43 protein-coding genes, 1 tRNA gene and 1 pseudogene are annotated in these 57,671 nt (G+C 47.0%); 30 read left to right on the top strand and 15 right to left on the bottom strand.

The features are described from left to right. Positions 1-397: 397 nt before the first annotated feature. Positions 398-2,545 carry a methylmalonyl-CoA mutase gene (gene scpA / locus HU824_RS10210; RefSeq protein ID WP_176468757.1) on the bottom strand — a complete coding sequence of 716 codons (2,148 nt, stop codon included), beginning with the start codon at positions 2,543-2,545 and terminating at the stop codon, positions 398-400. A 1-nt stretch (position 2,546) separates the two neighbouring features. Then, positions 2,547-4,445, bottom strand: coding sequence for a methylmalonyl-CoA mutase small subunit (gene mutA, locus HU824_RS10205; protein WP_176468756.1), 1,899 nt, complete (start codon positions 4,443-4,445; stop codon positions 2,547-2,549). 268 nt (positions 4,446-4,713) lie between these two features. Between mutA and HU824_RS10200 the strand changes: the two genes are divergently transcribed. Continuing rightward, positions 4,714-6,375 carry a putative transporter gene (locus tag HU824_RS10200; RefSeq protein ID WP_136009848.1) on the top strand — a complete coding sequence of 554 codons (1,662 nt, stop codon included), beginning with the start codon at positions 4,714-4,716 and terminating at the stop codon, positions 6,373-6,375. Between the two features lie 94 nt (positions 6,376-6,469). Here HU824_RS10200 and HU824_RS10195 read toward each other — a convergent pair whose 3' ends face one another. Together HU824_RS10195 and HU824_RS10190 are read right to left on the bottom strand one after the other, a co-directional pair. Next, a complete protein-coding gene (locus HU824_RS10195; RefSeq protein ID WP_136009849.1) occupies positions 6,470-7,099 on the bottom strand; it encodes an AAA family ATPase in 630 nt (209 codons plus the stop codon). An 83-nt stretch (positions 7,100-7,182) separates the two neighbouring features. After that, positions 7,183-8,538 (bottom strand): MATE family efflux transporter, encoded by a 1,356-nt coding sequence (locus tag HU824_RS10190; protein WP_176468755.1) that lies wholly within the window; start codon positions 8,536-8,538, stop codon positions 7,183-7,185. A gap of 553 nt (positions 8,539-9,091) precedes the next feature. On the opposite strand from HU824_RS10190, the gene lysS reads away from it, so the two are divergent. The 4 genes from lysS to HU824_RS10170 all read left to right on the top strand — a co-directional run bounded on the left by lysS (position 9,092) and on the right by HU824_RS10170 (position 14,205). Further along, positions 9,092-10,822 (top strand): lysine--tRNA ligase, encoded by a 1,731-nt coding sequence (gene lysS, locus HU824_RS10185; RefSeq protein WP_136009851.1) that lies wholly within the window; start codon positions 9,092-9,094, stop codon positions 10,820-10,822. Positions 10,823-10,928: 106 nt separating this feature from the next. Continuing rightward, entirely contained in the window at positions 10,929-11,924 is a 996-nt protein-coding gene (locus tag HU824_RS10180) for an NAD(P)H-dependent glycerol-3-phosphate dehydrogenase (RefSeq protein WP_176468754.1), read from the top strand. A 50-nt stretch (positions 11,925-11,974) separates the two neighbouring features. Then, on the top strand, positions 11,975-13,312 hold the full coding sequence (locus HU824_RS10175) for a glucose-6-phosphate isomerase (RefSeq protein WP_136009853.1): 1,338 nt from the start codon (positions 11,975-11,977) through the stop codon (positions 13,310-13,312). A gap of 137 nt (positions 13,313-13,449) precedes the next feature. After that, a complete protein-coding gene (locus tag HU824_RS10170) occupies positions 13,450-14,205 on the top strand; it encodes an HAD family hydrolase (protein WP_176468753.1) in 756 nt (251 codons plus the stop codon). 55 nt (positions 14,206-14,260) lie between these two features. Here HU824_RS10170 and HU824_RS10165 read toward each other — a convergent pair whose 3' ends face one another. Further along, the gene (locus HU824_RS10165; RefSeq protein ID WP_176468752.1) at positions 14,261-14,887 is read right to left on the bottom strand and encodes a hypothetical protein; all 627 of its coding nucleotides are present in this window, start codon (positions 14,885-14,887) and stop codon (positions 14,261-14,263) included. Positions 14,888-15,090: 203 nt separating this feature from the next. On the opposite strand from HU824_RS10165, the gene HU824_RS10160 reads away from it, so the two are divergent. After that, on the top strand, positions 15,091-15,528 hold the full coding sequence (locus HU824_RS10160) for a PepSY-like domain-containing protein (protein WP_176468751.1): 438 nt from the start codon (positions 15,091-15,093) through the stop codon (positions 15,526-15,528). Positions 15,529-15,843: 315 nt separating this feature from the next. On the opposite strand, the pseudogene HU824_RS10155 reads toward HU824_RS10160, so the two are convergent. The 3 genes and pseudogenes from HU824_RS10155 to HU824_RS10145 form a co-directional block, all read right to left on the bottom strand. Beyond that, positions 15,844-16,724 (bottom strand): annotated as a pseudogene (locus HU824_RS10155) (alpha/beta hydrolase). A 177-nt stretch (positions 16,725-16,901) separates the two neighbouring features. Continuing rightward, positions 16,902-17,393, bottom strand: coding sequence for a peptide-methionine (S)-S-oxide reductase MsrA (msrA, locus tag HU824_RS10150; RefSeq protein ID WP_255260495.1), 492 nt, complete (start codon positions 17,391-17,393; stop codon positions 16,902-16,904). Between the two features lie 122 nt (positions 17,394-17,515). Further along, a tRNA-Arg gene (locus HU824_RS10145) sits at positions 17,516-17,588 on the bottom strand. 212 nt (positions 17,589-17,800) lie between these two features. On the opposite strand from HU824_RS10145, the gene asnA reads away from it, so the two are divergent. Both asnA and ung read left to right on the top strand, forming a co-directional pair. Continuing rightward, entirely contained in the window at positions 17,801-18,838 is a 1,038-nt protein-coding gene (gene asnA / locus HU824_RS10140; protein WP_136008986.1) for an aspartate--ammonia ligase, read from the top strand. Positions 18,839-18,942: 104 nt separating this feature from the next. Then, the gene (gene ung, locus HU824_RS10135) at positions 18,943-19,605 is read left to right on the top strand and encodes a uracil-DNA glycosylase (protein ID WP_136008987.1); all 663 of its coding nucleotides are present in this window, start codon (positions 18,943-18,945) and stop codon (positions 19,603-19,605) included. A 3-nt stretch (positions 19,606-19,608) separates the two neighbouring features. On the opposite strand, the gene HU824_RS10130 is transcribed toward ung, so the two are convergent. The 3 genes from HU824_RS10130 to HU824_RS10120 all read right to left on the bottom strand — a co-directional run bounded on the left by HU824_RS10130 (position 19,609) and on the right by HU824_RS10120 (position 24,763). Next, positions 19,609-22,386 (bottom strand): putative LPS assembly protein LptD, encoded by a 2,778-nt coding sequence (locus HU824_RS10130; RefSeq protein WP_176468749.1) that lies wholly within the window; start codon positions 22,384-22,386, stop codon positions 19,609-19,611. 79 nt (positions 22,387-22,465) lie between these two features. After that, the gene (locus HU824_RS10125) at positions 22,466-23,002 is read right to left on the bottom strand and encodes an HD domain-containing protein (protein WP_136008989.1); all 537 of its coding nucleotides are present in this window, start codon (positions 23,000-23,002) and stop codon (positions 22,466-22,468) included. 36 nt (positions 23,003-23,038) lie between these two features. After that, entirely contained in the window at positions 23,039-24,763 is a 1,725-nt protein-coding gene (locus HU824_RS10120) for a glycosyltransferase family 39 protein (protein ID WP_176468748.1), read from the bottom strand. 186 nt (positions 24,764-24,949) lie between these two features. Between HU824_RS10120 and HU824_RS10115 the strand changes: the two genes are divergently transcribed. From HU824_RS10115 to HU824_RS10085, 7 genes are all read left to right on the top strand, one after another. Further along, entirely contained in the window at positions 24,950-25,327 is a 378-nt protein-coding gene (locus tag HU824_RS10115) for a GtrA family protein (protein WP_176468747.1), read from the top strand. 52 nt (positions 25,328-25,379) lie between these two features. After that, the gene (locus HU824_RS10110; RefSeq protein WP_176468746.1) at positions 25,380-26,351 is read left to right on the top strand and encodes a glycosyltransferase family 2 protein; all 972 of its coding nucleotides are present in this window, start codon (positions 25,380-25,382) and stop codon (positions 26,349-26,351) included. A 358-nt stretch (positions 26,352-26,709) separates the two neighbouring features. Further along, complete coding sequence (locus tag HU824_RS10105; RefSeq protein ID WP_176468745.1) at positions 26,710-26,997, top strand: hypothetical protein; 288 nt, start codon at positions 26,710-26,712, stop codon at positions 26,995-26,997. Between the two features lie 256 nt (positions 26,998-27,253). Beyond that, a complete protein-coding gene (locus HU824_RS10100) occupies positions 27,254-27,736 on the top strand; it encodes a GNAT family N-acetyltransferase (protein ID WP_044469295.1) in 483 nt (160 codons plus the stop codon). Continuing rightward, positions 27,733-28,089: a DUF3795 domain-containing protein gene (locus HU824_RS10095; RefSeq protein WP_005827267.1), complete on the top strand. Its 357-nt coding sequence runs from the start codon at positions 27,733-27,735 to the stop codon at positions 28,087-28,089. The genes HU824_RS10100 and HU824_RS10095 overlap by 4 nt, the downstream gene beginning before the upstream one ends. Before the next feature lie 34 nt (positions 28,090-28,123). Next, on the top strand, positions 28,124-28,705 hold the full coding sequence (locus tag HU824_RS10090) for a Crp/Fnr family transcriptional regulator (RefSeq protein ID WP_057259028.1): 582 nt from the start codon (positions 28,124-28,126) through the stop codon (positions 28,703-28,705). A gap of 143 nt (positions 28,706-28,848) precedes the next feature. After that, positions 28,849-29,124 carry a hypothetical protein gene (locus tag HU824_RS10085; protein WP_253280268.1) on the top strand — a complete coding sequence of 92 codons (276 nt, stop codon included), beginning with the start codon at positions 28,849-28,851 and terminating at the stop codon, positions 29,122-29,124. Between the two features lie 12 nt (positions 29,125-29,136). On the opposite strand, the gene HU824_RS10080 is transcribed toward HU824_RS10085, so the two are convergent. Then, positions 29,137-30,090, bottom strand: coding sequence for a transporter (locus HU824_RS10080; RefSeq protein ID WP_176468744.1), 954 nt, complete (start codon positions 30,088-30,090; stop codon positions 29,137-29,139). Between the two features lie 357 nt (positions 30,091-30,447). On the opposite strand from HU824_RS10080, the gene HU824_RS10075 reads away from it, so the two are divergent. Then, on the top strand, positions 30,448-31,683 hold the full coding sequence (locus HU824_RS10075) for a site-specific integrase (RefSeq protein ID WP_004291422.1): 1,236 nt from the start codon (positions 30,448-30,450) through the stop codon (positions 31,681-31,683). An 11-nt stretch (positions 31,684-31,694) separates the two neighbouring features. Next, positions 31,695-32,057 carry a hypothetical protein gene (locus HU824_RS10070; RefSeq protein ID WP_004291423.1) on the top strand — a complete coding sequence of 121 codons (363 nt, stop codon included), beginning with the start codon at positions 31,695-31,697 and terminating at the stop codon, positions 32,055-32,057. A gap of 77 nt (positions 32,058-32,134) precedes the next feature. On the opposite strand, the gene HU824_RS10065 is transcribed toward HU824_RS10070, so the two are convergent. Beyond that, positions 32,135-32,440 carry a helix-turn-helix domain-containing protein gene (locus HU824_RS10065; protein WP_004291424.1) on the bottom strand — a complete coding sequence of 102 codons (306 nt, stop codon included), beginning with the start codon at positions 32,438-32,440 and terminating at the stop codon, positions 32,135-32,137. Positions 32,441-32,471: 31 nt separating this feature from the next. After that, positions 32,472-32,771, bottom strand: a complete 300-nt coding sequence (locus HU824_RS10060; protein ID WP_004291426.1) for a helix-turn-helix domain-containing protein — start codon at positions 32,769-32,771, stop codon at positions 32,472-32,474. Positions 32,772-32,972: 201 nt separating this feature from the next. Here HU824_RS10060 and HU824_RS10055 point away from each other — a divergent pair, with 201 nt between their 5' ends. The 13 genes from HU824_RS10055 (at position 32,973) to HU824_RS09995 (ending at position 56,315) form a co-directional block, all read left to right on the top strand. Then, positions 32,973-33,335 carry a helix-turn-helix domain-containing protein gene (locus HU824_RS10055; protein WP_004304264.1) on the top strand — a complete coding sequence of 121 codons (363 nt, stop codon included), beginning with the start codon at positions 32,973-32,975 and terminating at the stop codon, positions 33,333-33,335. A gap of 3 nt (positions 33,336-33,338) precedes the next feature. Further along, entirely contained in the window at positions 33,339-33,689 is a 351-nt protein-coding gene (locus HU824_RS10050; RefSeq protein WP_004291454.1) for a helix-turn-helix domain-containing protein, read from the top strand. Between the two features lie 20 nt (positions 33,690-33,709). Further along, positions 33,710-35,281 (top strand): DUF3945 domain-containing protein, encoded by a 1,572-nt coding sequence (locus HU824_RS10045; protein WP_004291455.1) that lies wholly within the window; start codon positions 33,710-33,712, stop codon positions 35,279-35,281. A 60-nt stretch (positions 35,282-35,341) separates the two neighbouring features. Continuing rightward, the gene (gene topB, locus HU824_RS10040) at positions 35,342-37,429 is read left to right on the top strand and encodes a type IA DNA topoisomerase (protein ID WP_004291456.1); all 2,088 of its coding nucleotides are present in this window, start codon (positions 35,342-35,344) and stop codon (positions 37,427-37,429) included. Between the two features lie 162 nt (positions 37,430-37,591). Then, the gene (locus tag HU824_RS10035) at positions 37,592-38,044 is read left to right on the top strand and encodes a DUF1896 domain-containing protein (protein ID WP_004304266.1); all 453 of its coding nucleotides are present in this window, start codon (positions 37,592-37,594) and stop codon (positions 38,042-38,044) included. Continuing rightward, entirely contained in the window at positions 38,034-43,850 is a 5,817-nt protein-coding gene (locus HU824_RS10030) for an N-6 DNA methylase (RefSeq protein ID WP_004291462.1), read from the top strand. Before HU824_RS10035 ends, HU824_RS10030 begins: the two co-directional genes overlap by 11 nt. Before the next feature lie 657 nt (positions 43,851-44,507). Beyond that, the gene (gene tet(Q) / locus HU824_RS10025; protein WP_004291466.1) at positions 44,508-46,433 is read left to right on the top strand and encodes a tetracycline resistance ribosomal protection protein Tet(Q); all 1,926 of its coding nucleotides are present in this window, start codon (positions 44,508-44,510) and stop codon (positions 46,431-46,433) included. Next, positions 46,433-48,751: an ATP-binding protein gene (locus HU824_RS10020; RefSeq protein WP_176468743.1), complete on the top strand. Its 2,319-nt coding sequence runs from the start codon at positions 46,433-46,435 to the stop codon at positions 48,749-48,751. Before tet(Q) ends, HU824_RS10020 begins: the two co-directional genes overlap by 1 nt. Then, complete coding sequence (locus HU824_RS10015; RefSeq protein ID WP_004291471.1) at positions 48,744-50,066, top strand: sigma-54 dependent transcriptional regulator; 1,323 nt, start codon at positions 48,744-48,746, stop codon at positions 50,064-50,066. The genes HU824_RS10020 and HU824_RS10015 overlap by 8 nt, the downstream gene beginning before the upstream one ends. A 279-nt stretch (positions 50,067-50,345) precedes the next feature. After that, on the top strand, positions 50,346-50,768 hold the full coding sequence (locus HU824_RS10010) for a dihydrofolate reductase family protein (RefSeq protein ID WP_004291474.1): 423 nt from the start codon (positions 50,346-50,348) through the stop codon (positions 50,766-50,768). Between the two features lie 238 nt (positions 50,769-51,006). Then, positions 51,007-51,612: an RteC domain-containing protein gene (locus HU824_RS10005; protein WP_004304269.1), complete on the top strand. Its 606-nt coding sequence runs from the start codon at positions 51,007-51,009 to the stop codon at positions 51,610-51,612. Between the two features lie 301 nt (positions 51,613-51,913). Further along, positions 51,914-53,044 (top strand): ATP-binding protein, encoded by a 1,131-nt coding sequence (locus tag HU824_RS10000; protein ID WP_004291480.1) that lies wholly within the window; start codon positions 51,914-51,916, stop codon positions 53,042-53,044. Between the two features lie 16 nt (positions 53,045-53,060). After that, the gene (locus HU824_RS09995; RefSeq protein WP_004291481.1) at positions 53,061-56,315 is read left to right on the top strand and encodes a P-loop NTPase fold protein; all 3,255 of its coding nucleotides are present in this window, start codon (positions 53,061-53,063) and stop codon (positions 56,313-56,315) included. Positions 56,316-56,446: 131 nt separating this feature from the next. Here the strand turns inward: HU824_RS09995 and HU824_RS09990 are convergent, their stop codons facing one another. Further along, a complete protein-coding gene (locus tag HU824_RS09990) occupies positions 56,447-57,661 on the bottom strand; it encodes a TraM recognition domain-containing protein (protein ID WP_080693086.1) in 1,215 nt (404 codons plus the stop codon). Positions 57,662-57,671: the final 10 nt, after the last annotated feature.

The following is a 57,671-nucleotide window of genomic DNA, read 5'->3' as shown; positions in this document are numbered from 1 at the left end:
TACTCATTTTCTGCGATATACAGAAAACTCTATGCCTTCTTTTATACCCTCTTATAAACTTTCATGCTGACTTGCGAAACTTAAATTAAATAAGTAATCAGATTGTTTGGCAGGGATGAATCCGTTACCAATGCTTGATGCGGAGGTAGCGGATTTTTTTGTTTCATAAAAAAAAGGGGAAGAAACGAAAGATACGGACATAAAAAAAGGAGTACCGCTGTACTCCAACCTTTGTTAACCTTAAATCTAATACTATGAAAAACACATTGCAAAGATACGGACTTCTGATAAATCTGCAAATTATCCAAGAGAAAAGACATGTTTTATAACACAGATTAAGAAAAAAGGACGGATATGCAAACGCACACCGTCCTTTTTTAACATTTAACATGTCGGATTATTCTTCATCCAACAAGATTTCCAATATCTGGCAAGCAGCCTTGGCAACCGGAGTGCCGGGGCCGAAGATGGCAGCTACGCCTGCCTTGTAAAGGAAGTCATAGTCTTGTGCGGGGATTACACCACCGGCAATCACTACGATGTCCTCACGTCCCAACTTCTTGAGTTCTTCGATAATCTGCGGAACCAATGTCTTGTGTCCGGCAGCCAATGAAGAAACTCCCACTACATGAACGTCGTTCTCGACCGCTTCGCGGGCAGCCTCGGCAGGTGTCTGGAACAAAGGTCCCATATCCACGTCGAAACCACAGTCGGCATAGCCGGTTGCAACAACCTTGGCACCGCGGTCGTGACCGTCCTGCCCCATCTTGGCTACCATGATACGAGGCTGACGTCCCTCTTTCTTAGCAAACTTCTCCGCCAGTTCACAGGCACGGTGGAAGTCGCTGTCATTCTTACTTTCTGATGAATACACGCCTGATATAGTTCTGATTACTGCTTTATAACGTCCTACAATCTTTTCGCATGCGTAAGAGATTTCTCCCAAGGTGGCACGCACGCGAGCCGCCTCTACCGCCAGCTCCAGCAAGTTCCCCTCTTTCGTTTCCACGCACTTCGTGATGGCCTCCAAAGCCTTCTGCACTGCTGCCTCGTCACGTCCCTCCTTCAAAGTCTTCAAGTTGGCAATCTGCTCCTGGCGAACAGCCGTATTGTCGATTTCAAGAATATCAATCGGAGCTTCTTTCTCCAGACGATACTTGTTCACGCCGACAATGGTCTGTGAACCACTATCGATACGGGCTTGCGTACGTGCAGCAGCCTCTTCGATACGCATCTTGGGAATACCGGTTTCGATGGCTTTTGCCATACCGCCCAGCTTCTCTACTTCCTGAATCAGCTCCCAAGCCTTGTGAGCCAGCTCATTAGTCAGACTCTCCACATAATAAGAACCTCCCCATGGGTCTACATTCTTGCAAATGTAAGTTTCTTCCTGAATATAAATCTGCGTATTACGTGCAATACGTGCAGAGAAATCCGTCGGCAAGGCAATAGCCTCGTCAAGAGCATTGGTATGCAATGACTGGGTATGTCCCAATGCAGCAGCCATCGCCTCGATACAAGTACGGCCCACATTGTTGAACGGGTCTTGCTCTGTCAATGACCAACCGGAAGTCTGGGAGTGCGTACGCAAAGCCAGCGACTTCGGATTCTTCGGGTTGAACTGCTTCACAATCTTTGCCCACAACATACGCGCGGCACGCATCTTGGCAATTTCCATGAAATGGTTCGTCCCGATGGCCCAGAAGAAAGAGAGACGCGGTGCGAAGGCATCGATGTCAATGCCTGCGGCAACACCGGCACGGAGATATTCCAGACCGTCAGCCAACGTATAAGCCAATTCAATATCCGCCGTAGCACCGGCTTCCTGCATGTGGTAACCGGAAATGGAAATGGAGTTGAACTTGGGCATCTTTTGAGAAGTATATTCAAAGATGTCCGAGATAATCTTCATGGAGAATGCAGGCGGATAAATATAAGTATTACGCACCATGAATTCTTTCAGGATATCATTCTGGATAGTACCTGCCATTTCTTCCAGCTTGGCACCTTGTTCCAGACCTGCATTGATGTAGAATGCCATGACGGGAAGCACGGCACCGTTCATAGTCATAGAGACGGACATCTTGTTCAAAGGAATTCCATCGAACAACACCTTCATATTCTCCAAGGAACAGATAGATACACCTGCCTTACCAACGTCACCCACTACACGTTCGTGGTCGGGGTCGTAGCCACGGTGAGTGGCCAAGTCGAAAGCTACGGACAAACCTTTCTGTCCGGAAGCCAAATTACGACGGTAAAAGGCATTTGATTCTTCCGCTGTGGAAAAGCCTGCATACTGGCGGATGGTCCAAGGACGCAACGTATACATCACCGAGTACGGACCACGCAGATAAGGAGGAAGCCCGGCAGCATAACCCAAATGTTCCATTCCCTCAAGGTCTTCTTTTGTATAAACAGGCTTCACCTCAATGTGTTCCGGCGTTTTCCAATCAGCATGGATGCCGTTAGCCTTTTGCCACTCAGCACCGTTGACGGGCTGGAAAGCGGCATATATATCTAAGTTTTTAAAATCTTTTCTCATCTTACTTCAAAAGTTTAGCGTTGTATTCCTTTAATGTTTCCAGCACGTTGACACGGACATGGATAAAGTTCTCGATACCGGCAGCCTTCAGGTCGTCCATGCAGGCAGGAGCACCGGCTACGATAAACATGGCACGACCGTTCAGAGCCTTGAAGGCAGGAACAGCATATTCCGCATATTCATCATCACTGGAGCACAATACCACGATGTCGGCCTTGGCAGCCATTGCAGCTTCTATACCTTCTTCTACGGTGGAGAAACCGAGGTTGTCTACAACTTCATATCCGGCACAAGCCAAGAAATTGCAAGAGTACTGCGCACGTGCCTGGCGCATGGCCAAATTGCCGATAGTCAGCATAAACGCTTTCGGACGTTTGCCGGAAGCCTCCGTTTCAAGACGCAACGCTTCAAATTCGCTGGCAGCACGGTCAAAGTTCAGTGTCGGAACATCTTTTTCGCACGTATGTCCGCCGCCGCAACAGCAAGTAGCCTCAACCGGTTTCTTATCTCCGGCCTTTTCAGTGAAATTAGGGAACTGGTTAGTACCCAACAGCACTTCCTTGCGCTTGGCAACTGCGGCATGACGCGCCTTGTTGCTCTCGTTTACGGCAGCCTGCACTTTTCCGGCTTTTACAGAAGCATAGAAACCACCGTCTTCTTCTACAGCGAGGAAGAGTTCCCAGGCTTGCTTGGCAATAGAGACGGTCAGGTTCTCGATATAATAGGAACCTGCAGCCGGGTCAATAACCTTATCGAAGTGCGATTCTTCTTTCAACAGCAATTGTTGGTTACGCGCCATACGCTCAGAGAACTCATTAGGAGCATCATATGCCTTGTCGAACGGAGTAACCGTCATCGAGTCAACGCCAGCAAGGGCTGCACTCATCGCCTCAGTCTGCGTACGCAACAAGTTTACGTGTGCGTCAAACAGAGTCAGGTTGAATGAAGAAGTTTCCGCATGAATCTTCATCTTGGCAGCACAGCGGCATTCGTTTTTCTCGCCCTTATTTTCACAGTCACGCAGACATTCAGGGCTGTAGGAAGCTACAATATTCGCCCACAGCATACGCGCAGCGCGGAATTTAGCTATTTCAAGGAAGTAATTGGAGCTGATACCGAAATTGAACTTAATCTTCTTGGCTACCATTGCGGCAGGCAGGCCGGCATCGACCAACTGATTCATATATTCATTACCCCAAGCCAAAGCATAGCCCAGTTCCTGGAAGATATAAGAACCTGCATTGTTTAATGTCAATGCATTCACATTCAGTACACGGTATTTCGGCAGGGAAGCGGTAGCCTCGAGCAGCGCCTTGGCCGTTGCCACCATATCACCTTTCTCTTTACCTTTGGCCAGCATCTTGTTGAAGTAGTCATAGTTGATGGAGCCCTGCAACTTCGTCAAGTCATAATCCTTTTTCCGGAAATAAGCGACAAGAAGTTCCGCAAGTTCCACCACATGCCCCTGGCAGGTAGAGAAGTTCAACTCGACACATTCCGCGCAGATATCTTTCAACAAGGTTTCAATATACTCCGCACTCAGTTCCTTGGCCTTTACATGGAAGGAAAGTGAATCCACGCCTTTATTCAAAATGTCCAATGCCTTGACATTAGCCTCTTTGGGGCATTGCACTTTGATTTCCTGACGAACAAGCCATTCATTGTTGTCTTTCTTGGTACCTCTGAGATAAGGGAACTCGCCGGGAAGGGCATCTGTCGTCTTTAAACCTTCGAGATCTTCCATACGGTAGAAAGGTTTCACCTTAAATCCTTCGTTTGTCTTCCAAACGAGCTTCTTCTCGAAATCCGCCCCTTTCAGGTCTGCGGTAACTTTCTCCATCCACTGTTCGGTGGAAACGGGAGAAAAGTCGGAGAAGAGTTTTTCTTTACTGTCTGCCATAGTTTATTTAAAATTAAAATAGATGAATACTATTCATTTTGTCATCAAGAGACTTGCAAATATAAGGAAATACTTAGAACAAAATATTTTTTTAGGGAAAATTGCACTTGCCGGTGACTTTATGCCTATACTGATTTTGAGCATTTGCCGGACGGACACCATACTTTTGCAAAGCTGATATGGCAAAAAGTGCCACAAAGCTTTTGCCACCTCCTTTTTATTAAGTAATTTTGCGCGAATTTTAAACAACGACATATTAATAGGTACAATGAATTGGTTAGAAAGTTTGCTATGGGACCCTTCATCTGTCGCTCACATCGTTTGTTTGTATGCATTCGTAATATCTGTGGGCGTATTGCTGGGTAAGATTAAAATTTTCGGGGTATCGTTGGGAGTTACATTTGTTCTCTTCGCAGGTATCTTGATGGGGCATTTTGGTTTCACGGGCGAAACACACATCCTGCATTTCATCCGCGAGTTTGGTTTGATTCTGTTTGTATTCTGCATCGGCTTGCAGGTCGGTCCATCCTTTTTCTCCTCCTTCAAGAAGGGAGGTATGCGGCTCAACGCACTGGCCGTAGGCATCGTCCTGCTGAACATTACTGTGGCATTGAGCATCTACTTCCTTGACGGCAGCATCGACCTGCCCATGATGGTCGGCATCCTCTACGGTGCCGTGACCAACACTCCCGGACTCGGTGCCGCCAACGAAGCGCTGAATCAGCTTCACTACACGGGCGACCCTATTGCGCTGGGTTATGCCTGCGCCTACCCCCTCGGTGTAGTAGGCATCATCGGCTCCATCATCGCCATCCGCTACATTTGCCGGGTCAACCTCAAGAAAGACGAAGAGGAGCTCAGCAGTCAGGAAGCCGACAATAAGCACCAGCCACACATCATGAGCCTCGAAGTCCGCAACGAGTCTATCTCCGGAAAGACGCTTATCCAGGTAAAGGAATTCCTCGGACGTGCTTTTGTCTGCTCACGCATACGCCACGAAGGCCACGTCAGCATTCCCGACCACAAGACCATCTTCCATACGGGCGACCAAATCTTCATCGTCTGCTCCGAAGAAGACGCCGAAGCTGTAAAAGCTTTCATCGGCAAGGAAATACAAATGGACTGGGAAAAGCAAGACACCCCGATGGTATCGCGCCGCATCCTGGTAACGAAATCGGAAATCAACGGCAAGAAGCTGGGCGACATGCACTTCCGCAGCATGTATGGCGTAAACATCACCCGTATCAACCGCTCGGGTATGGACCTCTTTGCCGATCCTAATCTGGTGCTGCAAGTGGGCGACCGCGTGATGGTAGTAGGCCAGCAGGATGCCGTAGAGCGTGTAGCACGCGTGCTGGGCAACCAGTTGAAACGTTTGGATACTCCGAATATTGTAACTATTTTCGTGGGAATCTTCTTGGGAATCTTGCTGGGTAGTCTGCCTATCGCATTCCCGGGTATGCCGACACCGGTAAAACTGGGTCTGGCAGGTGGACCGCTGGTAGTAGCCATTCTCATCGGCCGTTTCGGCCACAAAATGCATCTTGTGACGTACACCACCATGAGTGCCAACTTGATGTTGCGCGAAATCGGTATCGTGCTTTTCCTTGCCAGTGTCGGCATAGAGGCCGGTGAGCATTTTGTGCAGACGGTAGTGGAAGGCAACGGATTGCTATACGTAGGCTACGGATTCTTGATAACCGTCATTCCTTTGTTGGTAATCGGCATGATAGCCCGTTTCTACTGCAAGGTGAACTATTTTACTTTGATGGGATTGATTGCAGGTAGCAATACAGACCCTCCCGCACTGGCTTACTCCAACCAGACGGCAGGCAACGACGCTCCGGCAGTGGGCTACTCTACGGTATATCCGTTGACCATGTTCCTGCGTATTCTGGCAGGGCAGATGATATTGCTGACAATGATGTGATGACACCCATTCACTGAAGAACAAGAAAGGCTGCGCAATGTTGGTTTAAACCCGACTGCGCAGCCTTTTATCTTTCATCTCTCTCCGGAGATTCCTAAAGTCTCAGCTTCTTCTTGACGAACTCTTCTATAAAGTCCACTGTAGCATCAATACCCAATACGGAAGAATCGACACACAAGTGGTATGTTTCGGCAGCCCCCCATTTCTTGTAGCTATAATAATTATAGTATTCGGCACGCTTCTTATCCGCTTTGTTCATCATTTCTTCCGCTTCATGCTCAGAAATGGAATGAATCTGGCAGAGGCGTTTGACGCGCTCCTCATTGGAGCAGGAAATAAAAACATTGACACAGCGTGGATTGTCCCGCAGAATATAGTCGGCACAACGCCCCACAAACAGGCAGGACTTCTCCTCCGCCAACCTGCGTATCACATCGCTTTGCACTTTGAACAGAGCATCATTGCTCAGGCAATTCGTGACCGGGATAGCCCCGTCGCTGACAAAAGGGAAACGCATGCCGAAGAGTCCTCCGATAATGCCTTGCGAGGCTTTCTCATCAGCTTTTTCAAAAAACTCACAACACAGTCCACTCTCCTCGGAAGCCAGCCTGATCAGCTCCTTGTCATAAAAATCAATACCCAGACAGGCAGCCAGCTTCTCGCCTATTTCCCGTCCGCCACTACCAAGCTGACGGCCTATATTGACTATAAAATTATTATCCATACACTTGTTCATCTATTGGTTTGCCGATAGCAAATATAAATATTCTTACGGAATATCTGCAGAAAGCATAAGAAAATTTCATATCAACGTGCCGCAGCCGCCTTAAACTTGCGGAATTGGCAAACCAGCATCACCAGCGCTATCAAACTTGCCAGCAAGTCGGAAACCGGCATACTATACCACACCCCTGCCGCTCCGAAGAATCGAGGCAGAATGAGCAGGCAAGGAAGCAGAATCAGCATCTGCCGGGTAAGGGAAAGGAATATCGCCTTACCCGCCATGCCTATGCTCTGGAAAAAGTTGGAAGTCACCATCTGGAAACCGATAATGGGAAAGAACATGACTGTAATACGCAATCCAGTAGCCGAAAGTTCCGTCAGTTCCGCATCCGATGTAAAGATGCTCACCACAAGGTCCGGAAGCAGCATGCCTACCAGAAAGCCGAAAGTGGTCACCGCCGTGGCATAGACTATGGTCAGTTTCAGCACCTTGTTCACCCGTCCATACAGCTTCGCCCCGAAATTATATCCGGCAATGGGCTGCATCCCCTGGTTCAATCCCATCACAATCATCACGACGATGAAGACCAGACGGTTCACTATGCCGAAAGCCCCGATGGCCAAGTCACCGCCATGTTTCTTCAGCCCCTGATTGATGAGAATCACAATGAAGCAGGCAGCCAGGTTCATCAGGAAAGGAGACATGCCGATAGCCAGCGAATCGAATACGATCTTACGTTTCAGACGGAATATCCCCCGATGAAAATGCAACAGTTCATCCTTGTTGCTGAACAGCCTGAACTGCCATGCCAGCGACAGCACCTGTGCCACAATGGTAGCAACGGCAGCCCCCCGGATGCCCCAACCGAAACCATAAATAAATACCGGGTCAAGAACCGTATTGACAACCACCGTAGCAACGGTGGCATACATCGCCTTCTGCGGATGTCCGGAAGAGCGCAGCACTGCATTCAGCCCCAGATAGAGGTGCGTAACGGCATTTCCCAAAAGAATAATCTGCATATAATCCCTGGCATAGCCTATCGTCTGGTCACTGCCTCCGAAGAAATAGAGAATCGAATCGAGAAAGAGCATGACAATGACAGTGAAGGCCACTCCCAGCACCACGTTCAGAACAAAAACATTGCCCAGCACACGCTGTGCCGTGTCATAATCCTTCTGCCCCAGTTTGACGGAAATCAGTGTGGAAGCCCCCACACCCACCAGCGAGCCGAAAGCCGCAGCCAGATTCATCAGCGGGAAAGTCAGCGCCAATCCCGAAATAGCCATCGTGCCCACTCCGTGGCCGATGAAGATGCTGTCTACCATATTATACAAAGAAGATGCGGTCATTGCGATGATTGCCGGAACGGCATATTGCATCAAGAGTTTTCCTATACTTTCCGTTCCCAGCGCCGTGGGAGTCTTTTGTCCTGCCATATACTATACCTATTTACTTTTTACAGAGCACAAAAGTACTCAATTTTCGGAAAGCGAGCAAGCAATCGGCCAACCATTAGTGAAGAGGCAATTGAAAGCCGGACAAGTCCTTCGCTCATATAGGAGGAAAAGAGGCAAGCCCCTTATCACAAAGTATATCTTCAGCCTGAAGATTTACATATTCAACCTTAAGATATAAATCTGCAACTTAAAGATGTAAATATCCAGCCTGAAGATAAAGTTTAAAACCGGGCCGAAACATCCCTGCAAGCAGACTGAACCTGCCTCATCCCTTATACCATACCGCCTCACAACAAATACCCGACACGCCAAGGCATGACTCTTTCATTCAAGGGAGCCAGAATTGCTATAACCCCAACAATACCAGGGAATTTTAACTCCCGGGCACGAAGGGCGACAACTACTTCCAGCCCCCTTTAACTCCCTTAAATGAAAGAACCGCGACGGCGCAGAGTGCTTTATTTAATAAAAAGATTCGCTATCTGAAAAATGTTTCGTATTTTTGTACCCAAATTGAGTGAAATATAGCGAAATGAACGTATTAGAACTAAGTGAACAGGAAATCATTCGTCGCAACAGCATGAATGAACTTCGCGCGATGGGCATCGAGCCTTATCCCGCAGCAGAGTATGTAACAAATGCTTTCTCTACTGATATTAAAACTGAATTCAAAGACGATGCAGAGCCTCGCCAAGTGTCCGTTGCCGGACGTATCATGAGCCGCCGCATCATGGGCAAAGCATCCTTCATCGAATTGCAGGACTCCAAAGGGCGCATCCAGGTATACATCACCCGCGATGACATCTGTCCGGACGAGAACAAGGAGATGTACAACACCGTGTTCAAACGTTTGCTCGACTTAGGCGACTTTATCGGCATCGAAGGATTCGTATTCCGTACCCAGATGGGCGAAATCAGCATCCATGCCAAGAAGCTGACCGTACTTGCAAAGAGCATCAAGCCCCTGCCTATCGTGAAATATAAGGACGGCGTGGCTTACGACTCTTTCGAAGACCCCGAACTCCGCTACCGCCAGCGCTATGTAGACCTTATCGTGAACGACGGTGTAAAAGAAAAATTCCTGAAGCGTGCCGCTGTCATCAAGACCATGCGTGCCGTACTGGACGAAGCCGGCTACACGGAAGTGGAGACCCCGATTCTTCAATCTATCCCCGGTGGAGCAAGCGCCCGCCCCTTCATCACCCACCACAACTCACTGGACATGGACCTCTACCTGCGCATCGCTACCGAACTGTATCTGAAGCGACTGATTGTGGGCGGATTCGAAGGCGTATACGAAATAGGCAAGAACTTCCGTAACGAGGGTATGGACAAGAACCACAACCCGGAATTCACCTGCATGGAACTGTACGTACAGTATAAGGACTATAACTGGATGATGAGCTTTACGGAGAAATTGCTGGAACGTATCTGCATCGCCGTGAACGGATGTACAGAGACCGAAATAGACGGCAAGACCATCAGCTTCAAAGCTCCTTACCGCCGTCTGCCCATTCTGGAAGCCATCAAGGAAAAAACCGGCCATGACCTGGAAGGCAAGAGCGAGGACGAAATCCGCCAGGTGTGCAAGGAACTGAACATGGAGATTGACGACACCATGGGCAAGGGTAAGCTGATTGATGAAATCTTCGGCGAATTCTGCGAAGGAACTTTCATACAGCCCACCTTCATCACCGACTATCCCGTAGAGATGAGTCCGCTGACCAAGATGCACCGCAGCAAACCGGGGCTGACCGAACGCTTCGAACTGATGGTGAACGGCAAGGAACTTGCCAATGCCTACAGCGAGCTGAACGACCCGATAGACCAGGAAGAACGTTTCAAAGACCAGTTGCGCTTAAGTGAAAAGGGAGACGACGAGGCCATGTTCATCGACCAGGATTTCCTGAAAGCATTGCAATACGGTATGCCTCCCACGTCGGGCATCGGTATCGGTATCGACCGCCTGACGATGTTGATGACGGGTGAATCATTCATCCAGGAAGTGCTTTTCTTCCCGCAGATGCGTCCGGAGAAAGTTACCCCCAAAGACGCTCCCGCACGATACACTGAACTGGGTATACCCGAAGATTGGGTGGCTGTGATTCAGAAGGCCGGCTACAACCAAGTGAGCGACATGAAAGATGTGAATCCGCAAAAACTCCACATGGACATCTGCGGCATCAACAAGAAATATAAATTGGAATTGACAAACCCGACCGTAAACGAAGTTGCTGACTGGGTCGGAAGAATTAAGAATTAAGAATTAAAAATTAAAGAATTAAATAGGCAAAATTAAAGATAGGAGGAAGGTGAAGGCACTAACTTCACCCCCTTTTAATTTTTAGTTTTTAATTATTAATTTCGATATGAAACTACCCGGTAAGATAGCCATCATGGGCGGAGGAAGTTGGGCTACAGCCATTGCAAAAATGGTTCTGTCGCAAGCAGAGTCGATAAACTGGTATATGCGGCGAGACGACCGTATCGCCGACTTCAAACGACTTGGCCATAACCCTGCCTACCTGACGGGCGTCAAATTTGATACCAAGCGCATCAACTTCAACTCCAACATCAATGATGTCGTGAAAGAATCCGATACGCTCATCTTCGTTACACCTTCCCCTTATCTGAAGGCTCATCTGAAGAAGCTGAAGACCAAGATTAAGGATAAATTCATCATCACCGCCATCAAAGGCATCGTACCCGATGACAACATGATTGTATCGGAGTACTTCACTAAGGAATATGGCGTCCCGGCTGAGAATATCGCAGTATTGGCAGGTCCCTGCCATGCGGAAGAAGTGGCTCTGGAACGCCTTTCTTATTTGACCATTGCCTGTCCCGACACCGACAAGGCCTACACCATTGCCCGCAAACTGGCCTGTTCATTTATCAAGACATCCGTCAGCAACGATGTTGCCGGCATTGAATACAGTTCGGTACTGAAGAATGTATATGCCATTGCAGCCGGTATCTGCAGTGGCCTGAAATATGGAGACAACTTTCAGGCCGTACTCATGTCCAATGCCGTACAAGAAATGAACAGATTCCTGCAAACGGTACATCCGTTGAACAGAAACGTGAATGATTCCGTTTATTTAGGCGACCTGCTGGTGACGGGATATTCCAATTTCAGCCGTAACCGCACATTCGGTACGATGATTGGCAAGGGCTACTCCGTGAAAAGCGCACAGATTGAAATGGAAATGATTGCTGAGGGATATTACGGTACAAAATGCATCAAGGAAATCAACAAGCATTATCATGTCAACATGCCTATTGTAGATGCAGTATACAACATTCTGTATGAGCGTATCTCGCCGACAATTGAAATCAAGCTGCTTACCGACTCATTCCGGTAAGTGCGAAAAAAAAAATTAAACGAAATACTGAATTTAAAACCTAGAATATTATGATTAGTTTGAACATTGAAAAGACTCTTGGATTCATCTCCAAAGAAAATGTTTTCGCCTATGAAGCCCAAGTAAAGGCTGCACAGGAAGCATTAGAGAATGGTACCGGTAAGGGCAACGACTTCTTGGGCTGGCTGCACCTCCCCTCCTCCATTACTAAAGAGCACCTGGCCGACCTGAAGGCTACCGCACAAACATTGCGTGACAACTGCGAGGTAGTAGTAGTTGCCGGTATTGGCGGAAGTTACCTCGGTGCACGTGCGGTGATAGAGGCTTTGTCAAACAGCTTCACCTGGTTGCAAGACAAGAAAACGGCTCCGGTCATTCTGTATGCAGGACACAATATCGGTGAAGATTATCTATATGAACTTACCGAATACTTGAAAGACAAGAAATTCGGTGTTATCAATATCTCCAAATCCGGTACTACCACCGAAACAGCCCTGGCCTTCCGTCTGCTGAAAAAGCAATGCGAAGACCAACGCGGCAAGGAGATGGCAAAGAAGGTAATCGTTGCCATCACCGATGCCAAGAAAGGTGCTGCCCGCGTGACGGCAGACAACGAAGGCTACAAATCCTTCATCATCCCCGATAACGTAGGCGGACGTTTCTCCGTACTGACTCCGGTAGGCTTGTTGCCCATCGCAATAGCCGGTTTCGACATTGAGAAACTGGTTGCAGGTGCAGTCGGGATGGAAAAGACCTGCGGAAAAGATGTTCCGTTTGCAGAAAACCCCGCTGCCATCTATGCGGCCACGCGTAATGAACTATACAAGAATGGCAAGAAGATTGAAATCCTCGTCAACTACAACCCCAAACTGCACTACGTAAGCGAATGGTGGAAGCAGCTTTACGGTGAATCCGAAGGTAAGGAAAACAAGGGTATCTTCCCTGCTGCCGTAGACTTCTCTACCGACCTGCACTCCATGGGACAATGGATTCAGGAAGGCGAACGTACCATCTACGAAACTGTCATCTCCGTAGAGAAGACACAGCACTCCTTGCAGGTACCTTCGGATGAAGCGAATCTTGACGGACTGAACTTCCTGGCAGGCAAGCACGTGGACGAAGTGAACAAGATGGCCGAATTGGGAACACAGCTTGCCCACGTTGACGGCGGTGTGCCCAACATGCGCATCGTTATCCCTGCGCTGAATGAAGAAAGCATCGGAGGTCTGCTCTACTTCTTTGAAATAGCTTGCGGCATCAGCGGTTATATTCTGGGAGTCAATCCGTTCAACCAACCGGGTGTGGAAGCATACAAGAAGAATATGTTCGCACTGCTGAACAAGCCCGGCTACGAAGAAGAGTCCAAAGCTATCCAGGCAAGACTTTGATAAATCAAGAATAGAGAGTTGAGAATTAAGAAATGGCTTTGCAACAAGCGCAATGAAAAGCTGTTTCTCTATTCTCAACTCTCTATTTATTTACCCCGCATTTCTTAATTGTTAATTTTCAATCCTCAATCTACCAAGTGTTCGAAAACTCTATCGCCCGTTATCTGGAAAAGCACGGGCACTCCAACATCCAATTGAAAGCAGTTCTTTTTGACATGGACGGTGTACTGTTCAACTCCATGCCCTATCATGCCGACGCCTGGCATAAAGTAATGGAACGCCATGGCCTGCACTTGAGCCGTGAAGAGGCATACATGCACGAGGGACGTACCGGAGCCTCCACCATCAACATCGTTTATCAACGCCAGTATGGCAAGGATGCCACTCCCGAGATGATAGAAAGCATCTATGCGGAGAAAAGTGCCGAATTCAGTACCCACCCGGAACCGGAACGTATGCCGGGTGCTTGGGAAGTGCTGCAAAAGGTAAAAGCGGCAGGACTGATTCCGGTACTTGTCACCGGTTCGGGCCAGCACTCCCTGCTGAACCGTCTTGCCCACAACTTCCCCGGAATGTTTCAGCACAATCACATGGTGACCGCCTTTGATGTGAAATACGGGAAGCCTCATCCTGAGCCTTATCTGATGGGACTGGAAAAAGCCGGAGTACAAGCCAACGAAGCTATAGTTGTAGAAAATGCACCTATCGGAGTACAAGCCGGAACAGCTGCCGGCATATTCACTGTGGCGGTCAATACCGGTCCGCTGGACAAGCAGGTATTACTGGATGCCGGAGCAGATTTATTGTTTCCGTCCATGCAGGCGCTTTGTGACAACTGGGAAAGGTTGCAAACCGCATTAGATGCCAGCAATAGCCTTCGCCACAAAGATTGACGGCGACCCAAACAATATAACAGTTGATTGAAGCTTATATAACCAAGTAATACCATTACTTGATATACAGAAGGCATCTATTGTCTTTCTTCTTAAAACGCTCCAATCTACTCATTTTCTCCTTCTCGGTTTCTTTAATAGGGAACGTTATCCTACGAGTATCTTTATCATAATCGTACAATTCTCTGGCAGGAACTACATAAACAGATTCCGGACTGTCACCACACCATCCAAAGCCAAAAACATAAAACAAGTTTTTTATCGGACGGTTCAACAGATTAGAGTTCATATACCTTTCGTACTTTTCAATGTCTTTTATATCGAGATAAAAACCCATCTTACTTCGCCATTTACATTCTACAGCTATAATATCTCCAACTTCATGAATGGTACTCGTAGTGGTAACACACTCCATCAACAAATCCGGAGATGATGAAGACAGAGGTCTATAACCCTCAATGTATTTATCACCTCTCCAATCTAAAAGCCGCCAAAATATTTTCTTGTCACAGAGGTCCGGATAACCCTCTTTACTAATATTAGAGTTCTTCACAACCCATTCCTCAAATCTATCTCCCAAATATTTACTTTTCTTCCTTTCTTTAAAATATTGAAAGGTATCCATAAACCGATATTGGAAAACACCTACAAAATCATCAATAAACTGATTTAATATTTTCATAGCCATAATAGTCTATTGTGTCTTTAAATAATATTCATTGCAAACAAAAATTCATAGGTGAAGAGGCGCAACACCCATTTTCAAAAATAGAATTTTTTTCATTTCCAAAAATAGAGCTTTTTTCCCAATTCTTTCCAGATTTCCTTCCCATCTTTGCAATACAGAAAACAAATAAAGTATTTATTATAAAAAAATAGAGAAGTATGAAAAAGTTAGTTATGATGTTGGTTTGCATGTTTGCAGTGCACACAATGGTAATGGCGGATAATGATAAGCCGATAGAGGTGAGCCAGTTACCGGCGAAGGCGCAGACATTTATCAAGACTTACTTTAAAGACCATAAGGTGGTAATGGCTAAATTGGAGTCGGGAATGTTTTATAAAAGCTATGATGTGGTGTTTACGAATGGGGAGAAGGTAGAATTTGATAAATCGGGAGAATGGAAGGAGGTACGATGCAGACAAAGTGGAGTTCCTGCACAGATTGTACCGGAAGCGATACGTAACTATGTAAAGACCAATTATCCGGATGCAAGAATTCTTCAGATTGAGTACGATGACAATGAGTATGAGATAAAGTTGTCTAATCGTTGGGAAATTACATTTGACTCTAAAATGAGGGTGATTGACATTGACGATTGATGACAAGAAAGATTTAGAATATGTAGATTATAAAGTATCAAGAAGCTGAAAACAGTGGCTGTACTATATTTCAATTGCCCGGAGTCAACGAAGCCCCGGCTGCACTTTTGCAGTTTTTTAATCAGTGTGTCCGGAGAAGGACGCTCAACCTTCTCCGGAGCTGAAAATACTGATTTATAAGGAAACGGCGCTTCCTGCCGGAAGGCGACTCAGGCTATGACGCTTTCAGGATTTTGGCAGACCTCACCATGGTATAGGTAGTCCTCTTAGTAGAATGGCGCATATCATTCAGCTTACTGAAAAATAGAGTTCTTTTCAGAGAGGTTTGTTCGGCAGAGAAATTCCAACCGCAGAACGGAAGAACAACGTTTTCAGTCCGTCATAAAATCCCGGAAGAGCAACCGTTCCATGCGTCTCTTCCGGGAACTTTTTTGATACCACCCGCAAATGCCGCTTCTCCATACGAGGAACTGCACTCCCTATAAAATCATCTGTCAGGGGAAAGTGAATCAGCTTCCTATCAGGACGCGGCTGAGTGGCAAACGCAACATACAGTTGCTTTCCTGAAAAGTCAACCTTATCTACCTGCCGTTCTACCTGTTTCTGAAAATATCCTTTATCCCACCATAAACTGGGGTCTATGGCAATGTATGTATCAAATGCACCGGGATAATTCAGCAAAACATGCAGCGTGAACAACCCGGCATAAGAATGTCCGGCCAACAAGTGTTGTCCATTCACCGGCAAGTTTTGTTCCACTGCGGGGCGTAGCTCCTCCGTCAGAAAACGGCAAAATTGTCCTGCCCCCCCCCTTCCGGTTTATCGCCCGGACGGACAGTTCCGTCACGCCGGGCAGCAGAACAGGTTGGCGTTAAGTCTCTGGTTCTGTTTGTATTCAGGACAGCCACAACGATACAGGGCGGTAAGGAAGAAACTTTGGAGGTGGAAAACAAGCGAGTAAAACCTACCACCGAATGAAAAAAAGAATCACCGTCCAGCAAATAAAGAACCGGATAACTTTCCTCTTTTTCACCCGGGCGGGTTGCAGGTACATACACCCAATATTCTCTAGCCTCATTCAAGACATGCGAAAACAAAGTGTGGCAGGTTCCGATAGAAATAGCTTCTTGCGCTCTCAGCGGAAAACCGAGCCAAGTAACAACTACCCATATGAACAGAATATGCAGGCTTCTCATTTCAATTCTTTTTTCAGTCTGCAAAGTTCGCAAAAAATAAGTTGACTACCTATCCCTATTTTTAGGTATTCTCACGGTTGAAGGCTTTCCGTAAAAATCAAATGCATGCAGGAGTTCCTGCGCGATACGGCTGCGGCACGTATCTTCATTACTTATTAACAGTATATCCATTGTCCGTTACTTTTCCAGATTTAAATACTCGCCATCTCCTTCTTTCTTCATCTTCGCTTTACGCGCCAAGTCGAACAGGGCGGGGTTAATGTGGCAATATCCACCCGGATTTTTGTCCAGATAGTCTTGATGATAATCTTCGGCGGGATAGAAGTTCTTCAAAGGCTCTATCTCTACAACCAACGGACGGGAGTAGTTGGCAGCCAGCCGGTCAACGGTTTCACGAATAACGGGCAGGTCGGCGGTATCCGTATAATAGATACCCGTGCGATACTGTGTGCCTCTATCACCTCCTTGCCTATTGAGGCTGGTAGGGTCAATCGTTTTGAAATAAAGGTCGATAAGGAAAGGCAAGTCCACCTTATCGGCGTCATACTGCACTTTTACGGTTTCGGCAAAGTCCGTGGTGCCGGTACATACCTGCTGATAGGTAGGATTGGCTATATTTCCATTGGCATATCCCACCTGAGTAGCCTCCACACCTTCTATTTGTTTCATACCTCTAACTCTATGGAAATTATAACAAGAAAGAGAACCGTATGGTTGACTTTTCTGGATGTATTGTATAAAAAAGAACTCCCTTTGCAAAGTATTCATGCAAAGGGAGTTCCTTTCTTGTGTGACCCCGGTGCGATTCAAACGCACGACCTTCAGAACCGGAATCTGACGCTCTATTCACTAAGCTACGGAGCCAAATGTGGATGCAAAAGTATAAAAAATTTAGCTAATTCCTAACATTCAAACGCTTTTTATATCAAATCAAGGAATATCTTCATTATTACTTTGAGAAGAGCAACCGCAATTATACAAACATTTTGTTCTTTTTTTCCGCAAAATAAAAACAAGTATCAATATTATTTCTATCTTTGCCAAACAATTTAACAGAAGTTACACTAAATAAATTTATGAGTTACCTGATAACACCTGAAGGTTACAAACCTTTATTGGACTTAAAACAGACTGAATTAGGGATTAAACAAATTAAAGAGTTCTTCCAATTGAACCTTTCTTCCGAACTGCGTTTGCGACGCGTGACAGCTCCACTGTTCGTATTGAAAGGAATGGGTATCAATGACGACCTCAATGGAGTGGAACGTGCTGTGACTTTCCCTATCAAAGATTTGGGCGACGCCAAGGCTGAAGTGGTGCACTCTCTCGCCAAATGGAAACGCCTCACGCTTGCCGAATATCATATCGAACCGGGATATGGCATATACACAGACATGAATGCCATCCGTGCCGATGAAGAACTGGGCAATCTGCATTCCCTTTATGTAGACCAGTGGGACTGGGAACGCGTCATTACTGCCGAAGACCGCAATGTAGAATTCCTCAAGGAGATAGTAAACCGCATCTATGCAGCCATGGTGCGCACAGAATATATGGTATATGAAATGTATCCGCAAATCAAGCCTTGCCTGCCCCGGAAACTTCACTTCATTCATGCCGAAGAACTGCGCCAATTGTATCCGGACTTGAAACCCAAATGCCGCGAACATGCCATTTGCAGAAAATACGGTGCAGTGTTCATCATCGGTATCGGATGCAAGCTGAGTGACGGAAAGAAGCATGACGGACGTGCTCCGGACTACGACGACTATACCAGCAAAGGGCTGAACGACCTCCCCGGACTGAATGGCGACCTCTTGCTATGGGACCACATCCTGCAACGCAGCATCGAACTTTCCTCCATGGGTATCCGTGTAGACAAGGAAGCCTTGCTTCGCCAGCTCAAAGAGGAAGGAGAAGAGGAACGCCTGGAACTTTACTTCCACAAACGCTTGATGAATGATACACTGCCGCTTTCCATCGGTGGCGGTATAGGACAGTCCCGCCTCTGCATGTTCTATCTGCGCAAGGCGCATATAGGTGAAATACAAGCCAGTATCTGGCCGGAGGATATGCGCAAAGAGTGCAAAGAACACAATATACACCTGATTTGATATGCATTTATCCCGTCATATAATGTAAAGTTCAACCCGTCAAAAGGTTGGACTTTATTTTTTATTTTGTACTTTAGCATCCTAAACTACTAACAGTTCCAATTATGAATGTTCAAATAGAAGAAAGCTGGAAAGCACATCTGCAATCAGAATTTGAGAAAGATTATTTCCGTACATTGACTGATTTTGTACGGGACGAATATGGAAAATATGCAATATATCCTCCGGGAAAGCTGATATTCAACGCATTCAATCTATGCCCTTTCGACAAAGTGAAAGTCGTAATAATCGGTCAAGACCCCTATCATGGTCCGGGACAAGCACACGGACTTTGTTTCTCCGTAAATGACGGTGTCCCCTTCCCACCTTCCCTACTCAATATTTTCAAGGAAATAAAAAATGACATTGGCACTGATGCCCCCACTACCGGCAATCTGACACGCTGGGCAGAGCAAGGCATATTGCTGCTCAATGCTACCCTCACAGTACGTGCACACCAGGCCGGTTCTCATCAAAACCGCGGTTGGGAAACATTTACAGATGCGGCCATCCGCATTCTCGCCGAAGAAAAAGAGCATCTTGTATTCATTCTTTGGGGGGCCTATGCCCAACGCAAAGGAGCATTCATCGACCGCAACAGACATCTGGTACTTACCTCCGCACATCCGTCTCCCCTATCCGCCTATAACGGTTTCTTCGGGAACAAGCATTTCAGCAAAACAAATGACTACCTGAGAGAGCACGGAGAAAAGGAAATCGTTTGGTAAGGATTAATACCATTGAATGTTACTTTGAGTCTGACTTCTCTGTTCCCATTTCAAATCCTGCAGAATGCTTGCATTGGCACGGATAGTAAAGTTATAGTACTTCCAGCGTCCGAAAGGTGATAGGGCAGCCGTCATACTGAAACAGTGCAGGTCACGTGTGATGTTGAAAGCGGTCTGCGTTATCTCCTTCGCATTGAAGTCATAACCGGAATTGAAGCTGACAGCCCATTTGTTGGTAAGCTTGACGTTACCGTTTATATTAAGGGAGTTCAGGCTGAATTTGTACGGATAGCGCATGTTCTTACGATTAATGGGCTTACTAGTATCTTCCGTAATATTGAAACCGGTACTGAAATTGATTGACCAAGGCATCTTGAACACCTGATAGCCATCAGCATCGGCAGCAGCCTTTTCCTTCTTCTTCTTCGGAGTGCCATCTTCAGTAGTTTCTCCCTCCATGTCACTGTCTCCCTCCGCCGAGGCATTCTGGTCTTGGTCCTGCTCCTCGTCATCCTTCTGACCGGTGAAGAAGTTCCTTATTTTCTTCCACGAATCATTGTTCACAGTCCAACTGAACGACGTACCATATCCAGACCAACGGCCAAAACGACCATAAGACCATTCCGTACGGTTACCGGGCACTACCCTTCCGTTCTCGTCAAACTCGTAAGCATAGGTAGCAAAGGTAGAGCTCATGCTCAACGTATAGCTCTTGCTCAACTTCAGACGGAGATTAAAACTCAAGTCACTCCAAGGACGCACCTGGGCGGCCGTGTTGTAACTGATGCCCATACTCAAATCGTCAATCAGACTCACCTTGCGGATAGAGTCATTCTTATCCTTGAACTTCATTTCAAGGTTGTTGGAAACATTGAAGCTGATAAGCCCCTGCTTTCCCCCACTTGGCGGACTGAACACCTGACCGGCATAATAGGAATACTGCACGGTATCACGAATACCGTTCTGGTCTTTTATATAAGAGTCATAATAGCCAAAACGGGAGGAAGTGAAATCGGGCGCAGCGCTGAAACTGACGGAGGGAGTGATGACGTGACGTATCTGTATCTCCTTCTTCTTCATAAACAATGGCTTGTACATACCATAAACTTTGGTATTGATGCCCAGACTGGCACTGTAGTCGTATACACGGTGAAAGCCGTAGGTTGTATCATTCACCTCCTTACCTTGCTCACCGTCCCAGTCCTTCTTCACCTTGCGGGTGTACCAACGCTCCGTATAGTTTACGGTAGGTGTCACATTGAAGTACTTGAACAAGGTAAATGTGGCACTTACCGGAATCTCATGCTGCATACCGTTCTCCCAATCGCGTATCAGGTTCTTCTTGAACAACAGATTGTCCTTCGTCTTGATGCTGTTCTTCACACGGCCGGTATAGCGAACGGAAATCTTCTCATACCACTTTTCATCTCCCACTGCATGCTTACGTTTGAAAGGGAAAATGGTACTCAAGGAAATGGTCATGTCCGGCAAAGTCACCGCGATAGAAGAGTCACGCATGGTCTGGGCAATATTACCTGAAGCGGAGATGCTCAGATGCTGGTCGGGAAAGTTACGCGAATAGCTGACACTGGAAGTCTTGGTATTCTGTGACATTGCCTGGGAGTTGTACATATTGCCGATATTGGTACGCTCATAACTACTGGTAGCAAAGTTGACACTGGCGGAAAAAGTAGAATTGGGGCTCGCTTTCGGATCCTGCCGATGAGACCACACCACCTTGAAGTCTTTGGCAACGGAGTAGTCGGGCAAGCCTTTGTCACCTGTCTTGGTCACCTGATAGTTTGCCTGTAGCAAACCGGAATATTTGTAACGCTTCGCATAGTTCGACTCCATATTCAGCGCCCAAGAACCTTTCGTAAAGATGTCCGCCCTCAGTTTCAAATCCATTTGGTCACTGATGGCGAAGTAGTATCCGCCATCCGTCAGACCGAAGCCACGATTGGAATCATCCATATAGGTAGGCATCAGAAAACCGGACTGGTAACTGCTCGAGAAAGGGAAAAAGAAAAACGGCACGGCAAGAGGAAGGGGTACATCCTCTACTACCAGATAGGCTGGTCCCGTCACCACATTCTTTTTCGGACGTACCTTGGCGTATGTCATCTGCATATAAAAGTGGGGGTGGTCATGATGGTCACAAGTCGTATAACGACCGCTTTTCATATAGAGTTCATCATTATTCCCCTTCTTGGCATTATTACCGGTCACATATCCCTCGCCCTGCTGGCTGACAACATTGCTGATAAGACCTCTTTTACTCTTGAAGTTATAGCGGATAGTATCGGTTTCGTAGGAGGTGTCTCCGTCTTTGAAGACCGGTCTTCCCTTGGCTGTTCCTACAGAATCGACCACGCCACGGGCAAAAACCGTACTGTTGTCCATATCCATGGAGATGACATCAGCCTCCAGGTCAGCACCCGGATAGCTAACCTTTCCCTGGCCGTAAAGATGGGCAAACCCACTCTGTGTAAATACAATGGAGTCATTGGCTTCATAGGCTACGGGAGCATCCAATGCATCCTTCTTGGGAGGCTCAGCCGCTACCGTATCTTGTTGCAACGAATCGGCAGGAAGCCCCTTTCCCCCTTGCAGGGAGTCTCCCATCTGCAAACTATCCCCTACTTGCAACGTATCTGTCCGCTGAATATTCGGAAGGACTACCTTCCCTCTACGATGCTGAGAAACAGCCCCACCGGAGAAAAGAAGTAAGACGAATAGTAGTATGAATGATATGAATGTATTTGCTTTCAATGGCGTCATTAACTAATAGTTTACGCTTGGAGGGGCAAAAGTACGTAATTTATACGGATAATTTCCCTTTTTAAAGAAATTTAGATTGCTACAAGAACAGTTCGCACCAATTATCAAAGCGACGTACCCCTTTTTCACCATAACGTTCCAAACTTTTACGGGCTTTTTCCACACTTTTCTCCTTTTCCAAATGAGTTTTTGAATAAAACTTATCGGCAAAACAGATAACTTGTTCTTCCAAACTAACCGGAACCATTTCGCGATGCGGCACAGGTAAATCCTGTGCAATGATTCCCTCCAATGAAAGTCCGGCACCCGTATGACGTTCACAAACCAAAGCATGGCGGGGATAGCCTTCACCACGCATCAAGTCGGCTCCCAAATAACCGTGACAAATATAAGGCTTGTCACCAAAACAATAAATGCCTGGCGCATCTGTAAGAAAAATGCCTATATCGTGCAACATGGCAGCCTCATACAGAAAATCCTTATCCAATGAAAGTTCCGGATGGCGATTGGCAATCCACAACGACTTGTCGGCTACGGAACGGCTGTGCGTCAACAGTATATGCCGCAACTCATTCTCTTCCAGATAATATTTGTTAATGATATCTATCGGATTCATTTTAAATTATAAGTTGTAATTATGAGTTATAAATCGTCAATTATCAAACGCCCTGAATTTATACATGCAGATTTCATTACGTATATCACAACTGTGTCTGTCTGTACGGAATATCTTTTCCAGATTATACGCCTGCTCCAACTCTTTCAACATATTCTCCTCCTCTTTTACGGGAACCAACAAATATCCCTCCCCACTGGCCGGATGTTCCTTTTCAATATGCCGCATGCGGTCATTCAGATAAAAGTTGACGCCATAGAAACTCATTTTCGAGTAAGAATAGACCACACCTTCCGGAACATACGCATTGACCCTCTCAGCCAGATGTTTATCTGATTTCACAGCCAGCACCGTAGGCTGATAAACCGAATCCAATGATACGAAAAGGCAAAGCATACATCCTGCTATAGCATATAATAATGACCGGCTATCCGCACGCTTTATCACCATGCGTAATGTGCAGACAGCGGCTACTACGGGAAGTGCCACCAGGAGCCACTTTGGAACAGACAAAGCCACATCCTCCAACGCATGCATAAAGGCTACATTCTCAGCGGCATGGCGTCCGCTTCCAAAAATACTGTCGGGAACCAGGCCCAGACGAACTACGACAAAAACAAGCGTAAGCAACAAGCCCAAAGAAGCAAAGATGATTGCACAAATCCTAAGAGCCCGTGCCCCCTTTTGTACTAAAGCCAACAGATACTCAGCTATCAGCACTGCCATAAACGGATAGATGGGAAGTAGATAAACACTCCGCTTACTCTTGGGGATGCAGTAGAAGACAAAGATTATCAGAATGACCAACCACGTGAACAGTTGTACCGGAGACTGGTTGCGGAAAGCAGTCCAGCCCTTCTTCAACCGCAACAGCAGGGTCTCCCCTTCCGGCAGGCAACGCATGTTTTTCCACTTCAAGCCAAACAAGGAAATTACCAAGACCAACGTCCAGGGAATCCATCCCCAAATCAAAGTCAGGAAATTATACCATATAGGATTTTCATGGGACTCGTAGGACATTTTGCCCATAAACCGCCCGGTATTCTCCTCCAGAACCAAATCGAGGAACGGTTGTCCACCTTGTCTGTAAGCTACGTATACCCAAGCAAAATAAGGAACAAAAGAAAGCAGGCCGATACCTGCCAACGAGAAAAACGCTTTCCAGAAGGAACGTCCGCGCAACAACTGATAAACGCCGATACATGCACAAGGGAATATGAAACCTACCGGTCCTTTGGTCAACGTAGCACATCCCATCAGCAGTACCGCAAGCCAGGGCACTCCGCGGCATCCCTTCTCATCCCAGCAGAACAGCAGGCAAAGGGAAATAACGATGAAGGCGACCTGAACCATATCGACCCGGCAAGCGACAGCAGCCCGATGCACCTCGAAAGAAGACAAAAGAAGGATAGAAGTCAGAAACGCCGTTTGGAGGTTTTTACGTTTTGCCACAAAGGCAAAGAACACCAACTGCATGGCTAAAAAAGCCAATGCAGACGGGAAACGGGCGGAAAACTCCGTCACTTCTCCAAAAAGGGAAGAGATGGCAGCTATTGACCAGTAGAAGAAAGGGGGTTTATAAGCAATATCAGTACCATAGTTCACCGGAAGTATCCAATTTCCACTCTCCAGCATAGAAAGGGCAACAATCGCCTCCCGCGGTTCCCCCTTGGAATAAAAAATGGTTTCTCCCAAAAAGGGAACAACCACAAGCACACTCAGCAGCGCAATAAACCAGAACGCCTTCTTTCTGTCCGACATACCTTATTTGTTTTTTATGTTTTCTGGGCGCAAAGATAGCGCAAACCGAAAGCAGATGCAAATTTATTTGCAATTTGCTAAGATGCAACTTATTTCATACGGCAAAATTACAAATAATTCGGAGACAATACCTAACTTTGCTCCCCTAATGATAATAGTAACAGAGAGTAGATATTTAATGTCAAGATGAAGCAGCTGAAACAACTACCGAAATTTGTACGCTTCGTAATGGTGGGCATCCTTGCAACAACTCTGCACTACGGATTGTATTTTGTGTTGCAACAGGTTATCAATGTAAATATAGCCTATACACTGGGATATGCCCTCAGCTTCATCGCCAATTTCTATCTGACCGCTTACTTTACCTTCGGCCGCAAGCCTTCATGGAGAAAAGCGTTCGGATTCGGAGGAGCACATCTGTTCAACTATCTGTTGCACATAGGATTATTAAATGCCTTTCTCTGGATGGAGCTCCCCAAGCCCTTAGCCCCCGTTCCGGTTTTCGCCATTGCCATTCCGGTCAACTTCTTACTCGTACGTTTCGTTTTCAAAAGAAAAGAGTGATAATTTGCTTTTCTTCCGATTTCTTACGAATATTGCAAAAAGATTTATTTTTATGATGGAAAACTCACCCATACTTGCCGTTGTCGTGCCTTGCTACAAAGAAGAGGCAGTGCTACACGAAACCCATAAACGATTGAGCCAATTATTCGACCGGCTGATACAAGCCCGGCAAATTTCCCCGGAAAGCTATATATTATATGTAAACGACGGAAGCACCGACCAGACATGGGCTATCATCAAAGAACTGCACCAAAATACGGCCTATGCCTGCGGACTGAACCTGGCAGGAAACGTAGGACACCAGAATGCCCTGCTAGCAGGACTCAATGCAGTAAAAGAGCGTTGCGAGATAGCCATCTCCATTGATGCAGACTTGCAAGATGACATCCAGGTGATTCCGGACATGATAAACAGCTATAAAGCGGGCAATGACATCGTTTATGGCGTACGTAAAGAACGGAAGACCGACACTTTCTTCAAACGCAACACCGCTTTGGTCTTTTATCGGCTGATGAAGGCAATGGGGGTAAAATCCGTCTACAACCATGCCGACTACCGCCTGATGAGCCAGCGGGCTATACAACACCTATGCCACTTCCGAGAGCGCAACCTTTTTCTTCGGGGGCTGGTTCCCCTCATCGGCTACCAGACGGACAGCGTGTACTACAATCGTGACAAGCGTTTTGCCGGAGAATCAAAGTATCCTTTCCGGAAGATGCTTAATTTTGCCATCGACGGTATCACTTCCTTTTCCGTCAAACCAGTCCGTATGATTTCTTGGATAGGCTGCATCTTTATTCTTGTGGCACTGTGTGTCACCGGATGGACACTTCACTCTTACACACAGCATAACGCCGTCCCCGGATGGTCATCACTGATGATTTCCGTCTGGCTGGTAGGAGGTGTGATACTTGTGTCGCTGGGGATTGTAGGCGAATACATCGGCAAAATATACATTGAGGTGAAGGACCGACCGCGCTACAATGAAGAAGAACTGCTGATGCCGTCCGGCAAAACAGAATAAAAGAAGCCCATCATCATTCTACACAAAAGTTTTAAAAAGGAAAAACACTTGTCACGCTATCACACTATAATAAAGGTATAGAGAACAGTGTGTGTCTTTCTTGCCGACAAGTTGGCAAGACTTTGCCATAGGCATGGCAAAAGTTTGCCAAAAGCATGACAATGGGTTGGCAAAAGCATGACAATGGGTTGGCAAAATTACTCTCTGGCAGACAATGAGTTAACATAACTATCAAAATCGTATCGTCACATCAGTTTATATCAAAAAACACAAAATCGCTTGCGAAAGCGACATAAATGCCGTATCTTAGTACACGTGCAAGCAAACCATTTTGCTTACACATGATAAAAATCTGCTTATGGGAACATTAGGCTGCATCAATGACATGCTACAAAGGGATAAAGAGAACCGTGCTCTCCGTAAGTTGAGCAGAGGACGGATGCGGGAGCACTACAAATACCTTGTAGAAAGGAAAGGTCCTGAGAGAGCCGATGTAACCATTGAGGAAATAGAAGAAATCCGAAGAAATACTACTGAAAAGGAATTATCAGATAAAGAACATCTATTCAGGGCAAAGACGATTCTTGCAGCATGTGCTTTAGTCTTGCTTTTATTGGGAGTACTTTGTTATAAATTGTTCTTATAAGCAGGTCTGAAACCGATTGACAAGAAATCTACCCGGTTAAATTCATCAGCCATTGGCTGGCGATTGAAAGCAGATTCCCATGCTTCATAAAAAATTCGCATACTTCTTATATTCGAAGCAGAGAATCAACAATTTGGTTTCCTAAACCAATAAATTAGAAATGAAAAAATTATCTTTGCAAACACAATAAATACATTGAAAGACTTTCTGTTAGAACATGGAACATCTAAAAGCATACATTTTAGCACTTAAAAACATGAATACAGATTTTACAATTAGAATTGCCCAACAGTCTGATGCCCTTGAACTTATGAGTTTGTTTCAAGAGACAGTCCTCCATATAAACAAACGTGACTATTCAGAAGCAGAAGTGGCAGATTGGGCATCGTGCGGAAACGACCTCTCCCACATAAAAGACATGATTAAGACACATTATTTTATTGTGGCAACCAATCAACAGTCACAGATTGTCGGCTTTTCATCCATTACCCACCAAGGATATTTGCATTCTATGTTTGTTCATAAAGATTTTCAAGGTAAAGGCATTGCTACCATACTTCTAAATGAGATAGAACGGTATGCAACCGCAAGAGGAATCATGCGAATTACATCAGAAGTAAGCCTGACAGCCCATCCATTCTTTGAGAAAAGAGGCTATATAGTAGAAGTGGAACAGAAACGCAAAGCCAACCAACTTTATCTCACCAATTTTTGGATGGCGAAAAGGCTGGCTGAATGAAATCGTATAACGGACGTATTCCTGCTTGTGGTGTCTTTTGTGGTGGTTGTCCCATATACACAAGAGAAAAAAGTCCCTGCAAAGGAGCAGAACAGAATGGTTCTCGCTGTGAAAAATGTAAAACATTCCATTTATGTTGCTTGGAAAAAAGAATAACACATTGTTTCCAATGTTCTGATTTCCCATGTACTAAATTCAAAAGATTTACCAAACGTTGGCTAAAATACGGACAAAACTTCATTGAAAACCAAAAGCTTTTAAAAAACGTAGGTGAAGTTAAATTTTTAAAGTATTATAATAAGAGAATCCACAACCAACTTACCAACAATGACAAAAAATCAGGAATAAAATAATAATTTTGTACCTTTCGAAAAACATGTGTTGTAAATGACAGATTTTAATTCATACATGGGCAATATAGACACTGACTTTTTTAGGGAACTGTGTTTAAGAAACGGAGAACTACGGTATTATAAAAGAAATGAATTTATCCTCCGAGAGGGAGAAGTCGGTTCTTTCTTCGGGTTTATTGTATCCGGTGTAATCAAATATACCTGCATCAACCAAACTGAAAACAAAACATATAATGTAGGTTTTTCTTTTGCCAATGAATTTATCTCTGATTATCCCAATTGTTTATATAACATAAAATCTGAATTGAATATACAAGCAATAACCCCATGTAGAATCTACATCTGTTCTTCCGAATTACTTCTACAAGAATTTGAAGAGAACAAAAAAAATCAACGAATAGCCCGCATTGCAGCCGAACAATTATTTTTTCAGTCGTATTCACGTTACTTGGATTTGTTCAGATTTACATCGGAAAAACGCTATCTCCAACTTCTTAAAAAATGTCCAGAAATCCTACAAATGGTACCCCTAAAAGAAATTGCGTCTTACTTGAAAATAACCCCTATTCACATGAGCCGCATCAGACACAAACAGAGTTTTGACAGCAAAGAATAAACATAGGTTTAGAAATTCAATCATTTAACAATATTCCAAGACAATATTGATTCTGTCAGGAAGTTCTCTTTTATCTTTGCCCTATCCTTTGGCTGATTCAGCGAAAAGCAGGAATGAAAGGAGTTAAACATAGAGTCCTATATATGAGAACAAGAAAAGTATTTAGAATGCCATTTGATAAAATTCTTTGTTTATCAGCCAATGCTATATTAACCATTATTGCACTATGGAGTATTGCATCAGTCTTTTTCGAAAACGCCACAATTGATTCTATAATAGCCCGTTTCAGCGTGGCTTCTGCCTGCATGGCCAACCTATTTTCAAAACATCGTCTTATCCGGATAATATTCCTCATTATGGCATTTGTACTGATAATTGTTGCAACCGCCCTCTATGTCCATAAAGCAAATAAGATGTAAAATACTCAGCAGTTATTCCGTCTCATTTTTCCTTTTCTTCCACAGCTGATAACTATTGATTATATTCTGCCACAGCACATACGATCCCGGACCGACGGAAGATAACGGATTAAGATAAGTATATGCCATCCAGATGGCAAGCACCGTATTCTTTTGCCCCAGCGCCTGCCCTCCGCTGATGCGCTCACCATAATGACCGCCGATTCTCTTTCCCAAATAGAATTGTATACAGCAGGTTATCAGTCCCGCCAAGGCTATCAGCAGTTCAACAAATATCGGTGCATCACTATTGACCAACGAACGCACCGTCTGCCCTGAGACAATGGCAAGAGCCACTGCCCACAAATAGAAGGCGGCATCGTGGAACCCCAACAGACAGTGATGCGCCTTCGGCACAAACGCGCGCAGGAAGCATGCCAGCAAGAAAGGACAAAGCAACAATGGAAAAACCTTACTCAGGATTTTCAGGAATGCAACAAAAAAAGCAATGTCAGCATGAGGCTCCACCAACGGGAAAAACAAAGGAACAGCCACAGCCGCCAAAAGATTGGATAACAACGTATAGGTCGTCAGGCTGGATGCGCTTCCACCCAGTTTACCGGTAATGACAGCCGCAGCGGTTGCAGTGGGACAAATGAGGCAGACCATCGCACCTTCAAACACTTCCCGGTAAATCTCCGCCATGGGACAACACACCAACAATACCGCAACAATCAAGCAAGAAACCGTCTGGAACAGCAGTAACCATCCATGCCACGATTTGGGTTTCAGTTCATGCACCTCCACCTTGCAGAAGGTGAGCAGAAGTTGGGAAAAAATCAAAAGCGGAGTCAGGAAAGCCACTAACCCATTCACATAAGGTTTGGCAGGCGCCACAAAAGAAATGTCTGCAAAAAAGAAATATCCCAAAGTACCGGCAAGCATTGCCAAAGGCAATGCCCAGTTCTTTATAAAACGAACCAGCATACTTGATTTGCTATTTTAATTATATACCGCAAAGTTACTACAAAAAAGTGAAATGCGGAAAGATATAGTGATAGAATTGAGTTACAAGGGTTTTGGTTGAAGTGGCGATAATCCGTGAAGCCATTACAATCCCTGCCGAAGCCAAATCCTGACGCCGCTACGTTACTTGTTCGTAACCATGCCCGAAAATGCGACAAACGGGTACGAATAGCGAAACAAGGCTCTAAGGAATAGTGAGTTATCCATAACTCATGCGAAAAATCAGGTTACGGAAAAAGATTGCGCCGTTCCTCCCCGTTTTGCGTACCAACACCGGACTCTTCACCAACTAATTTTGAAACCCAAAAATTAAGGACAATGAAGAGTACATTTTCAGTAATCTACTACCTCAAGCGTCAGGTAGTGAAAAAGGACGGGACAGTTCCCGTCATGGGACGCATCACGGTGGACGGCAGCCAGACACAGTTCAGCTGCAAACTGACTGTCGATCCGAAACTGTGGGACACCAAAGGTGGACGTGTCACGGGCAGAAGCACGGCGGCACTCGAAACGAACCGTATGCTTGACAAGATGCGGGTACGCATCAACAGGCATTATCAGGAAATCATGGAGCGTGACAACTTCGTCACGGCGGAGAAGGTGAAGAACGCCTTTCTCGGACTGGAACACCGCTACCACACGCTGATGCAGGTGTTCCGCCAGCACAACGAGGACTACGAGAAGCAGGTGGAGGCAGGCATGAAAGCCAAAGGCACGCTGCTGAAGTACCGCACCGTTTACAAGCACATGCAAGAGTTCCTCGACATCCGCTACCATGTGAAGGACATCGCCCTAAAAGAGCTTACCCCGGCTTTCATCTCCGACTTCGAGATGTTCCTGCGCACGGACAAGCACTGCTGCACCAATACCGTGTGGCTGTACGTCTGCCCGTTACGGACGATGGTATTCATCGCCATCAACAACGAGTGGCTGACGCGCGACCCGTTCCGCGAGTATGAAATCAAGAAGGAGGAAACAACACGCAGTTTCCTGACCAAAGATGAGATCCGCCTGCTGATGGAGGGGAAACTGAAAAACGCCAAACAGGAATTGTACCGCGACCTCTACCTGTTCTGCGCCTTCACGGGGCTGTCGTTCGCGGATATGCGCAACCTTACGGAAGAGAATATCCGCACCTACTTCGACGAACACGAGTGGATAAACATCAACCGCCAGAAAACGGGCGTGGTGTCCAACATCCGCCTGCTCGACATCGCCAACCGCATAATCGGCAAATACCGGGGACTGTGCGGGGACGGCAGGATATTTCCCGTTCCGCATTATAACACGTGCCTTGCCGGTATCCGTGCCGTCGCCAAGCGTTGCGGCATCACCAAGCATATCACGTGGCATCAGAGCCGCCACACGGCAGCCACGACGATATTCCTCTCCAACGGTGTTCCCATCGAAACGGTCAGCTCCATGCTCGGACACAAGAGCATAAAGACGACGCAGATTTACGCAAAGATAACCAAAGAGAAGCTCAATCAGGACATGGAGAACCTTGCCGCAAGATTGAACGGCGTCGAGGAATTTGCAGGTTGCACCATCTAAAAAGAAAAGCCATGAAACGTGACACAATCATCATCGAGGACAAGGCAGTCAGCGTAACCGGTAACGACGTGTGGATGACCGCCACCGAAATAGCCGGATTGTTCCATACGACCGTCCCGGCAGTGAACGCCGCCATCAGAGCCGTCCGCAAGTCGGACGTGCTGAACGACTACGAGGTGTGCCGCTACATGCAGCTTGAAAACGGGCTGCACGCGGACGTGTACGCCCTTGAAATCATCATCCCGGTCGCTTTCAGGGTGAATACCTACAACACCCACCTGTTCCGCACATGGCTGGTGGGAAAGGCACTCTCACAAGAGAAACGGCAGACATACGTGATGTTCATACAGAACGGAAAAGCCGGGTATTGCTGATTGCACATACCCCATAAGACAAGTAAACGGGTAGCACCACAAAAGGTGTCACCCGTTTACTTTTTCATGAAACCGCCTCACTCCAGCGGCTTGCGGTAGTTCGCTTCCAGTACCCCGCGCAGCCCCGTTTCCGGGTAAAGCACCTTCCCTCCCAAAAGTATGAAGGGCAACACGCGGTTGTTGCGGTATTCCTGCAAGGTGCGCCGGCTCACACGGAGCAGTTCCGACACCTCGCCGTCCGTCAGGTAACGTTCCCCGTCCAGCGGAGGACGGTAGCTTTCCAGAAATGCGGACAGCCATTTCGAGCCTTTGCGCATATCCTGCACCACAGAGGCTATCGGCTCGTCTTCCATCGTAAAAACATCGTTGTTCTCGTTCATCATAACTTCGGATTCAGTGGGTGAATAAATCAAATCATCTGCCGTGCGGATAGAGCGTGCCGACAAGCGGTATCAGCCGCTTCACCTCCTCTGGCTTGTAATAGAACCTGCGGTTTATCTGCGAGTAGCCGATAAGCCGCCTGTCACGCAGCGTCTGCAACGTGCGCGGGCTTATTCTCAACTGCCCGCAGACCTCCTCGCCCGTGAGCCATCTTTCCATGCGCCCCGTGTCGCTTTTGCGCCTCAGGGCGGCGACCTTCTCCGAGAGTGCGCCGAATGCCGCCACCATCATCTCGAAAGTCTTTTTCTCGATAGATACTATTTCCATATTCATGTCATTTAGAGTTTGCCGCAAAGGTAACGAAACGGCATACAAGACGTATCGTTTTCCGCTGAAAGGCTGCCTGTTGCGCCGTTTGACCGGGTTACGGAGCCATCTTCCGCAAAAATCTTACGTGAGTCACGTAGTGAGTTGTTAAAGCCCCTTTTGTTTATTGCCGAATTTTGTCGCAGAAACAAAAAGAAAGGACTGAACATGAAAGTGATAACAATGGAAAGTTCCGCCTACAAGGAGATGATGGCGCAGATTGCGAACATCGCAGGGTACATCCGCGAGGCAAGGGACGAGAAGAAACGGAAGCGGGAAACCGAAGACAAGCTGCTTGACACGGCACAGGCGGCGAAGATGCTCAACGTGAGCAAGCGCACCATGCAGCGTATGCGCACCGACCACCGTATCGAGTATGTGGTGGTACGCGGAAGCTGCCGCTACCGCCTTTCCGAGATACTGCGGCTATTGGAGGACAACACAGTAAGGAACGAGGAAGGGACAATAGACACCCTGTTCCACAACCACACGCTGCGCACGGGCGGCAAACCAAAAGGAAGGAGGACATAGGTCATGGAACTGCTCACACGAAACAACTTCGAGGGCTGGATGCAGAAGCTGATGGAACGGCTCGACCGTCAGGACGAACTGCTGCTGGCGATGAAGGCTGAGGGGAAACAGCCCACTATCACGGAAAGCATCCGCCTTTTCGACAATCAGGATTTGTGCATGTTGCTCCAGATAAGCAAACGCACCCTCCAACGCTACCGCAGCGTAGGCGCATTGCCCTACAAGACGCTGGGCAAGAAGACCTATTACAGCGAGGAGGACGTGCTGACATTCCTTTCCAACCATATCAAGGACTTCAAAAAGGAAGATATAGCCTTCTACAAGGCTCGTATCCATAATTTCTTTCATAAATAACCCATTAAAACATTTTTCAGATGGCAAAGAAAAAAGACGAAAAGGACGTGCTGGTAGTCCGTGACGAGAAGACAGGCGAGATCAGCGTGGTAGCCGGGCTGAACGCGGACGGCACACCCAAGCGCACCCCCGCAAAAGCGGAGAACGCGCAGAGTTTCCTGCAATTCGACCGACATGGCGACGTGCTGGACAACTTCTTCAAGAACTTCTTCCGGCAGTGCAAGGAACCCAGCCGCTTCGGTTTCTACCGCATTGCGGCAGACCAAGCTGAAAATCTCTTAGAGGTGATGAAGCAACTGCTGAAAGACCCCGAAGCGAACAAGGAGCTGCTCGCCCCTCACAAGGTGGACACCTCCGACTATGAGAAGAAGGTGCAGGAAGAGATGGCAGCACAACAGACAGAGAAACAAGAACCTCAAAAACAGGAGAACATGGAACAACGGAAAGAACAGCAACAGGACAAATCCGAACAGATGCAGGGCAAACGTGGCTACCAGCCCATCGACGAGAGTAAAATCAACTGGCAGGAGCTGGAGGACAGATGGGGCGTAAAGCGGGACAACCTTGAAAAGTCCGGCGACCTTACGAAGATGCTCAACTATGGCAAGTCCGACTTGGTAAAGGTCAAACCGACCTTCGGCGGCGAATCATTCGAGCTGGACGCCCGCCTCTCCTTCAAGAAGGACGGTGAGGGAAACATCAGCCTCGTGCCGCACTTCATCCGCAAGGAGCAGAAGCTGGATGAGTACAAGGAACACAAATTCTCCGACAATGACCGGAAGAACCTCCGCGAAACGGGCAATCTCGGTAGGGTCGTGGACATTGTGGACAGGGAAACGGGCGAGATCATCCCCTCCTACATCAGCATCGACCGCAAGACGAATGAAATCACGGACATTCCGGCAAGCAGGGTGCGCATCCCGGAGCGCATCGGCAAGACGGAAATCACCACGCAGGAGCGGGACATGCTCCGCGCCGGACTGCCCGTACGCGACAAGCTCATCGAGCGCAACGACGGCAGAAAGTTCGTCACCACCCTGCAAGTGAACGTGGAGCAGCGCGGCGTGGAGTTCGTGCCGGGAACCGGCAAGTCGCCCCGTACCGCACAGACACAGGAAACCAAAGGCGACACATCGAAAAGTCAGGCGCAGGGCGGGGAAAATGCCGCACAGACCAAGAAGGAGCAACGCCGCAACACGTGGACGAACGAGGACGGCAGCATCCGCCCCATCAGCAAATGGAGCGGCGTGAGCTTCACCGACCAGCAGAAAGCCGACTATGTGGCGGGTAAAGCCGTGAAGCTGGAGAACGTGACCGACAAGCAGGGCTTCCATGCCACGATGTATATCAAGTTCAACCCGGAGAAGGGACGCCCGTACCGCTACGACACGAACCCTGACAATGCACAGCAGGTTGCTCCGTCCAACGAGAGCCGCACGCAGGTGGCGGTGAACAACGATGGCAAGACCAACGAGGCTACAAAGAATCTGAGAGAGCCGTTGCAGAAAGGTCAGACCAACCCGAAGGACGCCCGCCAGCAACAGCAGCAGGAGAAGCCGCAGAAGAAAACGGGCAAGGGCATGAAAATGTAATCCCGTGTCCGCCACTGAATCCAAAATAAAATCCAAAGTATCAACAAAAAAGAAGAAGACATGAAGACAATCATTGCAGAAAAGCCCTCCGTGGCACGTGAAATCGCCCGCATCGTGGGCGCGACAAAGAGAGAGGAAGGATATTTCGAGGGAGGCGGTTATGCCGTGACATGGGCATTCGGACACCTCGTTCAGCTTGCCATGCCCGACGGCTACGGCGTGCGCGGATTTGTCCGTGACAACCTCCCGATTATTCCCGACACATTCACGCTCGTCCCCCGTCAGGTCAGGACGGAGAAAGGTTACAAGCCCGACAGCGGCGTGGTGTCGCAGATAAAAGTCATCAAAAGACTGTTCGACACAAGCGAACATATCATCGTGGCGACCGATGCCGGACGCGAGGGAGAGCTTATCTTCCGCTACCTCTACCACTATACGGGTTGCACCACTCCTTTCGTGCGCCTGTGGATCAGCTCTCTCACCGACAAAGCTATCCGCGAGGGACTGCGGAAACTCGAAGACGGCAGCAAATACGACAACCTCTACCTCGCCGCCAAAGCGCGGAGCGAATCCGACTGGCTCGTGGGCATCAACGGCACACAGGCGTTATCCATCGCCGCCGGACACGGCACGTATTCCGTGGGGCGGGTGCAGACACCAACGTTGGCTATGGTATGTGAACGCTACTGGGAGAACCGCCGCTTTACGTCCGAAGCATTCTGGCAGCTCCATATCGCAACGGACGGTTGCGACGGCGAAGTCGTGAAATTCTCATCCTCCGAGAAATGGAAAGAGAAAGAACCGGCGATGGAACTATATAATAAGGTAAAGGCGGCAGGTTGCGCCACTGTCACGAAAGCCGAGCGCAAGGAGAAGACGGAGGAAACTCCCTTGCTCTACGACCTGACCACGCTCCAGAAAGAAGCCAACGCCAAGCACGGCTTCACGGCGGAACAGACGCTTGAAATCGCGCAGAAACTCTACGAAAAGAAGTTGATAACCTATCCGAGAACGGGAAGCCGCTACATCCCCGAAGACGTGTTTGCCGAAATTCCCAAACTGCTCGCTTTCATCGGCACACAGCCCGAATGGAAAGACAAGGTGCGGGCAAAAGCCGCCCCGACACGCCGCAGCGTGGACGACGGCAAGGTGACAGACCACCATGCCCTGCTCGTCACGGGTGAGAAACCGCTCTTCCTCTCCAAAGAGGACAATACCATCTATCAGATGATTGCCGGGCGCATGGTCGAGGCATTCTCTGAGAAATGCGTCAAGGATGTGACCACTGTCACGGCGGAATGTGCCGGAGTGGAGTTTACCGTAAAAGGCAGCGTCGTGAAGCAAACCGGATGGCGTGCCGTCTATGGCGAGGAAAAAGAGGAAATTACCATCCCCGGCTGGCAGGAAGGCGACACGCTGACACCGAAAGGCTCGTCCATTACCGAAGGAAAGACCAAACCCAAGCCGCTGCATACCGAAGCCACCCTGCTCTCGGCAATGGAAACGGCGGGCAAGGAAATTGAGGACGACGCACTGCGGCAGGCGATGAAGGACTGTGGCATCGGTACTCCCGCCACACGCGCCTCCATCATCGAAACGCTTTTCAAGCGCGGTTACATGGAACGCTGCAAGAAGTCGCTTGTTCCCACCGAAAAAGGACTTGCCCTCAATTCCGTCGTCAAGACGATGCGCATCGCCGATGTTGCCATGACGGGCGAATGGGAAAAGGAGCTGGCGCGTATCGAGCGCGGGGAACTGTCCGACGACACCTTCCGCAAGGAGATAGAGGCGTACACACGTGAGATAACCTCCGAACTGATCTCGTGCGACAAGCTCTTCGGCAGCCGTGACTCCGGCTGCGCGTGTCCCAAGTGTGGCACGGGCAGGATGCGGTTCTACGGCAAGGTGGTACGCTGCGACAACACGGAGTGCGGACTGCCCGTGTTCCGGCTGAAAGCGGGACGCACCCTGTCCGACGATGAAATCAAAGACCTGCTCACCGAAGGGCATACCAAGCTGCTCAAAGGGTTCAAGAGCAAACAGGGCAAGAGTTTCGATGCTGTTGTCGCCTTTGACGGGGAATATAACACGACTTTTGTGTTCCCGGAGGCTAAAAAGGACAAGAAATTTTCAGGACGGAAGAAATAGTATTAACTTTGCCACTTGTTCAGAGTAATGAATTGTTCTTCGATACCGGATTACACTCATACTTTGGATTTAGTGGTGGCACTCGGAGGGATACCGAGTGCCTTTTTCTTCCTTTTTCCAACCGATTATCCCGTTAATTATCAATCCGCTAAATCCAAAGTAATGAACAACAAGAAGAAAAACGAGGGTCAGACCGACTTTTCCTATTACGGTCTGTACCTGCTGGACTATCTCCGCACGAACAAGTTTGAACAGGCTGACGACACCGCTTTCATACGGGAACGGGCCGACCGTGCCGCCGAAACGTATGAGAGGGCACGGCTTGAAGGCTATCCCGCCGATGGTGCGCAGGAACTGGCGATGGACACGCTGCTGCGCGGGCTGCATTATTCCCGTTACGCCATCCTCCGCGAAGTCGTGGAAAACGAGTTTGCCGATGAAGTGCCGGAAGAGAAGCGTGAAGCCTTTGTCCTGAAACTGCTGCCGCTTGTCGGCAACGTGTTCTCCGTCTATGACCTCTCGGATGACAATTTCGCCCTGTCTTCCGATTACGACCTGCTCTACACGGAGCTGACGGGAGCAACCGTCCTTTACTTAGACGAATATGGCGTTTAACCGCAAACAGAAACTGCGGGACAACATCGAGGCGATACGGACGGCATTCATCCTTGACAGGGAAAATAGGACAGCGACAACCGAAGAGCGTGCCATACTTCAAAGGTACTGCGGTTTCGGCGGTCTGAAATGTATCCTCAACCCTGCAAAGGAACTGACGGATGCCGTCCGGTGGGCGAAATCCGACCTCGAACTGTTCGCCCCGACGGTGGAGCTGCACAGGCTTATCCGTGAGAACAGCAAGGACGAAACAGAGTACAAGCGGTTTGTGGATTCGCTGAAAGCGTCCGTGCTGACCGCTTTCTACACCCCCAAAGAGATAACCGACACCATCGCGGACGTGCTGGCAGATTACAGCGTCCGCCCCGCCCGTATGCTCGAACCGTCGGCAGGTGTCGGCGTGTTCGTGGATTCCATGCTGCGGCACAGCCCCAATGCGGATGTGATGGCTTTCGAGAAGGATCTGCTCACGGGTACAATCTTGAGGCATCTCTATCCCGACCAGAAAATGCGCACCTGCGGTTTTGAGAAAATCGAAAGACCGTTCAACAATTATTTCGACTTGGCGGTGTCCAACATTCCGTTCGGTGACATTGCCGTGTTCGACGCGGAGTTTCAGCGGAGCGACTCTTTCGGCAGACGCTCCGCCCAGAAAACCATCCACAACTATTTCTTTCTCAAAGGACTGGATGCCGTGCGTGACGGCGGTATCGTGGCGTTCATCACCTCGCAAGGGGTATTGAATAGCACCAAGACCTCCGTGCGTAACGAGCTGTTCAGTCAGGCCAATCTGGTATCCGCGATACGCCTGCCCAACAACCTGTTCACGGACAACGCGGGCACGGAGGTGGGCAGTGACCTGATTGTCCTGCAAAAGAACCTCAGCAAGAAGGAAATGTCGCAGGACGAGCGGCTGATGACCGTGATACAGACGGACACGAAAACCGCCCTGACCGACAACGCCTATTTCATCCACCACCCGGAACGCATCGTGCATACGATGGCGAAACTTGACACAGACCCCTACGGGAAGCCCGCTATGGTTTATCTGCACGAGGGCAAGGCAGCAGGCATCGCCGGGGATTTGCGCCGTATGCTCGACGAGGATTTCCATTACAGGCTTGCCATGCGCTTGTATTCGGGTTCAATCCGGCAGGCAGGAACGGAAGAAAAAGTTGCCGTTCAAAATAAAGTAGAGCGTCCTGCCATAAAATTGGAAACAGTATCCTCGGCGCAGACGGTGGAAACTCCGACAGAAAAGCCGCAACCCGCAGATGAAAAGCCGGAGATAGAACCGCGCCCGCAATATTCCGCAGGCGTGCAGCTCACCCTGCTTGACCTCTGGGGGATGACGGAAGAGGTCAGCCAACCGAAAACCTCCAAAAAGAAAAAGACGGTGAAAAAGGCAGTTACGGCAAAGTCCACTCCGCCCAAACCGAAAGTCACGGTTACACCGACAGCTCCAACTGCAAAACCCGCAATGGAGAATAAGGAGGTGAAAGCGGAGAACACCGCCAAGCCTGCCGACCCGGACGACATCTATGCCACACTGGACTGGGATACCAATCCTCCCATCAACGGTTTCTATGAAATGATGATGGGTTTGACGCCGGAGCGTAGGAAAGAACTTCGGGAACTGGCAAGGCAGCATAACGAGAAACAAGTGGCGGAAAAGACGGAAGTGAAAGCCGTGCCGGAAACTTCCCGTGAGCAGCCACGACAGGAGGAAACACAGCCGGAGGCAGTCGCCGCACCTGCCGTTACAGATACCCCATCGGAAGCGGTGGGGACTTTCCTTTTCCCCGACATCGAAGCGGAAAAGCCGAAGGAGGAAGTCGTGGACCTTTCTCCGCGTGCCTACCACCGCACGCCGGAGATGCACCTGCGCGAAGGGTCGCTGGTGGCTGACCGGGGGCGTCATAACATCGGCTACCTGAAAGACATCACGCCATACGGGGCGACATTCCAGCCGCTCGACCTGAAAGGATACCAGAAGGAAAAGGCGTTGTTGTATGTGTCGCTGCGTGACGCCTACGAGCGTCTGTACCGTTATGAATCGCTCCGGCGCGAGGCAAATGTTCCGTGGCGAGAGCATCTGAATACCTGTTACGATGAGTTTGTCATGCGCTACGGCAACCTCAACGCCAAGCAGAACGTGAAGTTAGTGATGATGGATGCGGGCGGGCGCGACATCCTTTCGCTGGAACGGATGGAAAACGGAAAGTTCGTCAAGGCGGACATCTTCGAGCATCCTGTTTCCTTCGCGGTGGAGAGCCATGCCAACGTAGGCTCTCCCGAAGAAGCCCTGTCTGCGTCGCTCAACAAATATGGTACGGTCAATCTCGACTATATGCGGGAGATAACCGACAGCACGGCGGAGGATTTGCTCACTGCCCTGCAAGGGCGCATCTACTACAATCCGCTCGTGACCGGTTACGAAATCAAAGACCGTTTCATCGCCGGAAATGTCATAGAGAAAGCGGAACGCATAGAGGCATGGATGGGTGACAATCCCGAAAATGAGCGTATGCCGGAGGTGAAGCAGGCGTTGGAGGCTCTGAAAGATGCCGAGCCGCAGCGCATCGCCTTCGAGGATCTGGACTTCAATTTCGGGGAACGCTGGATTCCGACGGGTGTCTATGCCGCCTACATGAGCCGGCTGTTCGACACGGAGGTGAAAATCGCCTATTCCGCAAGCATGGACGAGTTTTCGGTGGTGTGCGGCTACCGCACCATGAAAATCACGGACGAGTTTCTGGTGAAGGGGTATTACCGGAACTATGACGGTATGCACCTCCTAAAACACGCCCTGCACAACACCTGCCCTGACATGATGAAGTCCATCGGCAAGGACGAGCATGGCAACGACATCAAGATGCGCGACAGCGAGGGAATACAACTCGCCAACGCCAAGATTGACGAGATACGAAACGGCTTCTCCGAATGGCTCGAAGAGCAGTCGCCGCAGTTCAAGGAGCGGCTTGTGACGATGTATAACCGCAAGTTCAACTGTTTCGTGCGCCCGCGCTACGACGGCTCCCATCAGACCTTTCCCGACCTCAACCTGAAAGGGCTGGCAAGCCGGGGTATCAAGAGCGTCTATCCCTCACAGATGGATTGCGTCTGGATGTTGAAACAGAACGGCGGCGGAATTTGCGACCACGAGGTGGGAACCGGTAAGACGCTGATAATGTGCATCGCCGCGCATGAGATGAAGCGTCTGAATTTGGCACACAAGCCGATGATTATCGGGCTGAAAGCCAACGTTGCGGAGATTGCAGCCACCTATCAGGCGGCATATCCCAACGCACGTATTCTGTACGCTTCGGAGAAGGACTTTTCGACCGCCAACCGTGTGCGCTTCTTCAATAATATAAAGAACAACGACTACGATTGCGTCATCATGTCGCACGACCAGTTCGGCAAGATACCGCAGTCGCCGGAATTGCAGCAGCGCATCCTGCAAGCAGAGCTTGACACGGTGGAGGAAAACCTCGAAGTGCTACGGCAGCAGGGAAAGAACGTGTCGCGGGCGATGCTGAAAGGATTGGAGAAGCGCAAGCACAACCTTGAAGCGAAGCTGGAGAAGGTGGAACACGCCATAAAGTCACGCACGGACGACGTGGTGGATTTCAAGCAGATGGGCATCGACCACATCTTCATAGATGAGAGCCACCAGTTCAAGAATCTGACTTTCAACACGCGCCACGACCGTGTGGCGGGATTGGGAAACAGCGAGGGAAGCCAGAAGGCACTTAACATGCTCTTTGCCATACGCACCATACAGGAGCGCACAGGAAAAGACTTGGGTGCGACCTTCCTCTCCGGCACGACTATCAGCAACTCACTGACTGAATTGTACCTGCTGTTCAAGTACCTGCGCCCGAAGGAGCTGGAACGGCAGGACATAAGGTGTTTCGACGCTTGGGCGGCGATATTTGCCAAGAAGACGACGGATTTTGAATTTAACGTGACGAACAATGTGGTCCAGAAGGAGCGTTTCCGCTACTTCATCAAAGTGCCGGAGCTTGCCGCCTTCTATAATGAAATCACGGACTACCGCACGGCGGAGGATGTGGGCGTTGACCGTCCTGCCAAGAACGAGATACTGCACCATATACCGCCCACGCCGGAACAGGAGGACTTCATACAGAAACTGATGCAGTTCGCCAAGACGGGCGATGCCACCTTGTTGGGCAGGCTGCCGCTTTCGGAAACGGAAGAAAAGGCGAAGATGCTCATCGCCACGGACTATGCCCGGAAAATGGCACTCGACATGCGCATGATAGACCCGAATTACGAAGATCATCCCGACAACAAAGCGAGTCACTGTGCCAAGATGATCGCGGAGTATTATCAAAAATACGACGCCCAGAAAGGCACGCAGTTCGTTTTCTCTGATTTGGGGACATACCAGCCGGGCGACGGGTGGAACGTCTATTCGGAAATCAAGCGCAAACTGACGGAGGACTACGGTATACCGCCAAGCGAGGTGCGCTTCATTCAGGAGTGCAAGACCGACAAGGCGCGGAAGGCGGTGATAGACGCCATGAACGCCGGGACGGTGCGTGTGCTGTTCGGCTCTACCTCTATGCTCGGAACGGGTGTGAACGCCCAGAAACGGTGTGTGGCTATCCATCATCTCGATACGCCGTGGCGACCGTCCGACTTGCAACAGCGTGACGGACGCGGAGTTAGGGCAGGTAATGAGATTGCCAAACATTTCGCCGGGAACAACGTGGATGTAATCATCTACGCGGTGGAGAAGTCACTGGACAGCTACAAGTTCAACCTCCTGCACTGCAAGCAGACTTTCATAAGCCAGCTCAAAAGCGGTGCGATGGGTGCGCGTACCATCGACGAGGGGGCAATGGACGAAAAATCGGGCATGAATTTCTCGGAATACATGGCGTTGCTCTCCGGCAATACCGACCTGTTGGACAAGGCGAAACTGGAAAAGCGGATCGCATCGCTCGAAGGGGAACGCAAGTCGTTCAACAAGGGCAAGCGTGATTCGGAGTTCAAGCTGGAGTCAAAGACCGGCGAGTTGCGCAACAACACGGCTTTCATAGATGCCATGACGGAGGACTGGAACCGCTTCCTGTCGGTGGTGCAGACCGACAAGGAGGGCAACCGCCTTAATATAATAAAGGTGGACGGAGTGGATTCCGCCGATGAGAAGGTCATCGGAAAGCGTTTGCAGGAGATAGCCAAGAATGCCACGACCGGAGGGTTGTACACGCAGGTCGGTGAACTTTACGGTTTTCCGATAAAGGTGGTGAGCGAAAGGATACTCAAAGAGGGATTGGAGTTCACCGACAACCGCTTCGTGGTCGAGGGGAACTACAAGTACACCTACAACAACGGGCATCTGGCGATGGCTGACCCGTTGGCCGCCGCCCGCAACTTCCTCAACGCGATGGAGAGGATACCCTCCATCATCGACCAGTACAAGGCGAAGAACGAGGTGCTGGAGATGGAGATACCGCAGTTACAGGAGATAGCGGGTAAGGTGTGGAAGAAGGAGGACGAGCTGAAGCAGTTGAAGTCCGAACTTGCCGCCCTTGACCGAAAAATTCAGCTGGAGCTTGCGCCACCCACGCCCGAAGTCGCAGAAAAGGAGAATGAAGGGCAACAGCTCAAGCCGGAAGCGGAAGATGTGAGGAACAGGCAGGCGCAATATCCCGAAAATGCACCGCCGCAGATACGCAGTCCGGCGGATAGTATCGTTGCCAACCATGTCATAATCGGGCGTCCGGGACTGTATGCCAAGGAGGAAACCCGGTCCAAAGGATTGAAAATATAACCTAAGGAATTTTATCTGAAGTATTAATAAGGGCTATCCCAAAAGGTCTAAAAGTAAATTTTATCCTTTCTGCAAGTATCTATAGGATGGCAACTGCATTTTTTTCTTTTTGGGCAGCCCTTATTAAAATTTATTCTTATTTTAGGTTATATACATTCATGTCCATTTATGTAAAAAATTCCTGCTGACCTTGTTTATGTCTTGTCAGTCACCATTTGCAAAACCATATTTGACCCTCAAAGAGGCTGAATTTGATAAGTAACTTGCTACATACTCATAATAAGGAGCTAAATAGAACACGAATGGGAAATACACAAATGCTAAACTAAAGAAGATATTGGCCAAAATAAACGCTATACCGAGAGAGAAACTTGATTTTTCAACTTCCTAAAACGGTGTTGTTCAAACATTTCTACTTATTTGTACTTGCCAGTTGAACCTACGCTTCCCTAATAAAATGTCTATGGTAAAAAGTTAAAAAATCCTCCCACTTTTGTTAGATATATTTTTTTGTGTAATTTTGTAATCGTTATGCGGCAGTAATAATATACATATTAATACGAGTTAGTAATCCTGTAGTTCTCATATGCTACGAGGAGGTATTAAAAGGTGCGTTTCGACAATGCATCTACTGTAGTATATTATTGCTTAATCCAAATGAATATTATAAATTTAGGAATTCTTGCTCACATTGATGCAGGAAAAACTTCCGTAACCGAGAATCTGCTGTTTGCCAGTGGAGCAACGGAAAAGTGCGGCCGTGTGGATAATGGTGACACCATAACGGACTCTATGGATATAGAGAAACGTAGAGGAATTACTGTCCGGGCTTCTACGACATCTATTATCTGGAATGGAGTGAAATGCAATATCATTGACACTCCGGGACACATGGATTTTATTGCGGAAGTGGAGCGGACATTCAAAATGCTTGATGGAGCAGTCCTCATCTTATCCGCAAAGGAAGGCATACAAGCGCAGACAAAGTTGCTGTTCAGTACTTTACAAAAGCTGCAAATCCCGACAATTATATTTATCAATAAGATTGACCGTGCCGGTGTGAATTTGGAGCGTTTGTATATGGATATAAAAACAAATCTGTCGCAAGATGTCCTGTTTATGCAAACTGTTGTCGATGGATCGGTTTATCCGGTTTGCTCCCAAACATATATAAAGGAAGAATACAAAGAATTTGTATGCAACCATGACGACGATATATTAGAACGATATTTGGCGGATAGCGAAATTTCACCGGCTGATTATTGGAATACGATAATCGCTCTTGTGGCAAAAGCCAAAGTCTATCCGGTGCTACATGGATCAGCAATGTTCAATATCGGTATCAATGAGTTGTTGGACGCCATTTCTTCTTTTATACTTCCTCCGGCATCAGTCTCAAACAGACTTTCAGCTTATCTCTATAAGATAGAGCATGACCCCAAAGGGCATAAAAGAAGTTTTCTTAAAATAATTGACGGAAGTCTGAGACTTCGAGACGTTGTAAGAATCAACGATTCGGAAAAATTCATCAAGATTAAAAATCTAAAGACTATTTATCAGGGCAGAGAGATAAATGTTGATGAAGTGGGTGCCAATGATATCGCGATTGTAGAAGATATAGAAGATTTTCGAATCGGAGATTATTTAGGTGCTAAACCTTGTTTGATTCAAGGATTATCTCATCAGCATCCCGCTCTCAAATCCTCCGTCCGGCCAAATAAGCCCGAAGAGAGAAGCAAGGTGATATCCGCTCTGAATACATTGTGGATTGAAGACCCGTCTTTGTCCTTTTCCATAAACTCATATAGTGATGAATTGGAAATCTCGTTATATGGTTTGACCCAAAAGGAAATCATACAGACATTGCTGGAAGAACGATTTTCCGTAAAGGTCCATTTTGATGAGATCAAGACTATCTACAAAGAACGACCTATAAAAAAGGTCAATAAGATTATTCAGATCGAAGTACCACCCAACCCTTACTGGGCCACAATAGGGCTGACTCTTGAACCCTTACCGTTAGGGGCAGGGTTGCAAATCGAAAGTGACATCTCCTATGGTTATCTGAACCATTCTTTTCAAAATGCCGTTTTTGAAGGGATTCGTATGTCTTGCCAATCTGGTTTACATGGATGGGAAGTGACAGATCTGAAAGTAACTTTTACTCAAGCCGAGTATTATAGCCCGGTAAGTACACCTGCTGATTTCAGACAGCTGACCCCTTATGTCTTCAGGCTGGCTTTGCAACAGTCAGGTGTGGACATTCTCGAACCGATGCTCTGTTTTGAGTTGCAGATACCCCAAGTAGCGAGTTCCAAAGCTATTACAGATTTGCAAAAACTGATGTCTGAGATTGAAGACATCAGTTGTAATAATGAGTGGTGTCATATTAAAGGGAAAGTTCCATTAAATACAAGTAAAGACTATGCCTCAGAAGTAAGTTCGTACACTAAGGGCTTAGGCATTTTTATGGTTAAGCCATGTGGGTATCAAATAACAAAAGACGGTTATTCTGATAATATCCGCATGAACGAAAAAGATAAACTTTTATTCATGTTCCAAAAATCAATGTCATTAAAATAATGGAGCGGTCAGGAAATTTCTATAAGGCAATACGGTTGGGATATATACTTATCTCCATTCTTATCGGATGTATGGCATATAATAGCCTCTATGAATGGCAGGAGATAGAAGCATTAGAACTTGGCAATAAAAAAATAGACGAGCTCCGAAAAGAAATAAACAATATCAATATTCAAATGATAAAATTTTCTCTATTGGGTGAAACAATACTGGAATGGAACGATAAAGATATCGAGCATTACCATGCACGGCGTATGGCAATGGACAGTATGCTCTGCCGTTTCAAGGCCACCTATCCAGCAGAGCGCATCGATAGTGTGCGCAGTCTTTTAGAGGATAAGGAACGACAGATGTTCCAGATAGTCCGGTTAATGGATGAACAACAATCTATTAACAAGAAGATAGCCAATCAAATTCCGGTTATTGTACAGAAAAGTGTGCAGGAACAGTCCAAAAAGCCAAAACGAAAAGGTTTCTTAGGCATATTCGGCAAAAAAAAGGAAGTAACTCCAGCAGTATCAACCACTATCCTTCATTCGGTCAATAGAAACGTAATCAGCGAACAGAAAGTGCAGGATCGCCAATTGTCGGAACAAGCCGACAGCCTTGCAGCTCGTAATGCAGAACTTAACAGACAACTGCAAGAATTGATTTGCCAAATAGAAGAAAAGGTACAAACCGAACTGCAAAGCCGGGAAAACGAAATAGTTGCCATGCGTGAAAAGTCATTTATGCAAGTAGGCGGTTTAATGGGATTCGTTCTTCTATTGTTGTTAATTTCCTACATCATCATACATCGTGATGCAAAAAGCATTAAACAATACAAGCACAAGACAACTGATTTGATAAGGCAACTGGAACAATCCGTACAACGGAACGAGGCACTGATAACGTCAAGGAAGAAGGCGGTACATACTATCACCCATGAACTGCGCACACCGCTGACAGCAATAACAGGCTATGCCGGACTGATACGGAAAGAACAGTGTGAGGATAAGTCCGGGCAGTATATCCAAAACATACTGCAATCCTCCGACCGTATGCGGGATATGCTTAACACTTTGCTTGACTTCTTCCGCCTGGACAACGGCAAGGAACAGCCCCGTCTGTCACCCTGCCGGATTTCAGCAATCACGCACACACTTGAAACGGAGTTCATGCCTGTTGCCGTGAACAAAGGGCTGTCCTTGTCCGTGAAGACTGGACACGATGCCATTGTATTGACCGACAAAGAGCGAATAATACAAATCGGGAATAACCTGCTGTCAAACGCTGTCAAGTTCACAGAAGAAGGCGGTGTTTCTTTGATTACTGAATATGATAATGGAGTTCTGACACTGGTCGTTGAAGATACAGGTACAGGCATGACAGAAGAGGAACAGAAACAAGCGTTCGGTGCGTTTGAACGTCTATCAAATGCCGCCGCAAAGGAGGGTTTCGGGCTTGGGCTTGCCATAATGCGTAATATTGTGTCGATGCTTGGCGGAACAATCCGTTTAGACAGCAAGAAAGGGAAAGGCAGTCGTTTCACAGTTGAAATTTCTATGCAGGAAGCTGAAGAACAGCTTGGATATACAAGCAATACACCTGTTTATCATAACAATAAATTCCATGATGTTGTCGCCATTGACAATGATGAGGTATTACTTCTGATGCAGAAAGAGATGTATTCCCAAGAAGGAATACACTGCGACACTTGCACCGATGCTGCGGCACTGATGGAAATGATACGCCAGAAAGAATACAGCCTGTTGCTGACAGACTTGAATATGCCCGATATAAACGGTTTCGAATTGCTGGAACTGTTGCGTTCGTCCAACGTGGGCAATTCACCAACAATCCCGGTGGTTGTGGCAACCGCTTCGGGCAGTTGTAACAAAGGGGAACTATTGGCAAAAGGCTTTGCCGGATGCCTGTTCAAACCGTTCTCCATATCGGAACTGATGGAGGTTTCCGACAGGTGTGCCATAAAAGCGACACCGGACGGGAAACCGGACTTTTCCGCCTTATTGTCCTATGGCAATGAAGCCGTCATGCTGGAAAAGTTGATAACTGAAACAGAAAAGGAAATGCAGGCGGTACGGGATGCAGCAAAAGAAAAAGACCTGCAAAAGCTGGATTCCCTGATCCACCACCTGCGCAGTTCGTGGGAGGTGCTCCGTGCCGACCAACCGCTGAATGTACTTTACGGATTGCTTCGTGGCGATGCTCTCCCGGATGGTGAAGCGTTAAGCCATGCCGTGACTGCCGTGCTGGATAAGGGAGTGGAAATAATACGGTTGGCAGAAGAGGAAAGGAGAAAATACGAAGATGAATAAGACAAAAATAATTGTGGTGGAAGACAACATCGTGTATTGCGAATATGTCTGCAATATGCTGTCACGGGAGGGCTACCGCAATATGAAGGCTTACCACCTCTCAACCGCGAAGAAACATCTGCAACAGGCAACAGATAATGATATCGTGGTTGCCGACCTGCGTCTGCCTGACGGCAGTGGCATAGACCTTTTGTGCTGGATGCGAAAGGAGGGAAAGATGCAGCCCTTCATCATTATGACCGACTACGCCGAAGTTAATACCGCCGTGGAAAGCATGAAACTCGGCTCGATAGACTATATTCCCAAACAGCTTGTGGAGGATAAACTTGTCCCCCTGATCCGTTCCATACTGAAAGAACGTCAGGCAGGACAACGCCGTATGCCTATATTCGCCCGTGAAGGTTCCGCCTTTCAGAAAATCATGCACCGCATAAGGCTGGTAGCCGCCACCGATATGAGCGTGATGATATTTGGTGAGAACGGCACGGGCAAGGAGCATATTGCCCACCTGTTGCATGACAAGAGCAAACGTGCAGGCAAGCCATTTGTGGCGGTGGACTGCGGTTCACTCTCCAAAGAGCTTGCACCGTCGGCTTTCTTCGGACACGTCAAAGGTGCATTTACAGGTGCGGACAATGCCAAGAAAGGATATTTCCATGAGGCGGAAGGCGGCACGTTGTTTCTGGACGAGGTAGGAAACCTCGCGTTGGAAACCCAACAGATGTTGCTCCGTGCCATACAGGAGAGGCGGTATCGCCCGGTCGGAGACAAGGCAGACCGGAATTTCAATGTCCGCATCATCGCTGCTACCAATGAAGATTTGGAGGTATCGGTGAATGAAAAGCGTTTTCGGCAGGATCTTCTGTACCGCCTGCACGACTTCGGGATAACCGTTCCTCCGTTGCGTGACTGTCAAGAAGACATTATGCCGCTGGCAGAGTTCTTCCGTGATATGGCAAACAGAGAGCTGGAGTGTAGCGTGAGCGGGTTCAGTTCCGAAGCACGTAAAGCGTTGCTGACACACGCATGGCCGGGCAACGTGCGGGAACTTCGGCAGAAAGTTATGGGTGCTGTATTGCAGGCGCAGGAAGGTGTTGTCATGAAAGAGCATCTGGAACTTGCCGTGACGAAACCGACCTCTACTGTCAGCTTCGCCTTGCGCAATGACGCGGAGGATAAGGAGCGGATATTGCGTGCGTTGAAACAGGCAAACGGCAACCGGAGTGTCGCCGCAGAACTGCTCGGCATAGGCAGGACAACACTATACAGCAAACTTGAAGAGTATGGACTTAAATATAAATTCAAGCAATCATAGCCCGTAATTCACTGAATTTGGCTATCTTTGCATAACATTTGAGAAAAACGGCGATTGGCAGGAGCTTTTCGCCGCCAACATATAGGATAAGACCGCAAGGCGTTTCAAGCGAAAATCTGGTAAATTGGAACTACGGAGACGATTGCGTGATGCTTATGCTATGCTTACGCATAGCGTGCATTCACGTACTCTCCGTAAAGGCTTTACCAGAGCCATCGCTTGAAGGTAGTGTGAATTGCACGCTACTTTTTTACCCTTGCCTAACGAAAGGAAACGATTATGGGTAAAGTTCAGATTCTCGCCGTACTGACGATGGACGGATGTCTTTCTTCAGAGTTATATGATAAAGCACATCAGGATTTGTGCCTTGACCGTTGCGGTCTTGATGAAATCAGGAAGAAAGCCTTTTACCGTGTGACACCGGACTATTCCATTTCAATGCTGCACGAATGGAGAAAAGACTGCACAAACATCCGTTACCTCGCGGAAGCCACACCGGACACGGCAGACTATATAAACGGACTGCTGCGGATGCACGCTGTGGATGAAATCATACTATACACCGTTCCTTTCATATCCGGAAGCGGACGACATTTTTTTAAGTCGGCTCTGCCAGAGCAACACTGGACGCTTTCCTCTTTGAAAAGCTATCCCAACGGTGTATGTCGCATTATCTATATCCTTGATAAAAAAGCAAGATAGCCAAAATGTGCGGCAAGCATACATTTCTATTTTCAGGAATAGAATAAATGTTCCGATTACAAACAATTTAAGTCGGAGATAATTTGTCCTTGTGAAAAAATACTGAATTTTATACCTCTGAAATCCAGCACTTTGTAAAATTGAGTGTTGGATTTTTTATTTTCTGCCGCGTTTTTTGCCAATTATATTCATGTGCGCACGCAGAAAACAAAGTGTAATTTTCAAAATTGACAGAACCATGAATTATTTCTTGCTGGCGGAAACCGACTTTTTCCGCCTGATAAACGAAGCCGGCGACTGCAATATGGAAACGGCATACACGGCTTTCGCCACCCAAGTGATCGAACTGTGCAACGGCGGCATGGACATGAACCTTACCGTCATCGCGCTTGCCTACATCGAAATCGAGTTGCAGCACCATCCCGTACGTAATCTGTCAGAAGAAAAAAGAGAGATTGCCGCCTACGTCAGCAAGGCTCTGTCTTTCGTAAGAAAGATGCAGAAATTCCTTGCCACGCCCCAAGTGCCACCACTAATATCCGCCAACAACGCAACAGAAACCACCGCCAGCCTTCTTCAATGGACGGGCAATGCCATCGACCTCGTGGAACTTATCTACGGCATAGACGTGATGGGCTGCATCAACAACGGCAATATGCCGCTCAAACAGCTCGCCCCACTTCTCTATAAGATATTCGGGGTTGATTCTAAAGACTGCTACCGCTTCTACACTGATATCAAACGCCGGAAGAACGAAAGCCGCACCTATTTCATTGACAGGATGCAGGAAAAACTGAACGAGAGAATGTTGCGTGATGAGGAGTTGGAGCGGATGAGAAAATAAAAAAATATCCATTACATATGAGAAGACAGGAATACTCGTATCCTGTCTTTTTATTTTCATTTAATTATATATTAATTAGCACAATATATGTGAGTTTTTCATTCCTATAAGGACAAATTTCAGAAACGTATGTCTGGTAAATTATTGAGTCATCATAGTATGAACATATATCATTACTAAAAACAATGAAACAACTTCCATAAGATTGTGGTTGTAAAAATCGCCATTTAATAGCCCGTTTTTTTTGTAAAATTCGCCAATTAAAAAAATATGATTATCTTTGCATTATATTTTATAAGGTATGGAAACAGTAAATAGAATACTTCAAGAGAAGATTACAGCACGAATCGCGCCCAATAAAGCAGTACTGATTTTTGGTGCTCGCCGTGTTGGTAAAACGGTAATGATGCGTAAAATTGTGGACAACTATTCAGGTAGGACGATGATGCTCAACGGCGAAGACTACGACACATTAGCACTATTGGAGAATCGCTCAATAGCCAATTATCGGCATTTATTGGATGGTATTGATTTGCTGGCTATTGATGAGGCACAGAACATACCACAAATCGGTAGTATTCTGAAGTTGATAGTTGATGAAATACCGGGAATAAGTGTCTTGGCAAGTGGTTCTTCGTCATTCGATTTGCTGAATAAGACTGGTGAACCGTTGGTCGGCCGCAGTACGCAATTTCTCCTTACACCATTCTCGCAACGGGAAATCGCACAGACGGAAACGGCACTTGAAACCCGCCAGAACCTCGAAGCGCGCTTGATTTACGGTTCCTATCCCGAAGTAGTAATGATGGAGAACTATGAACGTAAAACAGACTACCTACGTGATATTGTCGGTGCATACCTGCTTAAAGATATCTTAGCAATTGACGGCTTAAAAAATTCGAGCAAGATGCGCGATCTACTGCGATTGATAGCTTTTCAGTTGGGCAGCGAAGTTTCTTACGAAGAGTTAGGTAAACAACTCGGCATGAGCAAGACGACCGTTGAAAAATACCTCGACCTATTGGAAAAGGTCTTCGTTATCTATCGTCTGGGGGCTTATTCGCGTAACCTACGCAAGGAGGTTACAAAAGCTGGCAAGTGGTACTTCTACGACAACGGCATTCGCAATGCCATTATCGGGGCTTTCTCACCGCTGGCCATTCGGCAGGATGTCGGTGCGCTGTGGGAGAACTACATCATCGGAGAGCGGCGCAAAGCGAACTTCAATGAGGGACTGCACAGGGAGTTCTATTTCTGGCGCACCTACGACAAACAGGAAATCGACCTGATTGAGGAGAGTGCCGACAGTCTTACCGCCTTGGAGTTCAAGTGGGGAAATAAAATGCCGGCCGCACCGAAAGCCTTCCAAGAAGCCTATCCCTATGCCGAGTTTCATGTGGTAAATCGGGAGAATTATTTGGAGTTCGTATAATCAATAAATTACGTATATGGAAACAAAACTACAATCCAAACAGCAATATCCGCGGTTTATCCAAAATAAACCGTGTGGTATTGACAAATTCGATGGAGGTTCGCAAGAAAGGTTGGCAAAAACTATTGCTCGCCATTTTTGTCAGAATGATTCATTGGATGAGGAATGTACTTTACCTCGAATTATCGGCATCGAAGGTATTTGGGGATCTGGAAAATCCAACGTGGTTAAAATGTTGGAACGTGAATTATCAGACGACTATTACTTTTTTGAGTATGACGCATGGGGACATCAAGAGGACTTGCAACGCCGCTCTATATTGGAATTGCTTACAAGCAAACTTATTGATGATGGTATCCTATCTGGAAATGCAACAATAAAAGTCAAAGGTGGAGGTACGAAAACCGTATCATGGTCTGAAAAGCTGAAATATTTATTAGCCCGTAAAACGGAGACCGTAACCGAAAAATATCCCCTTATCAGTAATGGTATGGTTGCGGCATTTTTGGTTGCAGTTTTAACTCCGATATTTACATTTATTGCGTATGCAGTAAAACCTACACCCACAACATGGTGGTTTTCTTTATTGTCTATTATCATAGCTGCACTGCCAGTTCTTATTGCATTGTGCGTTTGGAAATGGGCATATAGCAAAGATCATAAATATGGATGGAGTTATATGTTAGCTATTTATCAAGATAAAGTCGAAAAGGACGTTTGCTATGAGACTTTGAGCGAAGACGAACCAACGGTTTACGAGTTCAAAACATGGATGCAAGACATTTCTGATTTTATCAAGGAAAAAGGACAACGTAAATTAGTCCTTGTTTTTGACAACATGGATCGTCTCCCCGCTGAAAAAGTAAAAGAATTATGGTCTTCTATCCATACGTTCTTCGCCGATAGCGGTTTTGAAAATGTTTGGGCTGTTATTCCTTTCGATGAAACACATTTAGCTTGTGCATTCGGAGATGAGACCGACGAACAAACGAAACAACTGACCAAGTATTTTATCAATAAAACTTTCCCTATTGTTTATCGTGTTGCTCCTCCTGTTATTACCGACTATCGAAGTATATTCAACAAACTGTTTGTTGAAGCATTTGGAGAAACAGAAAATGAAGCGAAAGAAACTATAAATCGGATATTCAGATTGGTAAATCCTAATGCCAATGTTAGGGAAATTATATCATATATCAATGAGATGGTCGCTCTTAAACAAGAGTGGTGTAACGAAATTTTGATGATAAACATAGCATTGTTCTGTTTGAAGAAGACGGATATTCTGGCAAATCCAGTAGAACAAATATTGTCCGGCGACTATCTGAATGGCATTCAAACAATAATTAACAATGATCTGCAAACACAACGCGAAATTGCAGCTTTGGTATATGGTGTCGATGTTGAAGATGCTCGACAAATTCCATTGAAAAAATATATTGAAGGCTGCATCAACGGAGAAGAAGACCACGACATAAATCAATATGCAGAGACTAATAAACAATTTGACACTGTATTAGAAGAAGTTATACAATGTATGGACAATGCGCTTATCGATAAGATTATACATTGTTTGCATAAATTAACTCGAAAGAGCGATGTTATTCTGCGTGTATGGCAAAGAATAGCACAATTGAAATTAAAAGAATCCATAGAGAAGCAGGTGTTCCCTGTCGAATACCAAGAACTGCTGTTGCATTTAGACACGGAAAGCCAAAACCATGTGATTGCTCAATTATATAAGAAGATAGTTCGGTTCAATGACTTCAATGGCGGCGACTATTTCAAAACGTTAGATGCAATAGACAGGTTTATTGCGCAAAATAAGTTGGCGTGCGATTTTACGTCATTGATTGAAGCAAAAACAGTCAAGCCAAATACATTTATCGATTATATTCAAGCTGCAAATGCAACAGATGCTGCCTATCGGGATAACGCGACAACTAAAGCATATAAATATTATCAAGTAGCAACAAATTCGGAGGCGCTCGATAATTATTTGGCAAACTTACTACCCGATAATTTCGACCATGCAGATATTGTAAAAACGTTAAAAGATAATTCTACCTATACGTTTCCAACGCTTTTGCAAGCGATCACGAATTGCATTGATGAACAGAATGTAAATAAAGATAATATAGGGGCTATATTTACAACCTATCGTTTATTGGCATCTGACGAAGAAAGACCTTTACCTGTAACGTTAGATTCAACCTACATAAATCAGTTGCATTCTGAATTAGAAACTGATGGCCGAAACATTAAAGAGTCTGGATATTACGATTTAGTCGCCATGCAATTGGCACATGGTCATTCCGTTTCCTTAATAGAGGGTGGAGATATAAAATATGTTGCAGAACTCATGGACTATTATGTGGATCATGGAGACTTATTAGTAAATAGTGTGGGATGGAATATACCGCTATTAAATGAAACACTACAATACATGGTAAATCATAAACTTGGCTATAAATTATTGCTCTCAGACATATTGCCCCAATTTGAAGATATTAAGAACAGAATAGGTGTAACGGATGAGGTATTTATCGAGCATTTAGCAGAGTGGAATACCGATTTGGATAAGTATATCACTAAGAACAATATTAAAGATGTAATTCCTGACGCATCTTTTTACGATTTGACCACTAAAATAAGCAATGTCCTGACCGATCATATCAATAAAATAGCGTTCGAAGCGTTGTCTGAAATAAGTGTTGATACATTATACGCCCAAAGAACAGCACATACATCATATTATTGGTTTGTCGCAATAAAACATTTACTGGCTAAAATCAAATCCTTGCCAGATAACTTGACTGAATTTGGCAAAAAGATTCTGATGGATATTGCTTCTGGAACTCAAAGTTTGAATCCTTTCCCTAATTGTTTCAAGAATATAGTTGAAAGATTGGATAAACGAAAAATTAAATCGACAGTTACCGATATAAGAAATGATTTCTGCATCGGTAAAAAGACTATCAATGCAATAAAGTTTCAATTTTTCGAAACATGGCTTAGATCGCATGGTAATTTGAAAAGTCAAGCTGGAGACGTTATTGATAAAATAGTGAAACCTGTAATTTCCGATGGGGCATGCCGTTCATTGATTCTGCAAAACAAAGATTTTTATATGGATTTAATAAATACAGCAGGGGATGATGCTTATGAATTGAAAAAGAGTCTCCGAAACCTCATACAAAAAGATTCAGATCCGCAATTGGTTAAATTTGTCAATTCGATAGATTCAGTACCTGAGGTTGAAACCGCGTAAGTATTTGTCTAACAAGTCCGAATTTTACGATTTTACCCGTCAGAACTGAAGTGCCCCCCAAAAAAATTGTATCCAACTTTTGGGGGTCACTTCAAACTTCGATAGGGATAATTTTCAATTTTGGGGACTTGTTAGACAGTCTCATTATCTGGTAGCAGTTTACACAGCACCGGATCGTTTTTGATACGCTCCAGTTCCTCCTGCACAATCTGCTTCACCTCTTCCTTGATGCGCCGGTAGTTCGCCTGCACCGTTTCCTTCATGCGGTCGTTGCCGTCCTCGTCCGTGAAGTTTGTAATGACGGGAATTTTCTTGTAGGCACTTTCTTCCCGTTTCACCTTTTCGGCATCCACCACAATCTCGCAATGAAAAATCTTCTGCTCGATACGCTCGTTGAAGTTGTCGGATACAGAACCGACAAACATTCCCTGCGTAAGCCCGGAAATCTTACTCGGTGGAATGAGCGCGTCCATCTGCGTGTTGATGGAGGTGGAAACATCCTGCCGGTTGATGGAGATGGACTGCCGTTTCTGCAACACCTTACCGAACCGCTCGGAGAGCGTCTTGGCTGTTTCCCCCACCACCTGACCGGAGAAAATATTGCCGACAGTGTTCATCACCACTTTCGCCTCTTTGTCCCCGTAGTCACGCACTAACTGGCTGAAATCCTGAAAGCCCAGACACACGGCAACCTTGTTGCTTCGGGCGGTAGCTATAAGATTGTCCAACCCTTTGAAGTATATTGTGGGCAACTCGTCGATGATGACCGATGACTTCAGCATCCCCTTCTTGTTGATGAGCTTCACGATACGGGAATTATACAGACCGAGTGCCGCACCGTAGATATTCTGACGGTCGGGATTGTTACCCACGCAGAGGATTTTCGGCTCTTCGGGATTGTTGATGTCCAGCGTAAACTCGCTGTCTGACATCACCCAGTAGAGCTGCGGTGAAATCATCCTCGAAAGCGGGATTTTTGCCGACGCTATCTGACCCATGAGCTGCTCCGCAGCCCCTCCAAGCCACGCATCCATGAACGGCGAAAGGTAGTTCTCCAGCTCCGGATAAGAGGTCAGTATCGGAAATATATCCTCGTAACGGCGGTTCAGAAACTCGATAGCATGGGGAAACGTGCAAAACTTCCCGTTCTGATAGATTTTGAGATACCAGATAATACTGGCAAACAGAATGATAGGTGACTCCACGAAGAAGTCGCCCTGCTTTTGCACATCGGGTAAGTCAAGGGCATTGCTGCCCCCTTCTCCCCTAAGAACCGTACGTGAGAGTTTCCCCTCATACGGCTCAAGCAACTCAATATTTCTATTTGTTGTTAGAAATCGGCTCATACTTTCAACA

The sequence above is a fragment of the Bacteroides sp. L10-4 genome (genome assembly GCF_013373675.1).
In the GTDB taxonomy this organism is placed as follows: Bacteria; Bacteroidota; Bacteroidia; order Bacteroidales; family Bacteroidaceae; genus Bacteroides; species Bacteroides muris.
This window is presented reverse-complemented; position numbering and strand designations above follow the sequence as displayed.

Bases quoted from the DNA above. Each gene is read 5' to 3' on its own strand.
- HU824_RS10000 (WP_004291480.1), top strand. From the start codon at position 51,914: ATGGAAACAGTAAATAGAATACTTCAAGAGAAGATTACAGCACGAATC.
- HU824_RS10085 (WP_253280268.1), top strand. From the start codon at position 28,849: ATGAGAACAAGAAAAGTATTTAGAATGCCATTTGATAAAATTCTTTGT.
- HU824_RS10120 (WP_176468748.1), bottom strand. From the start codon at position 24,763: ATGTCGGACAGAAAGAAGGCGTTCTGGTTTATTGCGCTGCTGAGTGTG.
- HU824_RS10035 (WP_004304266.1), top strand. From the start codon at position 37,592: ATGAACAACAAGAAGAAAAACGAGGGTCAGACCGACTTTTCCTATTAC.
- HU824_RS10095 (WP_005827267.1), top strand. From the start codon at position 27,733: ATGAAATCGTATAACGGACGTATTCCTGCTTGTGGTGTCTTTTGTGGT.
- HU824_RS10010 (WP_004291474.1), top strand. From the start codon at position 50,346: ATGGGTAAAGTTCAGATTCTCGCCGTACTGACGATGGACGGATGTCTT.
- HU824_RS10060 (WP_004291426.1), bottom strand. From the start codon at position 32,771: ATGAATATGGAAATAGTATCTATCGAGAAAAAGACTTTCGAGATGATG.
- HU824_RS10075 (WP_004291422.1), top strand. From the start codon at position 30,448: ATGAAGAGTACATTTTCAGTAATCTACTACCTCAAGCGTCAGGTAGTG.
- HU824_RS10165 (WP_176468752.1), bottom strand. From the start codon at position 14,887: ATGAAAATATTAAATCAGTTTATTGATGATTTTGTAGGTGTTTTCCAA.
- scpA (WP_176468757.1), bottom strand. From the start codon at position 2,545: ATGAGAAAAGATTTTAAAAACTTAGATATATATGCCGCTTTCCAGCCC.
- HU824_RS10160 (WP_176468751.1), top strand. From the start codon at position 15,091: ATGAAAAAGTTAGTTATGATGTTGGTTTGCATGTTTGCAGTGCACACA.
- HU824_RS10200 (WP_136009848.1), top strand. From the start codon at position 4,714: ATGAATTGGTTAGAAAGTTTGCTATGGGACCCTTCATCTGTCGCTCAC.
- topB (WP_004291456.1), top strand. From the start codon at position 35,342: ATGAAGACAATCATTGCAGAAAAGCCCTCCGTGGCACGTGAAATCGCC.
- HU824_RS10080 (WP_176468744.1), bottom strand. From the start codon at position 30,090: ATGCTGGTTCGTTTTATAAAGAACTGGGCATTGCCTTTGGCAATGCTT.
- asnA (WP_136008986.1), top strand. From the start codon at position 17,801: ATGAGTTACCTGATAACACCTGAAGGTTACAAACCTTTATTGGACTTA.
- HU824_RS09990 (WP_080693086.1), bottom strand. From the start codon at position 57,661: ATGAGCCGATTTCTAACAACAAATAGAAATATTGAGTTGCTTGAGCCG.
- HU824_RS10070 (WP_004291423.1), top strand. From the start codon at position 31,695: ATGAAACGTGACACAATCATCATCGAGGACAAGGCAGTCAGCGTAACC.
- HU824_RS10045 (WP_004291455.1), top strand. From the start codon at position 33,710: ATGGCAAAGAAAAAAGACGAAAAGGACGTGCTGGTAGTCCGTGACGAG.
- mutA (WP_176468756.1), bottom strand. From the start codon at position 4,445: ATGGCAGACAGTAAAGAAAAACTCTTCTCCGACTTTTCTCCCGTTTCC.
- HU824_RS10100 (WP_044469295.1), top strand. From the start codon at position 27,254: ATGAATACAGATTTTACAATTAGAATTGCCCAACAGTCTGATGCCCTT.
- HU824_RS10020 (WP_176468743.1), top strand. From the start codon at position 46,433: ATGGAGCGGTCAGGAAATTTCTATAAGGCAATACGGTTGGGATATATA.
- HU824_RS10180 (WP_176468754.1), top strand. From the start codon at position 10,929: ATGAAACTACCCGGTAAGATAGCCATCATGGGCGGAGGAAGTTGGGCT.
- HU824_RS10065 (WP_004291424.1), bottom strand. From the start codon at position 32,440: ATGATGAACGAGAACAACGATGTTTTTACGATGGAAGACGAGCCGATA.
- HU824_RS10130 (WP_176468749.1), bottom strand. From the start codon at position 22,386: ATGACGCCATTGAAAGCAAATACATTCATATCATTCATACTACTATTC.
- lysS (WP_136009851.1), top strand. From the start codon at position 9,092: ATGAACGTATTAGAACTAAGTGAACAGGAAATCATTCGTCGCAACAGC.
- ung (WP_136008987.1), top strand. From the start codon at position 18,943: ATGAATGTTCAAATAGAAGAAAGCTGGAAAGCACATCTGCAATCAGAA.
- HU824_RS10015 (WP_004291471.1), top strand. From the start codon at position 48,744: ATGAATAAGACAAAAATAATTGTGGTGGAAGACAACATCGTGTATTGC.
- HU824_RS10105 (WP_176468745.1), top strand. From the start codon at position 26,710: ATGGGAACATTAGGCTGCATCAATGACATGCTACAAAGGGATAAAGAG.
- HU824_RS10125 (WP_136008989.1), bottom strand. From the start codon at position 23,002: ATGAATCCGATAGATATCATTAACAAATATTATCTGGAAGAGAATGAG.
- HU824_RS10195 (WP_136009849.1), bottom strand. From the start codon at position 7,099: ATGGATAATAATTTTATAGTCAATATAGGCCGTCAGCTTGGTAGTGGC.
- HU824_RS10110 (WP_176468746.1), top strand. From the start codon at position 25,380: ATGATGGAAAACTCACCCATACTTGCCGTTGTCGTGCCTTGCTACAAA.
- HU824_RS10005 (WP_004304269.1), top strand. From the start codon at position 51,007: ATGAATTATTTCTTGCTGGCGGAAACCGACTTTTTCCGCCTGATAAAC.
- HU824_RS10115 (WP_176468747.1), top strand. From the start codon at position 24,950: ATGAAGCAGCTGAAACAACTACCGAAATTTGTACGCTTCGTAATGGTG.
- HU824_RS10175 (WP_136009853.1), top strand. From the start codon at position 11,975: ATGATTAGTTTGAACATTGAAAAGACTCTTGGATTCATCTCCAAAGAA.
- HU824_RS09995 (WP_004291481.1), top strand. From the start codon at position 53,061: ATGGAAACAAAACTACAATCCAAACAGCAATATCCGCGGTTTATCCAA.
- HU824_RS10030 (WP_004291462.1), top strand. From the start codon at position 38,034: ATGGCGTTTAACCGCAAACAGAAACTGCGGGACAACATCGAGGCGATA.
- HU824_RS10055 (WP_004304264.1), top strand. From the start codon at position 32,973: ATGAAAGTGATAACAATGGAAAGTTCCGCCTACAAGGAGATGATGGCG.
- HU824_RS10190 (WP_176468755.1), bottom strand. From the start codon at position 8,538: ATGGCAGGACAAAAGACTCCCACGGCGCTGGGAACGGAAAGTATAGGA.
- HU824_RS10050 (WP_004291454.1), top strand. From the start codon at position 33,339: ATGGAACTGCTCACACGAAACAACTTCGAGGGCTGGATGCAGAAGCTG.
- HU824_RS10090 (WP_057259028.1), top strand. From the start codon at position 28,124: ATGACAGATTTTAATTCATACATGGGCAATATAGACACTGACTTTTTT.
- msrA (WP_255260495.1), bottom strand. From the start codon at position 17,393: ATGAAACAAATAGAAGGTGTGGAGGCTACTCAGGTGGGATATGCCAAT.